Genomic DNA, 53,920 nt, shown 5'->3' with positions numbered 1-53,920 from the left:
TCATGTGCACATGCTGGTGAGTATTCCTCCAAAAATCAGTGTATCAAGTTTCATGGGGTACCTGAAAGGAAAAAGCTCATTGATGATTTTCGATAAGCATGCAAACCTGAAGTACAAATTTGGCAATAGGAAATTCTTGGCGGAAGGATATTTCGTCAGTACGGTAGGACTCAATGAGGTAACGGTCAAAAAATACATTCAGCAGCAAGAGAAGCATGATATTCTGCAAGATCGAGTAAGTACCCGAGAATACCAAAACCCCTTCCAGGGGTAAGCCAAAGCGGCAAGGGCACTGGGCTTGAACAAAGTGAAAGCCAGCGCCTTTAGACGCTGGCCGGTAACAAGCCCTTATAGGGCTGGAGCAAACCACCCGCTATGCGGGTGGTTTTGATTTGCCGCGCGTGCATCACGGGCGCGGATGTCCTTCCTTCACGATTGATGCGCAATCGCGGTTGGGTAAAACGATACCTATAAGCATATGCTGACAGCATGTTTTTGATGCGCCTGTCCCGCTGAGGTTCGCCGCCGCCCTTGCTTCGCCATTGCTCCCCTGCTATGCTGATATTTCTCCTGGCCCGACAGCTTTCCGGCGGCGCGCCCGGCGCGTCTTGCCGTTACGCCATGAATGCTTATTCTTCAGTGCAGTGAGGTCCCCGCCATGTGTCTAGCCATTCCCGTCCAGATTGTGGAACTTCAGGAAGAAGGCATGGCCCGCGTGCGCGTGGGCGAAAGCCAGACCTTTCTGACCGCTTCCGTCATGCTTTTGCCTGAACCGCCGCAGATCGGCGATTATGTCATTCTCCACGCCGGGTTCGCCCTGCATACCATGACGCCCCAGGAGGCTCAGGACAGCCTCGCAGCCCTGCGCGAACTGGCCGAAGCCATGGAGGGCACGCCGGCCCCGTTCTAGCCCGGATTAACGTTGGGAATTATCATTCTCAACGTTGGCGCTGCCTTCAGCCTATCTCTGCTGTCGTCATCCGTAAGGCGGCATAGCCGCCAACGACTGACGCTCGTGGCTGACGTCAGCTCTCGCAGCCGCCGGAGCGATTCCAACGTGAAATTGCTCTGAGGCCGCCTCTCCGCACAGTGTATGCCGACAAGCCCACGCCCGGGAAGGCCGCAGAAAAGCGGCCTTCTTGACTTTAGGGCGCTCTTTGCCCACACTAGAGCGATTTTTCTTTCGCCCGCATCCTCTTCTGCCCTCGGGCCGGGCACAGCCGCTGGGAGCCAGCATGAGTGACTACAAAAAAACCCTGAATCTTCCGCAAACCGCCTTTCCCATGAAGGCCAATCTGGCCCAGCGCGAGCCGGAAACCCTCAAGAAGTGGGACCAGATCAACGCCCGCGAAGCCATGGTCGAGGCTTCGGGCAGCCGTGGCGCCTATGTGCTGCACGACGGGCCGCCCTACGCCAACGGGCACATTCACATGGGCACGGCGCTGAACAAGATTCTCAAGGACATTGTGGTCAAATCCCGCAACATGCAGGGCTACGCCTCCCGCTATGTGCCGGGCTGGGATTGCCACGGCCTGCCCATCGAGCACAAGGTGGAGCAGGAACTCAAGGAAAAGAAAAAGACCCTGCCCGCCCATGTGGTGCGCAAGCTCTGCCGCGACTACGCGGCCAAGTGGATCGACGTGCAGCGCAAGGAATTCAAGCGGCTGGGCGTGCTCGGGGACTGGGACGATCCCTACATGAGCATGAAGCCCGCCTATGAGGCCACCACGGCGCGCGAACTGGCCGATTTTGTGGAAAAGGGCAGCGTGATCCGCGCCAAGAAGCCCATCTACTGGTGCTGCTCCTGCCATACGGCTCTGGCCGAAGCCGAGGTGGAATACTACGACCACACTTCCCCCTCCATCTACGTGCGCTTTCCCCTGCCCGACGCGGGCCTGGGCAAAGTCTTCCCGCAGGCTGCCCCTTCCCGCGCCTATGTGGTCATCTGGACCACCACGCCCTGGACCCTGCCGGACAATATGGCCGTCTGCCTGCATCCGGAATTCACTTACGTGCTGGTGGAGGCCGGGGGCAGCCAGTATCTGCTGGCCGAGGAACGCCTCGCGCCCTGCGCCGCCCTGTTCGGCTGGAACGATCCCAAAATTCTGGGCCGGGCCACGGGCGCGCAGCTCGAAGGCCTGGTGGCCCGCCATCCCTTCTACGACCGTCCCTCGCCCCTGACCCTGGGCCTGCACGTGACCCTGGACACGGGTACCGGCTGCGTGCACACCGCGCCGGGCCACGGCCGCGAGGACTACGAAGTGGGCCTCAAGTACGGCCTGGACATTTATTCTCCCCTGGACGACGCGGGCCGTTTTCTGCCCACAGTGGAATTTTTCGCCGGGCTCACGGTCACCGAAGCCAACCCCAAGGTCATTGAAAAGCTCAAGGAAAAGGGCGCGCTGCTCCAGGAAGGCAAAATTCAGCATTCCTATCCGCACTGCTGGCGCTGTAAAAATCCGGTGATCTTCCGGGCCACCACCCAGTGGTTCATCAGCATGGAGAAAAACGACCTGCGCAAGCGGGCCCTGGAGAGCATCGACAAGGACGTGCAGTGGATTCCGGCCTGGGGCCGGGACCGCATCTACAATATGATCGAATCCCGGCCGGATTGGTGCATTTCGCGCCAGCGCCAGTGGGGCGTGCCGATCCTGGCCCTGCGTTGCGAGGACTGCGGCGAGGCCTGGAACGATCCCGCCTGGATGCGCGACATCAGCGACCGCTTCGCCAAGCACCCCACGGGCTGCGACTACTGGTACGAGGCGGACCTGAGCGAGATCGTGCCCGACGGCCTGAAGTGCCCGCACTGCGGCGGCAGCCACTGGACAAAGGAAAGCGACATCCTGGACGTCTGGTTCGACTCCGGCACCAGCTTCGCGGCCGTGCTGGAAGCGCGGCCAGAGCTCTCCTACCCGGCGGACCTCTACCTGGAAGGCTCGGACCAGCATCGCGGCTGGTTCCACAGTTCCCTGCTGGTGTCCGAGGGCACGCGCGGGCGGCCTCCCTACCGCTCGGTGCTGACCCACGGCTACGTGGTGGACGGCGAAGGCCGCAAGATGTCCAAATCCATCGGCAATGTCATCGCCCCGCAGGAACTCATCGAGAAGTTCGGGGCCGAGATCGTGCGCCTCTGGGTTTCCTCGGTGGAATACCGCGAAGACATCCGCATTTCGGACCAGATCCTGGGCCGTCTGGTGGACGCCTACCGCCGCATCCGCAACACCTGCCGTTTCATCCTGGGCAACATCGACGGCCTGAGCCAAGCGGACCTGCTGCCCCTGGAGCAATTGCTGCCCCTGGACCGCTTTGCCCTGGACGTGGCCGCGCGCATGCACGAGCGCGTGCAGCAGGCCTACACGGACTTTGAATTCCACAAGGTCTACCACAGCCTGCACAATTACTGCGTCACGGATCTCTCCTCCGTTTATCTGGATATCCTCAAGGACCGCCTCTACGCCTCGGGCGCGACCAGCCGGGAACGCCGCTCGGCCCAGACGGCCCTGTGGCACATTCTGCGTCTGCTGCTGCGCGACATGGCTCCGGTGCTCTCCTTCACAGCCGAGGAAATCTTCAGCCACCTTCCGGCGGACCTGCGCGGGCCCGAACCCACGGTCTTCGCCCTGCAGGCCGTGTCCGGCGAGGAATTTCTGCTGCCCGAAGGCCGGCGCGACGACTGGAACGTGCTGCTGGCCGTGCGCGGCGCGGTGACCAGGGCCATTGAACCCCTGCGCCGCGACGGCGTGGTGGGCCATTCCCTGGATACGCGGGTCACGCTCTACCTGGCCGACGAGTTGCGCGAGCGCCTGGAAAGCCTGAACACGGACCTGCGCGCGGTCTGCATCGTCTCCCAGTTGGAACTGGCCCCCCTGGCCGAGGCTCCGAAAGATGCCTACAGCGACAGCGAAGTGTCCGGCCTGGCCATCGGCGTGGAAAAGGCCCACGGCGAAAAGTGCGAGCGCTGCTGGATTTACAGCACGGAACTGGGCACGGACCCGGCCCATCCCACGCTTTGCCCGCGTTGCGCGGCGGTGCTCAAAAACCTTCCCCTCGGGGAGCAGGAAGGACGCGCGGCCGAATGAGACGGCGCTATCTGATTTTGGGCGGCCTGGCCGCGCTGGCCTTTGTGCTGGACCAGCTCAGCAAATGGTGGGTCATGACCGCCATTCCCGAGCACCGGCCCGTGGTGGTGATCCCCGGTTTCTTCGACCTGATCAACATCCGCAACCGGGGCGCGGCCTTCGGTTTTCTGAACCGCTCGGACATTGAATGGCAGTTCTGGCTCTTCCTGGCGGCCACCGTGGTGGCGGCCTGGGCCATCATCGCCCTGGTGCGCGGCTCACGCCATCAACCCTGGCTTTTCGCCGGGCTGGGCCTGGTGCTGGGCGGTGCTCTGGGCAACCTGGCGGACCGCCTGCGCTTCCGGGCCGTGGTGGATTTTCTGGATTTTTACTGGGGCGACTGGCACTGGCCCGCCTTCAATGTGGCGGATATGGCCATCTGTATCGGCGCCTTTCTGGCCTGTCTGGTCATCTGGCGCAAATCGCCGGAAAACGCGCGGGACGGCGCGTCCGCCCGCGGCACGTCCGGCACGGGGAGAAAAGCATGACCTTTGCCTGGTGGCATCCGCTGGTAGCCTTGATTCCCATGCTTCCCAGCTTCTGGAGCATCTGGCACATCTGGAGTCATGAGTTCGAGACGCCCCAGCAACGTGCGCTCTGGCTGGTGCTGGTGGTCTTTCTGCCGGTACTGGGCGGCATCATCTACATATTTACGGGCCGCACCAAGGCCTGTGGAAAAATTCAACGCTGAAACGAGGCTATCATGAACAGATCCCGTTCTTCCCATCTCCTGCTCCTGGGCTGCGCCAGTCTGTTGCTGGGCGCCTGCGTGCAGAGCGGCTCCGGCGGCGGCAGCACCCTGAATCTGGAACAGCAGGTGCAGCAGCACGACATGCAGCTCAGACAATTGCAGCCCGCCCAGGCCGACGCCTGGAACCAGCTCCAGGCCATGCGGCAGGAGTTGAACACCCTCAAGGGCCAGATGGACGATCTGCAGAATGTGGGCGGCGCGCGCGCCCTGGTGGAACGCGTCAATCGCCATGATGCGGCCCTGCGCCAGGTGGAGAGCAGCATGGCCCTGAATCTCAATCTGGGCGATCCCCTGCCGTCCACGCCCGTGTCGGCGGCTGCGCCGACGACTCCGGCCGTGCCCATGACTGGGACCGCGAACACGCCGTCGTACGGCCAGCCCGAAGCAACCTACGGCCAACCGGCCCAGGGCGGCATGCCCGCGGGCAGTCCCGGCTACACGGCGGCCGTGCCTGCGGGCACACAGCCCTATCAGGGCCAGCAGGCGGCCCAGCCCGCCCAGGCTCCCAACGCCGGCACCTGGGGCCAGCCCTCGCCCCAGCCCGTGGTGCAGGCCCCGCAGAAGGACATTTCCCTGGCCCTCTTCGACGCGGGCGTCAATGCCTTCAACGCCCGCAAGTACGAGGAAGCCCAGCGCTCCTTCACGGACTTTCTGAAAAATTACAAGGACCACAACCTGGCCCCGGAAGCCCAGTACTACCTGGCGGAGTGCTACTTCCAGCGCAATCAGTTCGCGGACGCGGCCCTGGCCTATGATACGGTGATCAAAAAATATCCCAAGTCCACGCGCACGCCCGGCGCCTATCTGAAGCAGGGCATCAGCTTCAGCAAAATCAACCAGGGGGCCGCGGCCAAAGCCCGGATGCAGGAACTGATCAAGAAGTTCCCCAATTCACCGGAAGCCGCCCGCGCCAAGAGCTTTTTGAAGACCAACAAGTAAGCGGTCATTTTCGTCCGGAGTGTGTTTTGCCGCCGGGCCTGTCCCGGCGGCAAAACGTCTCACGGCGGAGAGCGGCTCAGGCATGAAATGTGTGAACCGCTCCGGCAAGGGTTTGCAGCCAACCCCTTGTCATGACAAGGGGTACAGACTCTGAGGGGCCCGGCCCCCTACTCGCAGCACTCTAACCTTTCGGCAGGGCCGGAAAGGGGAACGGGATGGCGGACCACGCAGATGAGCCGACCGTGTACAGACAGTTGAGCACGGACATGCGCCAGGGGCTGAAGGATATTTACCAGCAGATTTCCACGGCTTCCAGCGATCAGGCTTCGCCCGTGCCCGAAACGGACGCCCTGTTCCACGAGGCTTCGGACCAGTTGGGGGAAGTGCTCAAAGCCACGGAAACAGCCACCATGAGCATCATGGAAATCGTGGAGAAGCATCTGGATCTCCAAGCCGAAAGCGCGGAACTGCTGGCCGCCGTGCGGGAAGGCACGGCCACGGAATGCCAGAAGGCCCGCCTTGCCGAGATCAACAGCCAATTGGGCGATGATCTCACCAGCCTGCTGACCACCCTGAGTTTTCAGGACATCACGGGCCAGCGGATCAAACGGGTGGTGGCGGCTCTGAACAAGATTGAAAACAGCGTGGTGGAGCTCTATGTCTCTTCCGGCCTGATCATGGACGGCGCGGAAAAAGACCCGGCCAAGAACGCCCAGGCCCTGAAAGAGGAAGCCAGCAAGGCTGTGGAGGATTTCCGCCAGAACCGCAAGGTCGTTTCCTCGCTCAACGGTCCCAAGAAAGGCGTCTCTCAGGGGGCCATCGACGATATGCTGGCCCAGTTGGGCATGTAGTGTCTAATTTAAAAAATTAGGCACACAAAACCTAGAGGGTCTTGCGGCGGCGCAGCCGCCGTGAGTCAGCGAAAAACCACGTTTTTTCTCTGACGATCCTCCGAAAATTGAGAGCAGAACTCTACTCAAAATTTTTGCAATCAGAGTAATCCCGGATTCCGGCATTTGAAAAGCAAACAGCCCGCCGATGGTTTTCACCACGGCGGGCTGTTGTTTTACAGGGCTGTTACTCTTCAAAGCCTGTTGGCCACTACGAGAAATTTTGTTCTCTGCCAAGGAAGGAAGACTTTTTATGGAAGGAGTGTACTCTTGTGGTACTCGGCCGGAATAAAAAGTCTTTCTGACGCAGGCAGAGGGCGAAAGGGCCGTAGTGCCAACAGACTTAGGCCAGAACCGTCTTGCCCAACTCCAAGGCCTTAAGATTGGACTCCTGCAGCTTAGCGGGCAGAAACTTCTTGATGGCCGCTTCCAAGGCGTCCACGCCGAAAGGCAGCACGCCGGAGGCGCAGACCGCGCTCAGCAGCACGGTATTGCCGCTCTGGGCCGAACCGGCCCGGAGTCCCAGCTCGCGGCAGGGAATGAAGCGGCATTGCCCCGCCACCAGCCGGGTCTGTTCCTCAATATAGGCCATGTCAGGATAGCCGGCCTGTCCCAGGGAGACGCTGACCGGCGGCAGGGGATCGCTGCTGGAAAACACCGTTCCGCCGGGCCGCAGATAGGGCAGGCCGCGCAGGGTTTCCAGAGGTTCAAAGCCCAGCAGCACATCGGCCTCCCCGAAGTCCAGTTTGGGCGAACGCCAGCCGCCCAGCAACAGCACGGATTCCACCACGCCGCCGCGCTGGGCCATGCCGTGCACTTCCCCGGCCACCACATCCAGACCGGCCTGCAGAGCCGTACGCGCCAGCAGGGTAGTCGCCGTCAACGTGCCCTGGCCGCCCACGCCGGTGAAATAAATCCGCATCCGTTTTTGCTTGTCGTGTGCTTTCATTGTTTCACCACTCAGCGCTTTTTGGCTTTAAAGGCCGTGGGAGCGATCTGCAGGCAGATCATGCAGCCGGAACACAGGGTTTCATCCACCGCCAGATTGTCGCCCTGGCGATAAAAGGCCGGACAGGCCAGCTGCTCCAGGCAGCGCAAGGCTTCCTCGCCCTGCTGCACCACCTGGGCCACCTGGGGCTGCCCTTTCTTGAGGCGACGACGGGCATAGAGCACGCACGGCTCCTCGGCGATGAGCACCCGCACCCCGGACTTGTCCTTCATTTCCTCCAGGGCCTTGGTCACGGCCTTGAGATTGAAGGCCTTTACCTTGACGCATTCGGTCACGCCCAGGCCGCGCACCACGGCTTCCATATCCATATGCACGCTCATGTCGCCGAGCATTTCCTGCAGCATGCCGGGATTGGGCTGATGGCCGGTCATGGCCGTGGTGCCGTTGTCCAGAACGACCAACAGCAGATCGTGGTGGTTGAAGACCGCATTCGCCAAGCCGGTCATGCCGGAGTGGAAAAAGGTGGAGTCGCCGATGAAACCCACCACCGGCTTGCCCGAAGCCCGCGCAAAGCCGCTGCCCGCCGAAATGGACGAGCCCATGCAGACCAGAAAGTCCGCGGTGCGCAGGGGCGGCAGCAGGCCCAACGTGTAGCAGCCGATGTCGCTGGAATAGATGGCTTCGTCCCCGAAGACCTGACGCACGGCATAGTAAACGGCGCGGTGCGAACAGCCGGGGCAGAGGTTGGGCGGACGGCCCGGCAGCTGCGCCTCTACTGGACGCGCGGGCTTGGCCGGACAAGGGCAGTCCAGCCAGGCGGACAGGCGACGCAGCACCAGGGTGGTGGAATATTCCCCCTGGCCGGTCAGATTTTCATTCTTGCCCTCAATGCGCACGTTCAGGCCGCGCCGCTGGGCCAGGGCGCGCACGTCCTGTTCCAGCAGGTCCGCGCCTTCCTCCAGCACCAGCACCCGGTCGCATTTCTGGAGGAACGCGACGATCATTTCGCTGGGCAGGGGCCAGGTCATGCCCAGTTCCAGCACGCGCACGCGGTCTTCCCAACCGCCGCTGGCCAGGGCGTCGGCCAGGTAATTGCGGGCCACGCCGCTGGCGATGATCCCCAGGCGGGTCTGTCCGGCGGGTTCGCGCTCCACGTTGAAGCGGCTGCCCTCGGCGATCTGGCGGGCCTTTTCCAGGTTGGCGTCCAGAGCCAGATGACGGCGGCAGGCCACGGCGGGCACCGGCACAAAGCGTCCCGGCTCGCGCTTGAAGGCCACCTTGGGCTGGGGCGCGGGCAGATCGTCAAAATCCACGGGTCCGCGCATATGGCTGACCCTGGTGGTAGTGCGCAGCATGACCGGCTGTTGCAGTTCGCGGGCCAGACGGAAGGCCTCGCGGGTCATTTCCTTGGCTTCCTGAGCCGAAACGGGCTCAAAACAGGGCAGAGAGGCGAAACGGGCGTAATGGCGGTTGTCCTGCTCGTTCTGGCTGGAATGGCAGCCGGGGTCGTCGGCCGTGAGCACCACCAGACCGCCGGGCAGGCCGATATAGGCCGAGGTAAACAGGGGATCGGCGGCCACGTTGAGGCCCACATGCTTCATGGCCACCAGGCTCATGGCGCCGCCCAAGGCACCGCCGGCGGCCACTTCCATGGCGACCTTCTCGTTGATGGAGTATTCCAGCCGGTAGCGGCCCTCACCGCCCAAGCGGAGGAAGGTGTCGGCCACTTCCGAGGACGGCGTGCCCGGATAACAGGAAACCATGTGCACGCCCGCTTCCAGAGCGCCGCGCACGATAGCTTCATTGCCCAATAACAGATGGCGCTCCCCACGGGCGCCGCGCAACAGCGGATCGTTGCTCATGCTTCCTCCAGACCCTGCGCGCGTGCCGCGCGGGCCGCAAATGGATACCCCCAGCCGGACTTTTCCGCCCCGGCGTCGCCGGGCGCGGTCGGCGTCCGGCACGCATTACGGCGTATTCGTGTCTAATTGGGAAAATCAGACACACAAAACCCGTAGGGTTTGCGGCGGCGTAACCGCCGTGAGTCAGCGAAAAACCACGTTTTTTCGTTGACGATCCTGCGAAAATTTCGAGCATGGCCATGCTCGAAATTTTCGCAATCAGACACTAGTTCTGAACCGGCTTTTCAGGCGCGCTCCCGGCGGCGGGAACCAGCGCCTCGGCCCGGACGCGGAAATACTCCCCGTCAAGACCGTTCACTTCCTGAGCCAGGGCCTGGTAGGTCTTGGCAGCCAGATCCTTCTGCCCCGCCCTGGCGGCGGCTTCGGCCAGCATCTGGCGCAGCTGGACGGAACGGTTTTCACCCGGCAGGCGCGCTTCCAGGCCCTGCAGCAAGGTCAGGGCCTCGGCGTTCTTGCCCGCCTTGAGCAGGCTTCCGGCCTCGCCCAGGGCGGCGGCCAGACCCAGCGCGCCGTCGGCGTCCAGCTTGGCGGCTTTGGCGTAAACCTCGGCGGCAACAGCGGCGTCCCCGCTCTCCAGGGCGCTCTGGGCCCAGGCCAACAGCACGGAAAGGCGCACGTCGGACGGGGCCTTGTCGGCCAGGGCGGCCAGGGCCTTGAGGCGTTCCTGCCCCTGCATGGTCATGCTGACGCGCGCCAGTTCCTGGCGGGCGTCCTCGTTCTTGCCGCCGCTGTACCAGCGCCAGATGCCCGTGCCTGCCAGGACCAGCAGAAAGAGGATCACCACACCGGCGATAATGCCCGCATGGCGCAGCATGAACTGCAGGAGGGGCGCGCTTTCGGAACTGACTTCAGCCTGCAGATCGCGAAACAGGGGCGAAGTCTCCTCGCCTTGATTCTTTTGCGGATTCATGTATCAAAAACTCCTTAGGGAGACGGAACTGCCCAAAGCCGGAAGCCCGCGACGCGGGCAGGCTGTTCCTGACGGAACTATTTACATAGGCCAAAGCCAGCCTCCCTGTCAAAATAAATATCCCCGCCGCTCACGGCGGCGCAAAGGAGCAGCCATGACGCCTGCGGAAGAAATGGAACGCCTGGCCGCGCGGGCCCGTGAAGCGGCCCGGGCCATGAGCCGGGCCTGCGCCGAAATCAAGACGCGGGCCCTGATCGGACTGGCGGACCAGCTGGCCGCGCGGGAAGAGGAAATCCTGACCGCCAACCGCAAGGATCTGGACGCGGCCCGCGCCGCGGGCCTGGATGCCCCGCGTCTGGACCGCCTGACCCTGACCCCGGCCATCATGGCCGAGATGCGCGCGGCCTGCCTGCATGTGGCCCAGCTGCCCGATCCCGTGGGCGTCACGGAACAGCAATGGCAACAGCCCAACGGCCTGCTGGTGGGACGCATGCGCATCCCCCTCGGGGTCATTGCCATGATTTACGAGGCCCGGCCCAATGTGACCATCGACGCGGCCATCCTCTGCATCAAGGCGGGCAACGCGGTGATTCTGCGCGGCGGCAGCGAGGCCCTGCATTCCAACACGGCGCTGGCCGGGCTGCTGCAAACGGCCCTGTCCGACGCGGGCCTGCCGCCCCAGGCCGCGCAGCTGGTGGGCATCACGGACCATGCGGCGGTGACGGCCCTGTGCAAGCTGGACCGGTACATCGACGTCATCATCCCGCGCGGCGGCGAAGGCCTGGTGCGCGCCGTCACCGAAGCGGCCGCCATGCCGGTGCTCAAGCACTTCAAGGGCGTCTGCCACGCCTTTATCGACGCGGATGCGGATCAGGATCAGGCCCTGGAGATCGTCTTCAACGCCAAGGTGCAGCGGCCCGGCGTGTGCAACGCCCTGGAATGCCTGCTGGTGCACAAGGACGCGGCAACGAACTTTCTGCCGCTGGCGGCAGCGAAACTGGGCGCCGCCGGGGTGGAATTCCGGGCCTCCCCGGAAGCCCTGCCCCTGCTCGGCCCCGGTGCCGTGCTTCTGCAGCCCGAGGATCTCGGCCAGGAGTTCCACGCCCTGATCCTGGCCGTGCTCGTGGTGGACGATCTGGACGCGGCCCTGGACCACATCGCCCGTTACGGCTCCAACCACACCGAAATCATCTGCACCCGCGACTACGGCCACGCCATGCGTTTTCTGCGCGAGGCCGACGCCTCCATGGTGGCGGTCAACGCCTCCAGCCGTTTTAACGACGGCGGCCAACTGGGCCTGGGCGCGGAAATCGGCATTTCCACCTCCAAGCTGCACGCCTACGGCCCCATGGGCGTGCAGGAGCTGACCACCACCAAATTCGTGGTGCTGGGCCAGGGGCAGGTACGGCAGTAAATGACGGCGCACGGCGTCCGGCGTCCGGGCCGGGCCATTCTGGGCGGCAGTTTCAATCCGCCGCACGTGGGTCATCTGCGTCTGGCCGTGGAGGCGCGCGAGGCACTGGGCGACCTGGTGCAGGGTGTGGATATGGTGCCCTGCGCCCAGCCGCCGCACAAGAAAACCGGGCACCTGCTGCCCTTTGAGCTGCGCGCCGCCATGCTGGAGGCGGCCCTGGCCCCCCTGCCCTGGCTGCGCTGCAACCGTCTGGAAGCCCTGCGGGACGGCCCCTCCTACACCTGGGACACCTTGCAGGCCTATCGCGCGGCGGAGCCGGACACGGACTTCTATTTTCTGCTGGGCAGCCCGGATTTCGCCCTGCTGCCCACCTGGCACCAGGGCCTGGAACTGCCCCGGCTCTGCCACTTCGTGGTGGTGCCGCGCGGCGATCTCACAGCCGAGGAATTCACGGACATGACCAGCGCCCTCTGGCCCGAGGCCCGCGAACACCCGCCTGTTCTGCCCGGAGGCCGCTGCATGGCCCTGCCCGGCGGCGGGCTGGCGCATTTTCTGCCGCTGCCCTGGCTGGCCGTGAGCGCCTCGCGCATCCGCGAACTCTGGCTGGCCGGACGCAGTGTGGATTATCTGGTGCCGAGAGCCGCGCTGAATCTTTTGCAGTCCCACCGACAGGCCATCGCGGCGCATTGGCAGGAGGCAAAATAACCATGCTCACCGTCGCGCCCAAGGAAGTGCGTGAAAATATCGCCCGCGCCAACGGCTATCTGCGCCGCAATGAAGTGAAGCGGGCCCTGACCTCCATGAGCGCGGCCCTGCGCCAATACGCGGGCCTGCAGCTGACGCGCGCGGCCAGGGCGGAGCTGGACATCCAGATCAGCGAATTTCTGAGCGCCCTGGTCCATCATCAGAGCATGCAGCCTCTGCTCGACCCCGCCCAAAGCGGCATCCCCCGCGAGATTTTCTATCATCAGGGCAAGGAAAGCGCCCTGGCCACCGTGCTGGACGGCCTGGCCAAAATTTTGCGGGAAGAGGCGGAGAATTCCATCCGGCAGGAAGCCGAAGCGCGCCTGGAACGCAAAAAAAATCTGATCCGGACCGGCGTGCAACTGATACACGAAGGCCAGCCCGCCAAGGGACGCGCTTTTCTGAAACGCGTGGCCGAAGAATTCAGCGACGAGGAAGGCATCCGCATCCAGTTGGGCCAGATTTTCACCGCCGCCGGACAATATACGGAAGCCGCCGAAATGTATGAGGAAGCCATGCAGGCTCAACCCCGTGAAGCGGCGGCCTACACCGGAGCCGTGGCCGCCTGGCTGAAACTGCGTGAATTCGAAAAGGCCGAAAATATCTACAAGGCCGTTCTGCGCACTTTCGGCGGCCATCCCTCCACCTTCGGCAAAATGGCAAAAATGTATTTGGAGTGGCATCGGCGCGCCCAGGCCGAGGATACGGCCCTGCGCGCCCTGCAGGCCGATCCGCGGCAGGCCGATGCCCTGGAAGTCATGGCGGTGCTGGACAAAAAGTAATCATGCGGACGCGTGGGGGTGTTCGGCGCCGCAATCGTACAGAAGCCATAAGCATACGCCCTGCCTCAGACGCGGTGCAGCCACGCCGGACGGCATCGGGTATCCGGCGAAAAAAGCCCGCGCGGCGTTGCCTTTCACGCGAAAGTACGCTAGAAGGTTTCTCCGATTCCGCTGTGGCAATTTGCCCGGCGCGACTCCGCCATACGACGCGGAGGGGTAGCGAAGCGGCCGTAACGCGCTCGACTCGAAATCGAGTTATCGGTTAATAGCCGGTACGTGGGTTCGAATCCCACCCCCTCCGCCACTAGATGATTTCAGGAACTCCCATTTCATTGAATGCCAAGGCATTTGAAACGAAACGGGAGTTTTTTTGTTCCATAAAGAAATTTTGTCAAAAATTTACCATAAAAACTAGAGAGTAAGAAACGTGGCTTTGCCTACAATTCAATTCTCATTTTTGAGCTCCGTTGCTCTTGAAAAGACTTCAGGCTGTTGCACATAATGTGCAGCAGCCTCTTCTTTTATACCGCTTCTTCCCTCTGTCGGCGACAGACGGCAAACTCACCCAACCGCATCCCTGACGGTGTTCCTCAATGCGGCATAGTCACACGGCATGACATTGCACAGTGCCGTCAATCTGTTCAGGCATACAGTTTTCTGATTTCCGAAAGTCTTGTCGAGTTTTTTGGTGGCGACGACATAAAAAGCCCACTGGCTCAGATCTAGGGGATCGATGGTCTTCCGGTCTCTATGCTTCAAGACGCAAAAAACATACACGTCAGCCTGGCGCTTTTTCTCTTCGGCGTATGCTGTTCCATCCCAATAACGCGTTTGCGGAATATTAAAAGTAATGGTTGAAAACTTTTTTTGCTCCCATGACTGAATATATGCCGAAGTTTTGACCTCAACTCGTATTCCCTCAGGGGAAAGCAGATCAAAACTTTCCCAGGTCGGGCTGGTCTCCATATGGCAGCCGATAGCCGTCGCCACTATATATTCGGCCAGTTTTCCCCGCTCCGTATTGCCGACGAGATCGGAAAAGGCCCAGGCCCAAAAATCTTGAAGGGTACGCTTTGGTTCCAAGCCCACAAAGGATTCCTTGCCGTCTTTGCGTCTGACTTCCATCGCAGGAAACTGAGACATAACATCACCTATGGGTACGCGGGGTTTGGCTCAACGTCCGGCGACAATCCGCCGCTTGAGCAAATGGACTCATACCTTTCCGTAACATGCCCGTCGTGTATGGTGAAGTCCGAGCGTCGCCCAGGCCCCGCCCTTGACATCGCCGCCCTCTTCCACAAGCATGCGGGAAAAACCGCCACTGCTTGCGAGGACGCCATGACCTACGATCTTTCCTGCTTCAAAGCCTATGACATCCGGGGCCGCGTGCCGGACGCTCTCAATCCCGGCCTGGCCCGTGCCCTGGGCCAGGCCGTGGCGGACGTGCTGGGCGCGCGTTCCGTGGTACTGGGTCGCGACGCCCGTCTGTCCGGACCAGAGCTGCGCGACGCCCTGGCCCAAGGACTGCTGGCCGCCGGGGCGCGGGTCACGGATCTGGGCCTCTGCGGTACGGAAGAAATCTACTACGCCGCCGCCAACCAGCCTTTTGACGCCGGGATCATGATCACCGGCAGCCACAACCCGGCGGACGAAAACGGCTTCAAACTGGTCCGCGCCGGGGCCGTGCCGATAAGCGGGGATTCCGGCCTGTACGAACTCAGGGAGCGCGTGGCCCGGCTGCTTGAAACGCAAGCTCCGCGGAATGCGCCCGCGCCGGGCGCGCTTTCCAACGTGCGCCCGGCCTGTTTCAGGCCGGACTATCTGAACTGGCTGCTGGACTACAGCGGCGCGCGGGATGCGGCAGACTCGGGCAGGCCTTTAAAAATCGCGGCCGACGCGGGCAACGGCTGCGCCGGGCTGGTGCTGCGCGAGCTGGCCCCGTCCCTGCCCTTTGACTTTGTCTGCCGCCAGATGGAACCGGACGGGCATTTCCCCAACGGCGTGCCCAATCCCCTTTTGCCGGAAAAACGCCAGGCCACGGCCGAAGCGGTGCGCCGGGCCGGTGCGGACCTGGGCATTGCCTGGGACGGGGATTTCGACCGCTGCTTCTTTTACGACAGCGAGGGCCGCTTCATTGAGGGCTATTATCTGATCGGCCTGCTGGCCGGGGAACTGCTGCGGCGCTTTCCGGGCGGCAAGGTCATCCACGACACGCGGGTCTACTGGAACACGCGCGAAATGGTTCTGGCCGCCGGAGGCACGCCGATCATGGGCAAGACCGGCCACGCCTTCATGAAGGAACGCATGCGCGCCGAAGACGCGGTTTACGGCGGCGAAATGAGCGCCCACCACTATTTCCGGGATTTCGCCTACTGCGATTCGGGCATGCTGCCCTGGCTGCTCATCGCCGCGTTGCTCAGCCGCTCGGGCGCATCCCTGGCCGAACTGGTCAGCGAGCGTATGGCCGCCTATCCCTGCAGCGGCGAAATCAACCGGCGGGTGGCCGACGCGCCCCGGCTGATGCAAAAACTCCGCGACCGCTATGCGGATGGGGCCCTGCACGAGGACCACCTGGACGGCGTCAATCTGGAGTTCGCGGACTGGCGCTTCAACCTGCGCATGTCCAACACCGAGCCCCTGTTGCGCCTGAATGTGGAAAGCCGCGCCGATCCCGCGCTGCTGGAGGACAAGACCAGCGAACTGCTGGGCCTGCTGGACGCCGAGGAAGGCACGACCCCGGCCTGAGCCGGGGTCGGCGTCTCGCCTATTTTTCGGAACCCCAGAGGGCTTTCAGGTTGTCGGCCAAGGCTTGCGCCAGCAACGCGGCATCCGAGCCCACGCTGATAAAGGTGTAGCCCATTTCCCGCACGGCCGGGGCCAGATCCGGCGTGGGCAGCAAGATGCCCGCCGCCTTGCCCCGCCCGCGCGCCGCATCGGCAATGCCCCGCAACGCCGCCATAAAACGCGGGTCCGCGAAATTCTCCGGCATCTCCATGCTTACGCCCAGATCCACCGGTTCCACAAAAAGCACATCCACGCCCCGCACGGCCGCGATGGCCGAACACTGCCCCACGGCTTCCGGGCTTTCGATCTGCATGACGCCCAAAAGCTCCCGCTGGGCGCAGGCGGCATAGCGCCTGAATTCCCGCCCGTAATCCGAGGCCCGCACGGCCTGCCCCACGCCGCGCACGCCGCACGGCGGGTACTGCATGAAGGAAACGGCCTCTTCCGCCTGGGCCGCGTTGTCGATGTTGGGGAACATGATGCCCGAGGCCCCCAGATCCAGCGCCCATTTGCACCAGACCCGGTCCGACATGGGCAGGCGCACGACGGGCACGGCGGGAAAAGCCGCCGCGGCCTGCAACTGCGGCAGCAAGGTGGCGGGGCTGCCCGGCGCGTGTTCCACATCCAGCAACATCCAGTCATACCCCGCGCCCGCGACGATCTCGCCGCAGATGGAAGAAGCCAGACTGCACCAGACGCCATACACGGTCTCCCGGTTCTGCACGCGGGAACGGATATACTTCATACCTTGCCTCCTGCCGACACGCGTCGGCGCATAAAGTGTCGATGCTTCTCAAGCCTCGCCGCAGCCTTCGCAGCAACGATGGGTAGCCATAAAACGCGAAATGCAGAAAAGTTCCTCGTGCCCCAGCAGCTCCGCCTTAGTGGGCTCGCCGGAAGCCGTGCGCAACAGCGCTTCAAAAAGATCGCGGCCCAGGACCTTCAGGGGCAGCCCTTCGCTGAACAGTCTTCCGGCATCGAAATCCAGATTGGCGGCCATGCTTTTGAACAGCATGGGATTGCCCGTAATCTTGAGCACCGGCACACCGGGGAAACCGGCGGGCGTGCCCCGGCCCGTGGTAAAGGGCACCAGGTTCGCGCCGGAAGCCACCTGGCCGGTCACGGCTTCCCCGTCGTGGCCCGGCCCGTCCATCAGATAAAGGCCGGGGCCCCGTGGCGGGCAGCCGTAGTCCAGCACATCCTGAAACGGCGCGTTACCGGCCTTTTTCAGGCCGCCCAGGGCCTTTTCCACCACATTGCTCACGACGCCGGCGACATTGCCCGGCGACACCAGCATGTCCGCGCCCGCGCCGTTGCGCGCCACGCTGCTCGCGGCCCGGCGCAGGCGGCGCACGTTTTTATCCACACAAGCCAGAATGCGCTCCGCCAAGGCGGGATTGACCGCCCGCGTGCAGTTCCCGCACCGCCACGCCCACATTGTCCTTGTCGTCCAGAGTAACGATGCCTTGTTCCATGATGCTTCCTCGGAATCGACCGTGCTTACGCGCCGCGCGCGCCGGAATGCGCCGCCCAGGGCCGTGCTGTGGCGGGCAATGCGCCGGGCGGGACAAAAAACAAAAGAGGGAGGGATTTGAAAATTCTCATCAACCTTATCTCTGGCGGGAAACCGGAACGCGCGCAAAAAAGCATGCCCACCCCGGCCGATAAAACAGTCAAAGCCGTCACGCCGCTACCGGGTGATAAATTTGGCGACAGCGGCGGTGTTTTCTTCGTCTTTCGCAAAAACTTCGGCCCAATCAGCCGCGTCCAGGAAGCGGCCCCGAGCCATCTGCTGTGTTGCGAAGGTCTGGAATTCTTCACTTTCCACGGCTTCCTGCAAAGCATGGGCCAAAGCGTTTCTGATTTCCTCAGGGGTACCCCGAGGGGCAAAAACGCCGTTATGCAGAATCAGGGTATTTTTCAGGCCCAGATCGGCGGCGTAACACGGAACGTTGATGCCGGGCAGCTTGTCCTCGCCCATGACCAGCAGCACCCGCTGCTCGCCCGCGATGACAAAGCGGGCCATATCGGCATTGGGCGCGGTGCGCATATCCACGCGCCCGCCCATCAGGGCGGCCACCGCCTCGGAGGCCCCGTCAAAGGGCGTGATCTCCACCTTGTCCTGAATGCCGGTACGTACCAGCACGTCCAGCAGGGCCAGATGCGCCACGCCGCCCACGCCCGGAATAGCGATGTGATACTTGCCGGGTTCCTTTTTCGCGGCCTCGATGAATTCCGAAATCGTCTTGAAGTGCGAATCCAGATTGACCACCAGGGAATTGGACATCTCAAGGGCCTGGCCGATCATCTCGAAATCGTGCCAGCTCATGGAAATCCGGCCCAGGGCCTTCATGGTCACAATGGCTGAGTGGTGCAGCAGCAGGGTGTAGCCGTCGGGATCGGCCCGCATGGCGGCGCGCAAACCTTCCTGGGTGTTGGCTCCGGGAATGTTCACCACGACCACCGGCTGGGGCAGCAGCTTCTTGTCCCGGATGATTTTAGCCAGCTTGCGGGCGGTCAGATCGCTCTGGCCCCCGGTTTTGTACGGGACGATCAAGCGGATTTCCCTGTCGGGATATGCCGCCGAGGCCGCCAAAGCGGGCTCCCCGGCCAGGAAGAGCCCGAAAATGCAGCCCAGAAACGTACCGATACGTGTGCTCATGCCGACTCCGTGGAGTAAGGGGGAAAATGTGCGTGCCCATCTCAAACGCCCCTCTATAGCAAGATACGCACCATGATAAGATATACTATAAATACAATGCGATCAGAGACTCTTTTTTTTGCAAATTCGTTGCACGCAACCTAAATAGACGCTACATGCAACGGTGCAACACAGAGGAGATCGCCATGCCCGATCCAGCCCCGCGCATCTTTTTCGCCGCGCCCGACGAAAGCCTGATCCAGGCTTTTTACCAGGCCATTCCCAAGGACGAGCACAACATTCTGGCCATGAGCGTCCTAGACCAATCCGCCGCCAGTGTGGTGGAGTACGCCAGAACCTCCTCCATTGAAGTGATCATCAGCCGAGGCGGCATAGCCGAGCTTCTGCGCAAAACCCAGAAACGTGGTCCAAGCACCATCCCCATTGTTCAGATCCAGGTGACGCCTTTCGATATCATTGACGCCATGCGCGAGGCGCAGAAAATTTCCCGCAATATGACATTTATCGCCTATGCCAACATGCTGGAAGGCGCTAAAAAGATCATGGATCTCCTTGACCTGGACCTGCGTTTCGTTGCCCTGTCCTCACCCAGAGATTGTCTGGAAGCCATTTTCACGGCCCTGGAACACAAGGCGGAAGTGATCGTGGGGGGCGCACAGGTAGTGAAAGTATGCCGGGAAAACAGCATCCCCGCCGTCTTGCTCAATGCCAGCCAGGAAAGCCTGCGCCAAGCCTGCGATGGGGCCCTGCGGATTATTGAGGCGCGCGACGACTCCCGGCGGGAAATACGCCGTATGGCGGCCATCCTGGATCAACTGGACCAGGGCCTGATCGCCCTGGACGGCGACGGGCATGTGCTCTACAGCAACGCACCGGCGGACCGCCTGGCCGGGGTGGGCAAGAAGCAGCTTCTGGGGCTCGGCATGCAGCAGATCCCTTTTTTCCAGCGCCACTTCACGTCCTCTTTTTTTCTGAACGGCACGGGCAAGACCGTGTTCGCCTGCGGCGACAACAAGCGGGAATGCGTGGCCCGCTGGCAAAGAATCGAACCCGAAACCTTCGGCATCAACGGGCTCATCAGCCTGGACGTCGGACGCGAAGTTTCGGCCCGGCCCCAGACGGAACGCGGGGACCGGGGACACAGCTCCCGCTTTTGCTTTGAGGATATCGTGGGCACCGGCATTGCACTGCAAAAGGCCAAGGCCAAAGCCCGCCAGTACGCCCAGGCCGACGCCGCCATACTTCTGCATGGCGAGACCGGCGTGGGCAAGGAGCTGTTTGCCCATGCCATCCACAATGCCAGCCCCCGCCGGGACGAGCCTTTCGTGGCCGTCAACCTGGCGGCTCTACCGGTCACGCTGATGGAAAGCGAGCTCTTCGGCTACGTGCGCGGCGCGTTCACCGACGCCCGGCGCGGCGGCAAGCAGGGCGTTTTTGAATACGCGGGCAAGGGCACCGTCTTTCTGGACGAAATCGGGGAAATCCCCCTGGAAATGCAAAGCCGCCTGCTGCGCGTGCTCCAGGACGGAGACTTCATGCGCCTGGGCGACGACAGGCTCGTCAAGGCCCGCTGCCGGATCATTTCAGCCACCAATAAGGAATTGGAAGAGGCGGTGCGACAGGGGGCATTTCGCCAGGATCTCTATTACCGGCTGAACATTCTGCGCCTGAACATCCCCAGCCTGCGGGAACGCCGGGGCGACATCCGGGACCTGGCCCGGACCTTTCTTGAAAAGTTCTGCGCCAAATACGGCAAAATCTCGGGCAAGATCACGCCCGAGGCCCTGAAAATTCTGATGGAGCGGAAATGGGACGGCAACGTCCGCGAATTGCAGGCCGTCATCGAGCGATATGTGGTGCTCTGCGCGGCAGACCATGTGCATCTGGAGGCATCAGGCCTGTACGATATCCTGGAAGAAGACCAACAGGCCGGGCAGGCGGCGGGACAAGCCCGGCGCGCGCCCAGCGACGAGGAGATCAGGCGGGCCCTGGAGGAACACCGCCACAGTATTATTGAGGCGGCCGCCGCTCTGGGCGTCCACCGCACCACGCTCTGGCGGCGGCTGAAACGCGCGCGCCGGACCTGAGCGCGCCGAAAATCAGATTCAGAGAAGCCGCCCGCCCCTCACTGCCAAGGACATTCCGCTCTCATCCCCTTGTTTTATTCTGGCCTCCGGGCATTACAGTTCGCGCTTCGTTCCCGTTTGGGCCGCCTGTCATTGCTGTCTTCATCCATAAGACGGCGTTGCCGCCAACAACTGAAGCCCGGCATTGGGCTGCGAAGAACTGAACGAACAAATCGTTCCGCACAAGGAAGAGCTGAAAACGTGCGCTTCCGACGCATTCTATACATCGTCTCCCATTTCCTCACAGTCCTGAGACTTGCCAATTCGGTCTGCAGGCGTTATCCATAAAGGGAACCCCGGCCCCTGCGTCAACAGGAACCGGGGTCGGCACGGTGCGGTTAGCGCCCCCGTGCACGGCTACCTACTGGGTTTATCAACCGTTCGGCCTCGTATCAGGTGTAAGCTGATACGAGGCCAGCCTCATTTAAGGCCGACTATCGCCCCGCAGCAGCAGGGCGAGGAGTACCAGCAACACCAAGACGACATAGCGTCTCATGCGGCACCCCCTTTGATAGTTTGCGCCGTGCCAAGCGCGGATCAGGAAGGGGGTAGCCGTGCGCTGATGTTATATACTCGTTTCCCGCTCCCCACAAAGCTTTGTCGGGCAGTACGCGCGTACCCGGAATTGTCGGCCCTCGTGGGCGGCCATGGGCCCGATCTGCGGAGGCTGTTTCTCAGGGGGCACGGGGGGAATTCGGCGGCGCTGGGCGTCCGCAAGGCGACGCCATACGAAATATCAAGGGGCAAATAATCGGAAACGGTTTTATGTCTGGTGGGGCAACGCCGCACCCTGTATGAAATATAGCCATCTGTATATTTTTTATACGAGCCTGAAGCAGGCTTGCATAAAAAATATACGTCTTCATTTCGGACTTCCATTCAAAATTCTATTGAATTATAATATATTAGCTGTGTTATCCAGCTTTGGCACGAGCATTGCTACAAGAAAGACAACGGCGTCCAAAATACCGGGCGCCACGTAAAAAAATATCTGCCGACAGGCGGTCAATATATACGAAAGAATAAAACAAATTTCCGCGCCACCCCAACCCCCATCAGGGGCGGCGCGGAGCCCCCGAAAAACCTCCTCCGTTGAATAGAATCCTCTAACCATCGGAACATCCCCCTCTTTGCGGCCACCGGTTACCTCCGGTGGCCGTCCCTCCTTTTAAGATCAGACTAAGCTTGAGATCTCAGCTTTACGGTAGGCAAAACTCCACCAAGACGCGTACCCGGAACTGTCGGCGCTTATGGGCGGCCAGCGCCCGGGCTACAGAAACTCTTTCTCAGGGGGTATGGGGAAATTCGGCGGAGTCAGGCACGACCCAAGCTGATCTTGCCAAAGGCCATGTACACATATCGTCGTACACGGATCGGGCCGGGGATGAAGCAGATGGGGAGCGTTGAAATACGCGCCCGCTATCACCGGCCCCATAGAAGGGGAAAGCATTGAAAATCGCCCCGCCAATCAGGCCGTCCACTACCTGATCCGTGCCCGGCCATGAGGCTCTTGCCAAACAGACATGGAGGCGTTATCTAGAAAGGGAACCCCGGCCCCTGTTGGCGCAGGAACCGGGGCTGGCACGGCGCGGTTAGCGCCCCCGTGCACGGTTACCGAGTCAGGTTACAACACCTTTCGGCCCCGTATCAGTGTCAGCTGATACGGGGCCGGCCTCATTTAGGGCCGACTATCGCCCCGCAGCAGCAGGGCGAGGAGTACCAGCAACACCAAGACGACATAGCGTCTCATGCGGCACCCCCTTTGATAGTTTGCGCCGTGCCAAGCGCAGATCGGGAAGGGGGTAGCCGTGCGTTGTCTTTATATACTGGTTTTCCGCTCCCCACAACGCTTTGTCGGGCGGTACGCGCATACCCGGAACTGTCCGCTTATGGGCGGCCAGCGCCCGAGCCACGGGAACTCTTTCTCAGGGGGCATGGGGAAATTCGGCGGAGTCAGGCACGACCCAAGCTGATCTTGCCAAAGACCATGTACACATATCGTCGTACACGGATCGGGCCGGGGATGAAGCAGACTATTTTACAACCGGGGGAGCGTTGAAATATGCGCCCGCTATTACTGGCCCATAGGAGGGGGAAGCATTGAAAATCGCCCCGCCAATCAGGCCCCATGAGGCTCTTGCCAAATAGACATGGAGGCGTTATCTAAAAAGGGAACCCCGGCCCCTGCGTCAACAGGAACCGGGGCTGGCACAGCGCGTGAGCGCTTTACACGGCCACCAGTAGCGGGCCACGTTTTCGACCCCGAACCATGTCGCGATGGTTCGGGGTCAACTGTTATCTAGCCGAAGAAGCTAGAAGCAGGACCAGTACCAGCGCGATGATCGCGGCGAAAACAACTCGCTGCATGGCTGATACCCTCCTTCCATTTGCACTGTGCCAAGCGCATGGGTGGTTGGGTAGCCGTGCTCGTTCCTTATACCTGTATCCAGCCCACCCGACAACACTTTACTGGCCGGCATGGCGCGTACCCGGAACTGTCCGCGCTTCTCGGCGGCCAGGTGCCCGATTTGAGGGGGCTGTTTCTCCGGGGCCACGGGGGGAACAGCGCCGCCCTGGGAGTCCAGCAGGGCGACGCCATACGGAATATTACTGGTGGGGCCGGGTACATTCAGTTTCACCAGAACACAGGTAGCGCCGCAGGAGCCTTCTACCTTTCAGGTAATGGGAGCCGAGCGCGGATCAATGGCTCAGAGTATGAGCCATACCTCAATTTTGATGCCAGCAGGGTCGTTCCTACGGCCCCCGAAACCGTCCGGTGAATACTGCTGTCCGTTTTTTGGTCCGAGCCCGGCCATAGCGCAGAAGGCCTCAGACAAGGGGGTTCCCGCGTCCGAGGCCTTCTGAGAGAAGAAACAAAAATGATCAGTCTGTTTTGGGTTTCCGGCGTCTTTCCCAGAGCTTCATGTCATTCATCTTTTTGCGACGTTCACGCTGTAATGCCTTGCACACCAGCGCAGAACCTTTTTTGAATCCCCATTTCTCACGATACTCATCAGTGCTTATTCCGTGGGTAGCCAAATGACGCTTGGTCAGCACTTTGAAATTTTTTCCACATTCAAGGCATGTGACAGATTTTTCTTTCACAGATTTGCGTCCTTCAAGGACCATCTCTTCAGTACTCAGTTCCACAGGCTGTTCGGTTTCGGCTACTACACGAATCCCTTGCGTAACCTTTTGAACAAAGGCGGTAATTTCCTCTTCTTTCATTACTCTGACGCTTGCTTGAGCTTTAGCAATTTCAAGAGCTTCTTTTAAATAGTCATCCATAGATACTCCAAAAATTAAAATAATATTCAGTTTGTATCGTCCGATCTGTTATGCAATTAACGTATTTTATCATAATGCGTCAAATAAATTTCTATGGAAATATATGATCGAGCTGTACTTTATCGATCAGTGCCCTGCAAGACTTTGCCGCGCCCTCGCGCGCATACCCGGAACTGTCCGCGCTTATGGGCGGCCAGCGCCCGAGCTACAGAAACTCTTTCTCAGGGGGCATGGGGGAAGTTCGGCTGCCTTGGTCGTCCAACAAGAGGATGCGATACGAAACGCGGCAGGTCCGTTCGATACAGGAGTCCGGGAATATAGCGAGAAGGAACTGGCCTGTTCAGGATCGGAGGCGACGGAGGGCAAAAGCGAACTATCGGCCCTCATGATCTGCTTTGCCGCTTTGCTCATGGCCGGAGTGCGGCTGATTTGTCTCGCTGGCCGTCGCCGCTTCAGGATGCCCCTCCGCCTCACCACCAGGGGTCTTCCAGGCCGCCGCCCGTTCCGAAACGCATGGGCTCCGGCCCGGAAAGGATTTTCACCCGGCCAAGAGCCCCCAGTTCCGGCAGAAGCGCCTCCGATGCATAGCCCCGGTCAAGATGCAGGGTATCGGGGATGCGCAGAAAACGGGGCAGGGCCGGGTTTGACGCGCAGCAGACCTTGAAACCGGCCAGCAATGCCGTGCGCTCGTCAGGCATGGCCATGGGCAGGCGCACGGAAGCCGTGACCCGCGAGGTCAGGCCGTTGGCATAGACCGAAGCCTTGTCGTAATGCGCGGCCAGGGCTTCGGTGATCACGTCCGCCAGGCCCACGCCGTTGGCGTTGCCGTGGCTGGCCTCCGTGACGTCGAAGACCACAATTTTGGTAATCTCCGGCCCGCCGGAAATATAGGGAGTGCTGTAGCGCCCGGTGATGTTGCCGTCCATGCCCCCGCCGGAAAATTCCTTGCCGATGCGATCCACCAGCAGAAGGTCCAGTTGCGCGCAGGGCAGACTCGGCATCAATGAACGCGCCAGAAGCAAAGCCTCGGCGTCGCGGGCCATGATTTCCTCCGGACCGGCGACGAACAGGGTATGGGGGTGCTCGTAGGCGTTCTCCACCACGCCGATGCCCAGAAGCACCGGACAACGTTCGATTTTCATGATCGCCATTTCGCGGATCAGACGGCCGATCTGGCCGAAGCCCAGGCGGTGGCATTGGTCCGCGCCGGCCTGCTTGCCCAGGCCGATGGCCAGCATTTTCACCAGCCCGCTCTCGTTGGCCGCGCGGAAGGCGTTATGCGGCTTGACGCGGTTGAAGACAATGATACCGTCGGCCTCTTGCGCCAGGCGATCCATGCGCACGGACATGCCGTTGTCCAGGCGGCCCACTTCCACGGTTTCCATGCTGGAAAGAATCGGGCAGCCCGCACTGCTCTCGGTGACGCCCAGCCCGGCCAGCAGCGCCTTCTGGCCTTCCGCCGTGGCCCCGCCGTGGCTGCCCATGGCGGGCACCACAAAGGGTTCCGCACCGCAAGCGCGTACCCGGGCCGCAATGGCGGCCACCAGGACGGGCAGTTCGGCTATGCCCCGGCTGCCCACGCTCAGGGCCACGCGCATGCCGGGCCGCACGGCCTTGGCCGCCGGGCACGCCGCCCAGGCTCGGGCCAAAGTGGCGGGTATGTCGTCCAGGCACTCGTCGGGAAAGGACTGCGTGTAACGGAAAACACGGGGCAGCTCCACCTGGTCCAACAGGGCGTGCAGCATTTTTTTCATCCAGGGCTCCATCGAGCATTTAATACCTTAACTGCTCCAGCTTGGGCAACTTTTCCATACGGCCGCCTTCGGCGCTTGCACTTTTCCCGCCAGGGGCGGAAAAAGTGCAAGCGCCGAAGGCGGCTTTCGTGTTGCATCGCAACATGACGGCAAGCCAAGGCATTTGTCAATCAGCTATCTTGTAGTCTATATTGGTTGAGGAAGGTCTTATGCAGGCCTGTGGAATGCAGTTTTTTTCCCGGCGCATACTGGCGCGTCGTACTCTCAATTCAAGGAAGAGGTTATGAAATCCGCTCTGATCTGTCTCATGCTTCTGGCGGCAGGCGCCGTGTTCGGCTCGAACACGCAGGCCGCGCCGACGTTTCCCCAAAAGGAAATCACCATCATCGTGCCCTATTCCGCAGGCGGCGAAAGCGACATGACGGCGCGCAAGATCGCGGAAATCGCGGGCAAATTGCAACTTTTTTCCCAGCCGGTCATTGTGGTCAACATGCCCAGCGCCAATACCCGCGACGCCCTGCGCCATGTGGCGGGCAGCAAGCCTGACGGGCACACCCTGCTTTTACACCATACGGCATTCCTGGGTGCGCACGCCCTGGGCACCGTGCCCTATTCCTACAAAGACTTCGCCATGATCGGCCAATCGCTGATCACGCCCAATTGCCTCATCGCCCGTGCGGACGCGCCCTGGAAAAACGGCACGGAACTGCTGGCCGCCGCAGCCCAAAGTGACAAACCCATTGTGGTGGGGGCCTCCAGCATCGGCGGCTACGCACACATTCTCTTTGAATTTTACATGAACGCCACCAAGAGCAATGGCAAGTTTAAAACCATCTTCTTCGGCAGCACCACGGAATCGGCCACCGCCCTCCAGGGCGGCAAGATCGACATTCGAATCCAGCCCACGGGCGGCGCCATGAACGCGGTCAAAGCCGGGGACAGCAAAATTCTGACCCTTCTGACCGAAAAGGGCATGCCCCAGTTCCCGGGCGTGGAAACCCTGGGTTCTCTCGGCATTACCAACATCCCCATGCAGCGCCAGGGTCTCTGGGCTCCCAAGGACACGCCGCCCGCCGTGCTGGACCAGTTGGGCGCGGCCTTGGAAAAAATCGTCAATTCACAGGAATTCCAGGAATTCGCGGCGAGCAAGGCCATGATCGCCGAATTCATCCCCCGCGACCAATGGATCAAGTACTACCAGGCCGACGAAAAGATATATGACCAGATAGCCGCTGACATCAAGAAAGCGGCCAAAAAGTAGATTGCTCCCCTTTCGGCTTCCGGCATATACCGTATAGGCCGGAAACGGAACCTTTCTTCCCGCAGGCGGGGGCATGCGGGGACCGCATGCCCCCGCTTTCTCCACCGGCCCATGCCGCGTCGGGAGGCCGCCATGGTTTTTCTCACGCCCTGATTCTGTTGACAGCCGCCCTGCCCTGCCTCTTTTGAGGCAGATCCCATGCAGGCCTGTGAAGTGCAGATTTTTTTCCCGACGCGGTCGGCGCGTCATAACTCTATCAATTCAAGGAAGAGGTTATGAAATCCGCTCTGATCTGTCTCATGCTTCTGGCGGCAGGCGCCGTGTTCGGCTCGAACGCGCAGGCCGCGCCGACGTTTCCCGAAAAGGAAATCACCATCATCGTGCCCTATTCCGCAGGCGGCGAAAGCGACATGACGGCGCGCAAGATCGCGGAAATTGCGGGCAAATTGCAACTTTTTTCCCAGCCGGTCATTGTGGTCAACATGCCCACCGCCAATACCCGCGACGCCCTGCGCCATGTGGCGGGCAGCAAGCCCGACGGGCACACCCTGCTTTTGCACCACACCACGTTTCTGAGCGCGCACGCCTTGGGCACCGTGCCCTATTCCTACAAAGATTTCGCCATGATCGGCCAATCGCTGATCACGCCCAACTGCCTCATCGCCCGTGCGGACGCGCCCTGGAAAAGCGGCACGGAGCTGCTGGCCGCCGCGGCCCAAAGCGACAAGCCCATTGTGGTGGGTACTTCCACTATCGGCGGTTACAGCCACACTATTTTTGAATTTTTCATGAACGCCACCAAAAGCCGCGACAAGTTCAAAACCGTCTTCTTCGGCAGCACCACGGAATCGGCCACCGCCCTCCAGGGCGGCAAGATCGACATCCGTTCCCAGCCCACGGGCGGCGCCATGAACGAGGTCAAGGCCGGGGACAGCAAGATTCTGATCCTTCTGACCGAAAAGGGCATGCCCCAGTTCCCGGGCGTGGAAACCCTGGGCTCTCTCGGCGTCACCAACATCCCCATGCAGCGCCAGGGGCTCTGGGCTCCCAAGGACACGCCGCCCGTCGTGCTGGACCAGTTGGGCGCGGCCTTGGAAAAAATCGTCAATTCACAGGAATTCCAGGACTTCGCGGCGAGCAAGGCCATGATCGCGGAATTCATCCCCCGCGACCAATGGATCAAGTATTACCAGGCCGACGAAAAAGTATATGACCAGATAGCCGCTGACATCAAGAAAACGGCCAAAAAGTAGATTGCTCCCCCTCCGGCTTCCGGCATATACCACACAGGCCGGAAGCGGAACTTTTCTTTCCACGGGCGGAGGCATGCGAAGGCGGCATGCCCCCGCTTTCTCCATCGGCCCATGCCGCGCCGGGAGGTTACCATGGTTTTTCTCGAGCCCTGCATCCTGCTGACAGCCGCCCTGCTCAGCCTGCTCTGTCTCTTTTACCCCACGGAGGGCGCGGGCTTCGTCGCCTCGTCGGACTATCTGGGGCCGGACGGCTTTCCCACGGCGGTCTGCGTTCTGCTGCTGGCGGCCTGCGGCCTGCGCCTGGTTCTCTGGTTCAAGGAACGCAAGGCCCTGCTCGGGCAACGGTTGTTCGCCGCCACGGAACAGCGCACCCTCTTCGGCAAAACGTTTCTGATGATCCTTCTTTTCATTCTCTCCTTCATCCATGTGGGTTTTTACGCCACCATCCTGGTCTATTTCGCCGTCTTTCCCCTGCTGCTGGAAGGCGTCAAAAACGTCAGACCGGCGGCCCTGGCCGCCTATGCCGGTGGCCTGGCCCTGACCTGCTGGGTCATTTTCCGCTGTTTCAAGATTTATCTGCCCGAACCGCTGTTGTTTTAAGCTGGAGCCCCCATGAATATCCTGGACGCACTCTGGGCGGCGCTTGAACCCCTCACGTTTCTGCTTGTTTTCCTGGGCACGCTGTTCGGCCTGATTTTCGGCGTGATCCCCGGCCTGACGGCCATTCTGGCTATTGTGCTGCTGATTCCCCTGACCTACGGCATGGACGCCCTGATGGCCATTGCCATGCTGATCGGCGTATATATCGGCGGCATTTCCGGCGGTCTGGTCACGGCCATCCTGCTGGGCATGCCGGGCACCCCGGCCTCCATCGCCACCACGTTCGACGGCTTTCCCCTGGCCCAAAAGGGCGAGGCGGGCAAAGCCCTGGGCGTGGGCATTACCAGCAATCTGGTCGGCTGCATGATCGGCTGGCTGGCGCTGATCCTGCTGGCGCCCTTTTTCGCGCGCATCGCCGTGGCCTTCGGGCCGGTGGAATACGTGGCGGTGATCATCTTCGGCTTCACCACCGTGATCAGCCTGTCCGGCAACACGCCCAGCAAGGGCCTGATCGCCTGCCTGCTGGGCCTGCTCTGCTCAATCATCGGCATGGACCCGGCCACCGGCATGATGCGCAACACCTTCGGCTTCACCGTGCTGGACGGCGGCATTTCATCCATACCGGCCATGATCGGCCTGTTTGTGCTCACCCCGGCTTTTCGGGAAGTGGAGCAGTGCACGCGGAAATACATCATTCCGCGCAGCAATCTGAAAAATATCTCCATGTCCCGGACGGAACTGCGCCGGTCGCGCGGCAATTTTCTGCGCTCCGGCATCATCGGCGTGCTTATCGGCATTCTGCCGGGCATCGGCGGCACCCTGGCCAACTTCGTGGCCTACGACCAGGCCAAGAAGCACGCGCCCCGCCCCGATACCTTCGGCACCGGCGACATTCAGGGCATCGTGGCTTCGGAGACGGCCAACAACGCCGTTATCGGCGGCACCCTGATCCCCCTGCTGGTACTCGGCATTCCGGGCGACGCGGTCACCGCCGTTTTGCTGGGGGGGCTCCAGCTCCACGGCATCGAACCGGGGCCCCTGCTGATGCGCGACAACCCGCAGTTGCTCTACGGCATCTTCGCCTATTTTCTGGTGGCGTCCCTGTTCATGTTTGTGCTGATGTTCGCGGCCGGTGCGCGGATTTTCCCGATGATCCTGCGCATCAGCAAAACCTGGCTGCTGCCGGTGGTGATCATGGCCAGCCTGGTGGGCTGCTACAACATTTCCTACGCCACACGGGATCTCTGGATCAGCTTCGCCTTCGGGGTCATCGGCTATTTTCTGCAAAAAGCCGGATATCCCCTGGTGCCCTTGGTCATTTCCCTGGTGCTGGGCCTGATGTTTGAAAAGCAACTGCGTCTGGCCCTCTCCCTCACCGACGGCAGCCTGCTCCCCTTCCTGCAGTCGCCCTATGCCCTGCTGTTTCTGGCGCTGGCCCTGTTTTCCGTGCTCTGGTCCTGGTGGAAGGCCCGGCGCATGGCGGCCCCGATAAAGGTCGCTCGCGGCGGCCGCGCGGACTAGAGCGGATTCACTTTGAAATTTTACAAATTTCAAAGTGAAATTGCTCTGAGAGCCGCCGGAAAATTCTTTCCGGCAGCCGCTATTGCAAAACCGCCCGGCGCAGGGAACAGCGCCAGGCGGTTTCTTTCAAAAATTCCTTTCAGGAATGTTGTGCCAGAATATGCGCGCAGGCGGCGGGCAGGTCCGGCAGCACAGGCACTTGCGGCAATGCCGCCCGCGCCTGCGCCGCCTCATGCTCCCCCCAGCCGGTGCGCAGCAGCACGGCCCGGCACCCGGCGGCCAGTCCGGCCTGGGCGTCGCGCAACCGGTCACCGACCATCCAGGAGGCCGCCAGGTCAATAGCCAGATCGCGGGCGGCGCGCAGCAGAAGGCCGGGCGCGGGTTTGCGGCAGTCGCACGGGCCGGTGGTCTCCGGCAGATGCGGGCAGGAATACCAAGCGTCCGGAGCCGCGCCCAAAGGAGCCAGCCGGGCATCGACCCAGCGCTCCAGGGCGTGCAGCTCCGCCGGGCCGAACATGCCCCGCGCGATGCCCGACTGGTTGCTGGCGACCACCAGCAGCCACCCGGCGGCCTTGAAACGGGCCAGGGCCTCAGGCACGCCGGGCAGCCAGCGCCAGTCTTCCACGCGGTGCACGTAGCCCGTATCCAGATTGAGGGTGCCGTCACGGTCCAGGAAGACCGCGCGGCGCAATGCGGTGCTCATGCGCCCATGCTACCCGCCCGGCCGGACCGGGTAAAGCCCGCCGGGAAAGCCGGTTCTACCTGCTCACGGGACGACTGTACTCCGCATCGCTGACCTTTTCATGCCACACGGCGTTTTTGCCGTCCTTCACGCCGGTAAGCGCCATGTGGGTCATGGCGACATGGGGCGCGGCACCGTGCCAGTGGCGCACATTCGGGGGGCAACGCACCACGTCCCCGGCCCGGATTTCCACGACCTTGCCATCAGACGTGCCGGTCAGGCCCACGCCGGAAATCACCACCAGGGTCTGCCCGGCGGGGTGCTCGTGCCAGGCCGAGCGCGCGCCCGGCTCAAAGGTGACATAGGCTCCCGACACATTGGCGGCGGCATTGTCCGGAAACAAGGGATCAATACGCACAGTGCCCGTGAACCAGGCCTCCGGTCCCTTGGCCGAGGCCTGCGTTCCGGCGCGAACGACGCTCTGCCCGGCGCTGGACGCGGTGTCGGCGGCCCGCGCCGCACCCACGGACGCCCCGGCCAGCACAAAGGCGAAAAAGGCGATGGCAATACGTTTCATGAGTATACTCCTTTGCGGCGGATTCCGGGAAAAGCTCCCTTTTCTGCGATACTAGCCGCCGGGCGGGCGGGGCGGAATATCCGATCCTCGCAAAAAACTGCCTGATCCTTTCGGCGGCGCGAAGACCCACATCGGCAGGCAATCGCCATGCTTCTTTCCTCCGGCTGCCGGACCTCGGCAATTGAAGAGGCGCGCCCCGGCGATACGGCCTGGTTTACGCCGCAGGTCCGGCACTGGCACGGGGCCGCGCCGCATACGTCCATGACGCATATTTCCGTGGCCGAGGAAGCGAACGGCACGGCCGTGGACTGGCAGGAAAAAGTCATTGACGCGCAATACGCCGGATGTTGAACGGCAAGGCCATGCCACGGGAAAAGCCTTGCCACATTGCCGGATTCGAGCCACCTTGGCGCGACGGAGGCCGACCCCGTCGCTTCCATGTAGTTTCTGGAGCGGATTCGCTTTGAAATTGTGCCGATTTCAAAGCTGAAATGTCCTGGACTGTTGTACGCCACCCCGGCCCGGAGCGCCCGCCGCCCGGTCCGGGATGCCCCTTGAATTCCGGGAGAGTCGGGCATGCAGCTCGGAACACAATTGAAGGGCCTTCTTCTGGCCCTGACCACCGCGCTTTTCTGGGGCACGCTGCCCATTGCGCTCAAGCAGGTGGTGACCACGGTGGACCCCATGACCATTGTCTGGCTGCGCTTCAGCACCGGCGCGCTCTGGCTGTGGGTCTGGCTGCCCCGCACGGGCGCCCGACGCCCCCGATTCGGCGTGTACGAAAGGCGCATTATTCTGCTGCTGGGCATCGCGGCCGCCGGCCTGGGCGGCAATTTCGTGCTGTTCAACGCCTCCGTGGCCTATCTGAGCGCGTCCGCCACCCAGATCATCGCCCAGGCCGGACCCATGCTCCTGATGCTGGGCAGCGTCGTGGTGCTGCGGGAGCCGTTGCGCCGCATCCAGGTCAGCGGGGTCGCCACCCTGCTTCTCGGATTCGGACTCTTCTTCAATGAACGTCTGGCTGACCTCCTCCGCTTCCGGGAAGGCTACGGGCTCGGCCTGGCGCTCGGCCTCACCGCCGCCGTGGTCTGGGCCGTTTACGGCGTGACCCAGAAAATTCTGCTGCGCGAAATGGCCCCGCCCCGGATCATGCGGGCGCTCTACACCGTCTGCGCGCTGGCCCTGACCCCCTTTGCCGCGCCGCAGAGCCTCCTGCGCCTGGACGCGCTCCAGAGTATCTGCCTGGCCTACTGCTGCCTGAACACCCTGGTGGCCTACGGGGCGTTCAGCCGGGCCATGGCCTGCTGGCACACGGCCAAGGTCAGTGCGGTCATCACCCTGACGCCCCTGTTCACCCTGGTTTTCGCCAAGCTCTTCCATCTGCTCGGGCCGGCCTTTTTTCCGGCCGACCCGCTGAACTGGCTGAGCTACGGCGGCGCGCTGGTGGTGGTCTGCGGGGCCGGGCTCATTGCCGTGGGCCCGCTGCTGCATCCCCTGGCCTTGTTTCACCACCGCTGAACCGCATGACAAAATGCACAGGGCGCGCGGATCATCCCGGCGATGATCCGCGCGCCCTGTTTACGTCAGGCAATGGCAGCGCGTCAGATGCGGATGCTGTCGCGGATGTCTTCCAGGCGGGCCTTGGCGAACATCAGATAGGACAGGATCAGCTCGCCGGAGTTGAAGGACGAGGTAATGTAAAGCGGGTCATAGGTGCAGATGCGGTTCAGGCAATCCATGGCGGCGGCCATGTTGCTCTCGTTGTTCTTGGCCCGGATCTCGGGATACAGAACATACAGGGTATTGATGAAGTCCCGCAGCACCAGCGCTATGCCCTGCACTTCGTAGATGCGGTTGTCCAGCTCATAGAAAGGCATGTTCTGGGCGTTTTCCAGCAGGCCCAGGGCATAGCCCAGCATGTTCTCGCCCGTGACCGTGACAAAGGAGGCGTACAGGTCGTCGGTGCGGCAATTGTAGACGCCCGTGCCCTTGTCCAGCGAGTCTTTGTACTGTTCCAGCAGCTTGAGGCCCTTTTTGTAGGAGCCCTCGGCCGAGGGGAACATGAAGCTGCGCGGGTCCATGGCAAAGCTGTTGATGCGCGCCTTGTAGAGAAATTCGCTTTCGCGGTCGCTGGAGCCCAGTTTGGCGATCTGGCTGGAATAGAGATCCAGCAGGAATTTTGTGGCGTGATATACGCCGTACTGGCGGTATGCGCGGTTATCCAGCACGAAACGGTTGAAGACGATGTCGTTGAAGCTCCAGCCGAAGGGGGAGTTCAGTTCGTAGCGTAGCTGATGGGTAATGGCGTCCAGCAGGATTTTGCCTTTTTCATTGTCGGAGAGCTGGTCGGCATTCTCCGGCAAGGCCACGGGGTCCGGGAAGGTGGTGGTGTCCACCATGGCATAAACGCGCTGCAGGCCCCAGACCACAACCAGAATGCCCACCAGAAGGCAAGCCTGCACGGCCAGGGTTTTCAGCACAACGCGCATTTTCAACACAGTGGGAAGTTCAGGCAGCTTCATGAAAAAAATCCTCGCTTGAGAGACGGTGACGTGCGCCGCTCCGGCTGAACGGCATTGCCTTATCATATAGGACCTATCGGCCCATGCGGAAGGGGTGGGCCTGAAAAAAACATCGCCCCGGCCTGAAAACCCGGCTTCCGCGCCGGGCGCATCACGACAAAAGGGCCTATCCACAACGGATAAGCCCTTTCGGCAAATTTGGTCGGAGCGAAAGGATTCGAACCTTCGACCCCCTGCTCCCAAAGCAGGTGCGCTACCAAGCTGCGCCACGCTCCGAATGAAAACCCCGCGTCGTGGCTAACGGACGCGGGGCAAATTTATGGGGCGAAAGATGGGACTTGAACCCACGGCCACCTGGGCCACAACCAGGTGCTCTACCAACTGAGCTACTTCCGCCACAGGGAGATTTCTATACGCGGAGACCGACCGTTTGGCAAGTAATTTTTCCAACGGGCGACTCTGGATTTTCTTTAGAAAAAAATCTACGCTGACGGCGTTTCCCCCATCACGGACGGCCCCGGCATTGCCCGTCCCAACAGCCCCTTGGAGAATTATGGACAAGCTGGTCATTGAAGGCGGCGTGCCGCTCACCGGCAGCATCGACGTCAGCGGTTCCAAAAACGCCGCCCTGCCCATTCTGTTCGCTTCCATCCTGCTGAGCGAGCCGGTCACATACACCAATGTGCCGGATCTGCGCGACATCCACACCACGCTCAAGCTGCTGGACATGCTGGGCTGCCCCTGTTCCTATCAGGATCGGCGGGTTGAGGTGACGCCGGGCGATCTGCGGCCCGAAGCCCCTTACGACCTGGTGCGCACCATGCGGGCCTCGGTGCTCTGCCTGGGGCCGCTGCTGGCGCGCATCGGCCAGGCCCGCGTGGCCCTGCCCGGCGGCTGCGCCATCGGCGCGCGCCCTGTGGACCAGCACCTCAAGGGCCTGGAGCAGATGGGCGCGCGTTTCGAGCTGGAAGAAGGCTATATCATCGGCCGCTGCCGCAAGCTCAAGGGCGCGCACATCACCTTTGACCTGCCCACGGTGGGCGGCACGGAAAATCTGCTCATGGCCGCCGTCCTGGCCGAAGGCGAAAGCATTCTGGAAAACGCGGCCCGCGAACCGGAAGTGGTGGATCTGGCCAACTTTTTGCTGGCCTGCGGCGCGCGCATCGAGGGCCAGGGCACGAGCTGCCTCCGCGTACAGGGCGTAAGCAGCCTGCACGGCGCGGAATACGCCGTCATGGCCGACCGCATCGAGGCGGGCACTTTTCTGGTGGCCGCAGGCATCACCGGCGGCGAACTGCTGCTGCGCCACTGCCCTTTTGCCGAGCTGGAGGCAGTGATCCTCAAACTCCAGAGCATGGGCATGGACATCACGGCCACGCCCGACGGCGTGCTGGCCAAGTGCGGCTGCCCCCCGCGCGGCGCGGACATCACCACCCAGCCCTACCCCGGCTTTCCCACGGACATGCAGGCCCAGATCATGGCCCTGATGTGTCTGGCCGACGGGGCCAGCGTAGTGGAGGAAAGCATTTTTGAAAATCGTTTCATGCACGTGCTGGAGCTGATGCGCATGGGCGCGCAGATCAAGGTTTCCGGGCACACGGCCATGGTGCGCGGGGTGAGCCGTCTGACCGGCGCGCCGGTCATGGCCTCGGACCTGCGGGCCAGCGCGTCCCTGGTGCTGGCCGGTCTGGCCGCGCGCGGCGTCACCGAGGTGCGGCGCATCTACCATCTGGATCGCGGCTACGAGCGCATTGAAAACAAGCTCAACGCCGTGGGCGCGCGCATCCGCCGCGAAGCCGAGTAAGCTCGATTCCGGACAGGATATTGAACACATTTATCCGGCACATGAAATAAGCCGCGCCCGGAGGAGGAACACTATGCGACGTCTGGCCCTTGTTCTGCTGCTGGCCGCCCTGGCGGCCCTCAACGGCTGCGCCTACAGCGCCTACGGCCTGTATGACGACCAGCGGCTCATGGATACCATCACCGACGACAAAACCCTGGCTACCAGCATCAAGACCGCGCTGATGAACGAAAACTTCAGCGGCGGCTGGTCCATTGCCGTCTATTCCTACTACGGCAACGTCTTCCTGGTGGGCGAAGTGCCCCAGAACATGCAGGGCAAGGCCTTGGCCATCGCCCGCCGCTACAAGCCGCGTTCCGTGACGCCGCACTGGTTCTCTCCGGCCAAGAGCGATACCAGTAACTTCGCCCTGGCCGCCTCGCTGCGCACCGACCTGATCGGGGCCAAAGGACTGTCCTCCACCCGTATCGACACGGAGGTCAATGCCGGGCGCGTGGTTCTGCTGGGCGTGGTCAAGGACGACGAGGAAAAACAGATCGCCATCCGTACCGCGCGCAAGGTCAAGGGCGTGACCTCGGTGACCAGCTATCTGATGCTGCCCCAGCGGCCGGGCAAAGCCCCGGCGGAGGCGGACGCGCAGACCGGCGCGCAGGCGGGCCGGGAAGGCGTGGGCGAACGGGAGCTGCCCCCGGCCCGGACTCCGGCCCAACAGCCCGCCCAGGCCACGCCTCCGGCGCAACCCCAGGCCGCGCCGTCCCAACCGGTGAACATATAAGCTCTGAACAACACTGATACGTGAAGGGGACGCGGCATGGCCGCGTCCCCTTCACGTATCAGTGTTCCCTTGATTTACTGCCTTCTATCTGCTTTCCAGCAGATATACGGCCCTCTGCGGGCGCGCGCGCAGCAGCGTATGCCGCACGATGCTGAAGCCGTGGCGCGCGGCGATATTCTCCATTTCTTCACGGGAAAGCCGGAAAGTATATTCCGAAGGCCTGCGCCGCAGCGGGGGAAGATGCCTGTCGCGTGTGTGGAACTCATTGTCGGTAACGCGGTTGTAGGAGGCGTCAACCACGTCGCAGACAATTTTTCCCCCGGTGTTCAGGCAGGGCCGGTAGGTACGCAAAAAACTTTCCATGGAAGCTCCGGGAATGTGATACAGCCAGTTGACCGAAAGAATGGCGTCCACGCGCCGGGGCGGACGCGTCGGCGCAAGGCCGTCATCCTGCCAGACATCAAGGCTCGCTCCGGTCTGGCGGGAAAGGCCGCGGCAAAGTGCGACGACTTCGGCGGAAATATCGGCTCCCTGCAAGCGGGTGAAGCCTTGTTGCGCCAGCCAGAGCAGATTCGCGCCGCTGCCGCATCCTGGTTCGAAGATGCGCGCGTCGCGGGGCAGGCTGTCGGCCAGCCAGCCGCAGGCGATGCAGACATGCCGCCGCCAGATACGTTTTTTAATGGCATAAATGTGCCATGCCTCCGCATGGCAGCGCTCAACAAAATTTTCCAGCCCGGCAATGCGGACTGTGTGGGAAAACGGCCATCTGTCGCGAATATATCCGGAAAGCGCCGTAAGCATTGGAATCTCCTTTTCAAGCACAAACTGCACCGGGGGGCGGCGCGGGCGCGCGACAAGACTTCCACCGGGTTCTGACGCGGGCCGAGACGGGCCGCGAGCCCCGAAAGAAATCGACGCGTGAACCGCGCGGAGCGCGCGCAACGCCGCGCTCATACGGAGGAAAGGAAACCGGTCGCCGATGGATGCCGCGAAAGAAGAAGGCTCGCGGCACGGCAATGGGGGCTATTCCGGAGGATGGTCCAGAGAAAAAACAGGATGGGCGGGAGGAACGGGAAAACCGGCTTCGCCGACACGGAAGACGACGGTCCGCCTGAGAAGAACCGGCACGGACGCGGAGGCCTCATCACCGGGCAGGGGAACGATATAGTGGTGTGAGCTCTCGTCATGACTTTGCGTGACATACTGCCGTCCTTCGCTGAACAGCGTGAAGGGCGTGCAAAACGTCAGCAGCAGGACAACAAGAACGGCCCGCGCAACCATGCGCAGGCTGCCGTCATTCCATTTTGGCATATTACGAATAAACGTGATACTCCAATCTATGTCAATGATTTTTCAGTATAAATTATTTTACACAGCGTGAAGCAAACACGTCGCCACAGTGCAGATACTCAGCCCTTTCGTCGCAGCAACGCCCCGCCCAGGCGACGCACGGCGGCGTCCGGTTCGGCATTCAGCCCGGCCCAGGCCGCAGCGGCATGGGCCAGCACCCGCCCGACCAGATCCAGGGCGTCCTCCGCGCCGTCCACCCAGACGCTGACCGCGCCGTGCAGCATGAGGCCCGGCCCTTCCAGCGGGCCCCGGATGCCCAGCACCGGCACTCCGGCTCCGGCGGCCAGACCCACTTCCACTCCGGCATCCTGGCCTGACGCGCCGTAGTAGATCACCAGATCCGCCGTAAGGCAGGCATTGCGGCAAAACGCATAGACCTGGCCGCCGTCCCGGTCCGTATCCATCCAGATGCGGCGCTCCGCCGGGGTCAGGCCCGGCGGGGGCACGGCCTTTTCAGTCCAGTCCAGCATACGGCAGCCCAAGGCGCGCAATTCACGGCCCAGCAGACGAACGCCGTGCTTGTGTTTGAAGGAACCGGCCACGTAGATGGTCAACGGGGCTTCGGAAGAAAATTCAGGCAAAGGCATGCAAACCTCAGAATTCAATGCCGGGCGCGGCTTTGACGCCCGCCCGCCAGGGATGTTTGATTTCGCCCATCTCCGTGACCAGATCCGCCTCCCGCACAAGCCAGTCCGGCGCGTTGCGGCCGGAGAGCACCAGATGGCGGCCCGCGGCGCGGGTTTCGGCCATGAGCGCCTCCACTTCCTGCCGGGTCAGGATGCCCGCGTCCAGGGCGTAGAGGCATTCGTCCAGGATGAGCATATCGGCCTCCGGCACGCGTGCTCGCGCCCAGGCCAGCACGCGCAGAGCGGCGGCCCGATGGGCCGGGCGGTCCTCCTCACGACGCAGAAAGCCTTCGCCTCCGGCCAGAAAACGCGGGCCCAGCCATTGCGCCAGCATGCGCTGCTCCCCGGCCTGGCCGTCCCGCTTCATGAACTGGCCGAAGGCCACGGTCATGTTCTGCCCCAACGCGCGCACGGCCTGGCCCACGCAGGCGCTGGTCTTGCCCTTGCCGTTGCCGGTATAGACCAAAATCACCTCCAGACTCCGGGCAGAGCAGCCTTGCAGGAAGGGCATTGCCCCGGCGCGCCCAATTGCCGCGTCTGCCAGCCCCGGCGCTCAATGGCCGGCGCGCCGCAAGCCGGGCAAAAGGTAGTGCCGCCCAACGCGCTGGCCACATTGCCGATGTACACGAAATGCAGGCCCGCTTCCCGGCCGATGCGCCAGGCGTCCTCCAGCCGGGCCGGCGGCGTGGAGGGATGCCCGGCCATGTGATAGGCCCCGTGAAAGGCCGAGAGATGCCAGGGCGTGTCCGGGCCCAATTCGCCATGCACAAAGGCGGCCATATCCCGTAGTTCGGCTTCGCTGTCGTTACAACCCGGAATGACCAGGGTGGTCACTTCCAGCCACCAGCCCAGCGCCTTGATGGCCTTCAAATTGTCCAGGACGGGCTGAAGGCGGCCGCCGCAGTAGTCGCGGTAAAAATCGTCGCTGAAGGATTTCAGATCCACATTGACGGCATTGACCCGGCGGCGCAGGGGCAGCAGAAAGTCCTCGGCCATAAAGCCGTTGCTGACCAGAATGACCCGCATGCCCATGGCCTGGGCCAGCCCGGCGGTTTCATAGACCTGCTCGAAAAAGACCGTGGGCTCGTTGTAGGTAAAAGCCATGCTGCGCGCGCCGTGCTTTTCCGCCAGCCGCACCAAGGCGTCCGACGTAACGCGCTTGCCGGGCACCATGCCGTTGGCCGGTATGCGCGCTATCTGGTAATTCTGGCAGAACCGGCAACGGAAGTTGCAGCCCGCGCTGCCCACGGAAAAGGTTTTGCTGCCGGGCAGAAAATGGTAGAGGGGCTTTTTTTCCACCGGGTCCATCTGGGCGCTGGTGACCACATCCCCCACCAGGGAAACCATTTCCCCGCCCACGTTGGCCCGCACGCCGCACAGCCCCTTGCCGCCTTTCTTCAGGCGGCAGGCATGCGCGCACAAGCGGCATCGCACCTCCCCGCCGGTCCCGCCGGACAAGGGCTCCCAGAGCATGGCGCGCATCTCAACGCCCTCCGGTGCCGCGTCCCGGCAATACGGCTCCGCCCATGCCTCCGGTGCCACCCGTTCCCCCCAGTCCCGTGGACGGCGCGATATTGTTGCGCGGGGCCGGCAGATAACCCGGCGCGTGCGGCCAGGGCCGCGTATTGGACGGCGGCCGCCAGCCCGGCGGCATATGCCCCTGGGGCGGCGTCGTGCCCTGCCAGCCCGGTTGCTGCCAGGGCGGAACAGGCGAGGGCCGGGGGGGCGCGGGATGAGGCCACGGCCCCGGATGCGGGCCGGGATCGGGGCGCGGACGCGGCGGCGGGCCCGGAGGATACGGCGGATACGGCCCGGGTCCCGGCGGATAGGGCCGGTTCTCGCCGGGGTAGATCTGCGGGGCCACGATGACCGGCGTGTTCTGTTCCGGCTGGGGCTGGCGGGGCGCGATGACCGAGGTGATGATGTCCCCGGTTTCAGGATCCCGCCAGGTTCCGGCAAAACCGTTGTACCCCGCGCTGTCGTTGGTGGAATTGTACACGTCGCCGTTGTACACGGTGGAATTGTTGTATTCGTTGTGTACGGACGGATTTTGCGGCGCGGGCGTCTGCGCGGAAGCGGTCGCTCCCGCTTCAGCATTGCGGGGTGCGCTGTCCGTCCTCTCGGCGTTGCCCGCATCGGGCGACCCCATGGCATGGACCGACACGCCCGGCCAGAGGCAAAGCGCAAGCCAGAGAAGCAGAACTATATGATGATTACGCATAAAACTTTCCCGTTTTTGCCAACCGGTACTTGTAACACTTGAAATGCTCGTTTGCGGCGAGCAAAGGCCGCCGACTCGCATTTCGCGGCAAGGATTTGCAGACAAATCCTTACAGAACAGTTCACGCATGAAATGCGTCAACTGTTCTATACCAGCGGCGGGCGGCCCGGTCCATGAAAAAAGAGACTTGGGCTTCGGAGAAAAATTTGCTATTCAATGGAGATTAAAGGAGGCGACAGCATGTCCAGCGAGCGCGCAAAAGCCTATACTCAGGCCGGCGTCAACATTGAGGCGGGCAATGCCCTGGTCGGACGCATCAAGCATTTGGTGGCGAGCACCCAGATCAGGGGCGTCATTTCCGACATCGGCGGTTTCGGCGGCCTGTTCCGTCCGGACCTTAGCGGCATGAGCGAACCGGTGCTGGTCTCCTCCACCGACGGCGTGGGCACCAAGCTCAAGCTGGCCTTCACCTTCAACAAGCATGACAGCGTGGGCATCGACCTGGTGGCCATGAGCGTCAACGACATTCTGGTTCAGGGCGCGACTCCCTTGTTTTTCCTGGATTATTTCGCCACCGGCAAGCTGGATGTGGACACGGCGGAAACCGTGGTCAGCGGCGTGGCCGAAGGTTGCCGCCAGGCCGGTTGCGCCCTGCTGGGCGGCGAAACCGCCGAAATGCCGGACATGTACGCGCCCGGGGAATACGATCTGGCCGGTTTCTGCGTGGGCTTGGTGGACAACGCCAAACTCATTGACGGTTCGGGCATTCAGGTGGGCGACGTCATTGTGGGCGTGGCTTCCTCCGGCCTGCACTCCAACGGTTTTTCCCTGGCGCGCAAGGTTCTGGCCCGGAGCGGCCTCAAGGCGGACGACGCCTTTCCCGGCGCGGACGGCGCCAGCGTGCGCGACGTGCTGCTGACGCCCACCACCATTTATGTGGAGGCCGTGCGCTCCCTGTTGCGCGACATGAATGTCAAGGGCATGGCCCATATCACCGGCGGCGGTTTTTACGACAATATCCCGCGCGTGCTGCCCTCCCAGGTGGAAGCCCGGATCAATTTCGGCAGTTGGCAGCTGCCGCCCGTCTTCCACTGGCTCAAGAACGCGGGCGAACTCTCCTGGCCGGAGATCCTCCAGATATTCAACGGGGGCATCGGCTATGTCCTGATCTTGCCCGCCGAGCAGGCCGAGGAAGCCATCAACCGCATCCAGGCCTTCAATCTGCGGGCCTGGCGCATCGGCGAGATCGCTCGGCGCGCCCAGGACGGCGAACAGGTTGTGGTCAATTTTTAGAGCAGGTTACCTTTCAAAGCTGACCTGCTCCGTCGTCTGCGGAAGCGGACGACCGCGACGAGCGCCTTTAAAACTTTGAAAATGTCGATTTCCGAAGTGAACCCGCTCTGAAAAACGGGTCAGGAGAACACGGCCATGAGTTGCCTGGGCAATGTGATCTGGTTTTTACTGGGCGGCATCTGGATGGGCCTGACCTGGTGGTTTTTCGGAGTGCTCTGCTTTATCTCCATTGTGGGCATCCCCTGGGGACGGGCCTGTTTTGTGATCGGCGAATTCGCCTTCTTTCCTTTCGGGAAGATGCCGGTATCGCGCGACGTGCTCACCGGCCGGCCGGACATCGGCACCGGGCCCTTCGGCACAGTGGGCAATATTATCTGGCTGTTGCTGGCGGGCATCTGGATCGCCATGCAGCACCTCATCTGGGCCCTTTTCTGCGCCGTCACCATTATCGGCATCCCCTTTGCATGGCAGCACGTCAAACTGGCGGCCCTGGCCCTCTGCCCCATCGGCAAGACCATTGTGCCAGTGGCGGTGGCCGAGGCGGCGGAACGGGCGGCTGCCGACGAGCGGGTACGCTCCTCCCGATCCTAGAGCAGATTACCTTTGAGACACTTTGCGTTTCAAAGGGGGCATTCCGAAAAAAGCGCGGTTATCGCTGCTGTCGATCCCCGTATGGCTCCGTTGTCGCCAACGGGGACAGCCCTTCGGGCTGCCTTCGGTCGCTTTTCCGGAATCCGCGCCGCGTTGCTCTCAATGCCTGTACGCCCTTTGGGCTACAGCACGGCCCTGCGGGCCGCCCGTCGGGTCGGTCTTCGCGGCGCGCCTCACCGTGTGCGGCGTTAGAGCATTTCAACGTTGAAAGGTTACTTTGCTCCGGCTGCAAAGCGGCCTTTTTTCGGGCGGCGTTTTACTGAGGGATGAACCTGGAACCTGTTGTACTTGAGGTTTTCGCTGAACGCCCGGCCACGGAAATCTCGCGGGGGTTGCCCCGCGCCGCGCCCGGCGCGGCTTCAGAGCGTTTCAACCTTGAAATGCTCTTGTTTCCGTTCTCCCAGCGGCCGGGTGTGTGACAGCGGCCTCGGCAAAGGAACGTCATGATCGAACAGAACCGGCAGCCCTTTCCCGTTTTTTCCGAACCGCCGCAGTTCCGTCGCCCTGGTCCGCCCCTCTACGCCCAGTTGGCGGACGTGTTGCGCCAGCAGATCGAAAACGGCGTGCTGCCTCTGGGCGTAAAGCTGCCCAATCTCCTCCGAATGGCCGAGATTTTCGGCGTGGCACGGGTCACCGCGCGTCAGGCCGTGCAACTTCTGGTCATGGAGGGCCTGCTCACCGCCCGCCAGGGACGCGGCATCCATGTGGCGCGCCAATTGCCCGTCCGGCCCTATGAAAATATGCGTACTTCCTGGAAGGCCATGGTCAAGCGTATCGAAGGGGCCAGCGTGGAGCTGCTCGACGCGGCCGACGTGGGCGATTGTCCATTGCTGGCGGCCTGGGAACTGCCGCCCGCGCCCGCCTATCATTATATGCGGCGCGTGCATATCAAGGACGGCGCGCGCTTCGCCTACATCGAACTTTATCTGGACAAGATCATTTACGACCAGGCTCCGGAACGCTTCAACGCCACCACGGTGATCCCGGTCATGGACGAACTCAGAATCAACGTCTCCAAGGCCCGGCAGGAACTGACCATCGGCGGCGCCTCTCCGGAGGTCGCGCAGCATCTGGGCATTGCCTGCGGCGCTCCCGTGGCCCTGGTGCGGCGCTATGCCTGCGACGACTCGGGCAAAGCCATTTACGCCGCCCTGGTGGTGCATCCCGGCGACAGGGTGCGCTTTGACATTGATCTGGTGCGTTGAACGCGAAGAACCCCACACGAAAGCCCCCGCCGGTGCAGGTACCGGTGGGGGGCTTTCGTGTGGGGCCAGGATTATGAGGCATACCGGCGCTAGAGCATTTTTACTTTGAAATTGCTCTAACGCCGCACACGGTGCGGCGCGCCGCGAAGACCGACCCGACGGGCGGCCCGCAGGGCCGTGCTGTAGCCCAAAGGGCGTACAGGCATCGAGAGCAACGCGGCGTGGATTCTGGCGAAAACCACGTTTTTCGCCAGAATGCCAACTTTGAAATTTTACAAATTTCAAAGTTAATCTGCTCTAAGACAATGTAACATTTCGTTTTAGTAGTAGCGCCGGTATGCCTCAGGCCGTCCGTAGGGCGACGGAGGGCTGTCCTCTGACCTGCCGGAGCCATTGCGCGGCCAGCAGGGCCACAACGCCCAAGGTGACCAGCACGCAGGCCAGCGGAGCCAGATGCGCGCCCCAGATGGTCAGCCAGAAGCTGGCCAGCATAACCACGGCGGAGAGGGTGTAATCGCGCGGGGTAAAGGGCCGGGCCATGGCTCCGTACAGCAGGGCGTCCAGGCTGGTCAGTCCGGTCAGGATGCAGACCAGGGAACACGCTCCCCAGGCGACATTGCTGAAATCAAAGGAAAACAACGGATTGTAGATGATCAGGAAGGGCAGAATAAAGCCGCTCAGCGAAAGGCGGAAGCCGTGCACGCTGGTGAGGGCGTAATTGCCGCCCGAAATGCCCGTGGCCGCCAGGGAGGCCAGGCCCACCGGCGGCGTCACCGCCGCGATGATGGAGAAGTAAAAGCAGAACATATGGGCCCGCAGCAGGTCCACGCCCATGGGCGTCAGCGTGGGAATGATAATGATGGCGCACAGGGCGTAGGCTGCGGCGGGCGGCACGGCACAGCCCAGAATCAGGGCCACGACCATGGTGACCAGCAGGGCGATGAACAACTGCCCTCCGGCAAGAATATGGATGAGGCTCGCCAGCTTGCTGCCCAGGCCCGTGGAAATGAGCGTCTGGGCCACCATGCCGATGAGCGCCAGGGAGATGCCGATCTTGGCGCCGGTTACGGCCCCGCTGACCAGCGAGCGTACCAGCTCCCGACGACCGGGGCGGGTGTCCTTGATGGCGAAGCCCGTAACCAACGTGACCACACTGGCCCAGAAGGCCGTGTTGGACGGGCTGTAGCGCATGAGCAGCATGGCGAAGATCAGGCCGATGGGCAGTACGAAGACCGGCAGCCGCCGCCGGATCAGGGCCCAGTCCACGTCCATATGCACGGTTTGCAGATCCTTGCGTACCGACAGGAACTGCACGCCCACGGCCACGGCGAAATAAAAGAGCGCCGCGGGCAGAATGGCGGCCAGCATGACCACGGCGTAGGGCCGGCCGATGAAAGTCGCCATCATGAAGGCCGCGGCTCCCATGACCGGAGGCATGAGCTGGCTGCCCGTGGCCGAGCAGGCCAGAATGCCCCCGGCCTCGTCCACGGAATAGCCGGATTTGTTCATATACGGCAGCACAAAGGGGCCGGTGATCGCCACATTGGCCACGGGCGCGCCGGAAACCATGCCGATGAGCGAGTTGGAAAACACCCCGGTGAGTCCCGCCCCGCCGCGCAGCCTGCGCCCGAGAATCTTGCCCAGCTCCATGAGCAGGCCTTCCACCTTGAAGATGCCCAGCAGCGCGCCGAACACCACGAACATGAAGACCTGATCCGCGCTGATGGACATGAACAGCCCGTACAGGCCCGAAAGGCCCACGCTGAGCATGGAAACCACATAGTCAAAGCCGAAGGCCGGATGGTAGAGCGGCCCGCTGAGCAGGTGGCCGAAGAAAAAATAGGCCACAAAAATCACGGCCACCAGCAGCAGGGGCAGCCCCCAGCACAGCCACGTGCCCAGGGCCGTGGCCAGTATCAGACAGAGCCCGGCCAGCAGCGCCGCCCGGGTGGGGAAGCCCTGGGACATTTCCAGCTCTTCGATATTGCCGTACACATAGACGCAGCAGGCCAGGGCCGCCGCCAGGCAAAGATACAGGCCCACGGCCGCGAGACGGCTTTTGGCCTTGATGGCGTAGCTCATGAAGACCATCAGGAAGAGAAAGGCGAAGTGGATGGTCTGGTGTTCCCACTGGCTGAAGTAGAGGTATTGCGAGGCCACGGCATGGTAGACCACCATGGCGAGCCCTCCGACGGTCAGAACGGCCTTGGGCAGGGAGACGTTTTTCATGGAGGCACCTCCGGGCGGACGGATCGGACGAATCCGGGGCCGTGACGGCGGCCCCGGACAATACGGCGGAAGAATTACAGGATCCCGGCTTCCTTATAGGCGCGCAACGCGCCGGGGTGAATATTCTCCGGGCTGAAGCCCTTGACCAGTCCGGCGCGGCTCATGAGGCCGCCCAGGGCATGGTATTTGCCGAAAGCCTCAATGTTTTCGATCATGGCTTTCGCCAGGATGTAGGCGTATTCCTCGGAAAAATCGGGATGGGCGAAAAGGCCGTGCAGGTCCGCGCCGATCCAGAGGGGAGCTTCCAGGCCGTCCACGGCCTTGGCCGGAACCTGGATGGGGAAGAGCCGGATGTCCTTGGCGGCGGTTTTTTCCACCGCGTCTTTAGTCCAGTCCAGATGCGTGAGTTCCCGGCCGGAGGCCAGTACTTCCACGGTCTGGGGCGCGGGCGAAAACTTGCCGGACACCGGGTCCATGTAACCGCCGATGGTGGCCGCGTCCACCTGGCCGTTGACCAGGGCCGTGGCCGCTTCAGAGGTGCCCACGAACTGGATCTTCAGGCTCTTGTAAAAATCATCGTCATAGCCGTTGCGCAGCAGGGCGTCGGGTTCATACCCCCAAATGACCTGGGGAATGCGGCCCATGGCGATGCGCTTGCCCCGGAGGTCGGCCACGCTCTTGATGTCCTTGTCGCCGGTCACCAGCCAGGTGGCCGTATAGGTATAGATGCCGATGAGTTTGAGGGGCGTGCGCTTGGCCGGGAAGGGCTTTTTGCCCTGCTCCGCCAGCCAGTTGATGCCTTGCGAGGCCGTCACCACGGTATTCTGGCGCGCGGCGACGTCAGCATTGAGTTTGTTGACGTTGTAAGCCTGGCCCGGCGTTTCCGCGTGGGCGATGCTGAGAGGATAATTGCCCTGGTTGACGATGCTCTCCAGAGCTGTGCCCAGCACGTAACTGCCGGTGCCGAAGGGCGTGCTGAGCAGATGGATGACCGTTTTTTCGGCCGCGCGGGCCGGAAGAGCGGCGCACAGCGCGCCGACCACAAGACACGTCAGGATAAGCGTCAGGCGTTTCATGGAGTCTCCTTTCCAAGCATGGAACAAATTAAAGCACGTAACACTTGAAATGCTCTGGTGGGGAAGGCGTCAGCGGCAGCGCGCATGAAAGGTCAGCAGTTTTTCCAGCGCGCCCATATCCGGGGCGACGCCCAGGCCGGGTGCATCACTCAACAGGAAGCGCCCATCCCTGAGGCGCGGAAAGGGAGCGGCCAACAGCTCGCGCAGGGGATTGGGGTTGCAGTCCACTTCCAGCAGGCCGTCGCCGCCCACGGCGGCCAGCAGGTGGGCTGAAGCCAGCAGGCCGATGCCGCCGCCGAGATAGTGCGGACAATAGTGCAGTCCGGCGGCCAGGGCCGCGCGCGCCACGCGCAGGCAGCCCGTGAGGCCGCCCCATTTGCAGACGTCGGGCTGGACGACGCGGACGGAGGCGGCGGCAATTGCCGCGTCAAAGGCCGTGTCGCTGCGGATGTTTTCGCCCGCCGCCAGCGTGAACCGGCCCGCGGCGGCCAGAGCGGCCCACTCCGCCGCCGGGCGGTCGCAGGCCAGGGGCTCCTCCACCCAGAGCAAAGGATATCGGCTCAGGCGCGGCAGGGCCTCCAAAGCCTGTTCCAGTGTCCAGGCCTGATTGACGTCCGCGGCCAGACGCTCGCCGGGCAGCAGGCTGTCCAGGGCCGCGCGGATGTTGGCCTCGTCCTGCTCGCGCCCGAAACCGATCTTGACCTTGAAGGCCCGGTAGCCTTCCTGTCGCGTACGGGCCACGGTTTCGGCCACGCCGGGATGATTGATGCCGCTGGCATAGGCGGGCATGGCCGTCATGGCCGCGTCGCCGAGCAGCGCGTGCAGCGGAACCCCGGCGCGGCGGGCGGCCAGATCCCAGAGGGCGATATCCAGACAGGCCAGAGCCTGGTCCATGGGGCCGGGTTCGTCGGCCTGGAGCCGCAAAATACGCAGCTTGCGGGCCACCTCGCGCACAAGACCGCCGGGCTCGCGCCAGGATGCGCCCAAGGCCGAGGGCAGGACTGTTTCAGCCAGCAACCGGCCCCGGTGCTCGGCGCCGCAGGAGGGGAAATTGCACCAGGCTTCGCCCCAGCCGCACAGGCCGTCCTCATCCTCCACACGCAACAGCACGGCGGGCCTGTCGTGCATGACGCCGAAAGAGGTGCGCACCGGCGCGTCAATGGGCGCGCGGAAAACAAAAACCTCAGCGTGTCGCAGGGGTGCGGTGGCCGGGATCTCCCGCATGGGGCCTCCTTGACTTGATGTAAAAATTGATATCTAGGCACTAATCATAGTATCAATTTGCTGCCAACAATTTTTATATATAATTATAAATAAGTAGTAAGCTATTATTTGATCAATATGGCCGCCCCGCTTCCGCCGCGCGGATCTGTACGCGGTCTGGGCCGGAACGCGCGCTCATAACCTGTCCGCCTGTCCGCTTGGATCAGCGGGCACGCTGCTTGCGGAATTCTCCCGGCGGGTTGGAACCGCGCGCATGTCATTGAAAGGGCGACAAGCCCCGGCGGATCCCGGCCGGACGTGAACGGCCCGGTCTGCTTGCGCAGGCCGGGCTGTAAAAGGAGGGTTGGACAAAAAAACGGGCATCAGAGCATGCAGCACGTGAACTGCTCGTTTCCGGCGAGCAAGGCCCGCCTGCTCATGCGTGAACGGCGTTAGAGCATTTCAACGTGGAAATGTTCTAATGGTGATTGCAGCCGCCCTTGCACAACTGCTCCGTGCCGAAGGGTTGCAATTTGCCCGCGGCGAAGGCCTTCAGGGCATCGCCCACCGTGGCCTGCCCGGCATTGTGATAGACCGTGACGCCCGCGGCCTGCATGGCGCTGAGCGGGCGCATACCCATGCCCCCGGCCAGCAGGGCGGTGACCCCCTGCTGCGCCAGTTCCTGCACGGGCTGGAGGCAATTGCCGTGCTCATGCCCGCTGTTGGGCAGCACGCGCACATCGCTGACGGCCCCGTTTTCCACGCGGGCCAGGGTATAGACGTCGCAGTGGCCGAAGTGGGCGCTGGGCGCGGCTTCCAGCCCGCCGGGCGCGTCTGAGGGAACGGCCACCAGAATGGATTGACTCATATCTAGAGCTCCTTGCGTTTCAGATGTATCCACCAGGGCGCAGACGCCGCCTTCAATGCGCAGGGCATGTCCCTCAATGAGGGCTTCGGCCACGCAACGGCGCGCCTTGCGCAGCAGCCTGCCGAAGGTATGCCTCGAAACGCCCATGCGGGCGGCGGCCTCGTCCATGTTCAGATCCTGATAATCGGCCAGGCGCAGGGCTTCCAGTCCGTCCACGGAAAGCCGGCATTCCGCCAGCTCGCTCATGGGCACGCCCCGTGGCTTGAAATAGGTCATCTTGGGCAAGGCGGCCACACGGCGGCAATGACAGGGTCTGGGCATGGGCTCCTCGTGCTGGTGGATGAAAATTAACATATACTAAAAAACTGGTAAGAACGGCAGGGAGCTTGTCAAGACGCGACGGGCCGGGAGAAAGACTCCCGGCCCGCGATTCAGAGAGACTGAAAGGCCGCTCAGACTTCCGCCAGAAGGCGGAGCAGACGGCGGGCATCCTCCGCGCCGGGCGTCAGGGGCAGGCAGTCCAGGATGCCCAGGCCCTCCATGGCCTCGTGAAAAGCCTCGGGGTCCAGAGCGCTGGCAACGGCGGTATGCGTCCGGGCGTCGATCATCAGCAATTCCATCACGCTGCGCCGCACGTCCTCGTCCGGAGCCGGGTCCAGCAGGATCAGTCGCGGCGGGTCGGCCCGCAGACGCGCCTTGCAGTCCTCCAGATCCGCTACTTCACTCAGGCCGCAGCCTCCGGCCCGCAATTCCTCCGTGCAGGCCCGCCAGGCTTCGGGACGGCGGCTCACCAGCACAACATTTATATTCTCCGCGTTGGGCATGACGGACCGCCTAATGCCGGCCGCCGCCGCAGGTGTGTTCCATGGTGAAGGGCGCCAGCTTTCCTTCGCTGAAAGCCTGCACGGCCGCGCCCACGGTGGGATAATTGCCCGCGAAGTAAACCTGGATGCCCATCTGATTGAAGCCCATGAGCGGACGCATGCCCATGCCCCCGGCCAGCAGCGCGTTGACCCCGTGCTCGGCCAGATACTGGACGGGCGCCAGGCAGCCGCCCTGCTGGTGCGCCAGGGATGGAAGGGTGGAATGCCCGGTCACCGCGCCGTCTTCCAGCTCCACGATGGTGTACAGGTCGCAATGACCGAAATGCATGCCCATGCCGGCATCCAGGCCGCCGGGCTGAACCGAGGGAACGGCCAGAATGGTCTTGCTCATGTCGCTATCCTCTGTGTACAGGGTTAAGGTTTTCACGCCGTACCGGCATTGCGTCGGCCAGAGCGCGCACGCGCTTCCAGATGGACGCCAGCACGGCGGCAAGGGGAGTATCTTCCTCAGTAAGCGCCCGCCGCCGGATCATGGCGCGGGTCGCCTGGGGATCAAAGGGGATTTCTCCGGCCAGGCTATGCCCCTGCTCGACGGCAAAGCGCCGGATGGCCTCGGCTTCGGCCGGATTGAGGTCGGCCTTGTTGATGACCACGGCCACGGGTATGCGGAAGTGTCGGCAGAGTGTCGCCACCCGCTCGAAATCATGCCGCCCGGAGGGCGTGGGTTCCACCACGGCCACGGCCAGGGACGCGCCCGCCAGCGAGCTGATCACCGGACAGCCCATGCCCGGCGAGCCGTCACAGAGAAGCAGCTCCCGACCCTGCGCGGCGGCCAACTCGCGGGCCTGCTGCTTGAGCAGACTGACCAGGCGGCCGGAATTCTCCTGCCCGGGCTCCAGCTGGGCGTGCACAAAGGGGCCGAAGCGCGTTTCGCTGATCCGCCAGAGGCCGCAGCGCCGCTCGGGAAAGTCAATGGCCCGAGCCGGACAGAGTGCGCGACACACGCCGCAGCCCTCGCAATCCAGGGGGTCGATGACAAAATGCCCGTCCTCGTTGCGAACCGCCCCGAAGCGGCAGAGGTCCGCGCAACGGCCGCATTGGACGCAGAGATCCTGCACGATTTCCGCCGTATGGCCGGAAATGAAAATTTCCTCCCGCCCCACGCGCGGGTCCAGCACAATGTGCAGATCTGGCACGTCCACATCCAGATCGCAGATGACCGCATTTTCGGCCAGATGCGCAAAGGCCGCGCAGACCGTGGTTTTACCCGTGCCGCCCTTGCCGCTGATGACTACAATCTCACGCATGGCGCACCTCCCCGGCCTGATGGCGCAGCGCCGTCCGCAAGAGGCGGAAGCGCTCCCGCCAAGCCTCGGAGTCCAGCACCGGCAAACGTCCGCGCGCATAGCTCTCGGCGGCGGCGCGCTCAAAAGGCAGCTCGGCCAGAAGAGGCAACTCCTGCTCAGCGCAGTAGGCGCGCAGCAGCGCGTCCCCGGCCAGGTTGTCCGGCATGCCCGCACGATTCATAATCACGCCCAGCGGCTTGCCCAGACGGCTGAACGCGGCGTGCGCCAGCCGGAAATCATGAAAGCCGAAGGGCGTGGGCTCGGCCACCAGCACGATCATGTCCGCCTGGCGTGCCACGGTCATGGCCGGGCAACTCACGCCCGGAGGCGCGTCCAGCAGCACATCGGCCCCGTCCTGCGCCAGCATGGCAGCCAAGGCATTCTCCAGCCCGCGCAACAGCGGCGGGGTCATGGCCTCGCCGATCCGGCTGCGGCCCATGAGAAAACGTGCCTTGCCGTCCAACGCCGTGCCAAACTGCAATACGCCCAGCTCACGCCGCCCGACGCTCAGCGCCTGGGCTTCGCACACGGCGAAACAGCCGCCGCAGCCGTGGCACATGTCCGGAAAAATCATGATGTTCGCGCCCAGACGCGCAATGGCCTTGTAGGCGCAGATTTCCCGGCACGCGCCGCAGTTGGTGCAGCGCTCCTTGTCCAGCACGGGCACTTCCAGATAGACGCTTTCCGGGGCAGACAGTTCGGGATGCAGAAAAAGATGCAGATTGGGCGCTTCCACATCCGCGTCCACGACCAGGCAGGGGCCGTCCCAAACCGATGCCAGAGAGGCCGTGACTGTGGTCTTTCCGGCCCCGCCTTTGCCGCTTGCCATGGCTATACGCATTTCAGGCCTGCTTGTTGGGGGCATCGGCGGCTGTAACGCCGCCTTCCAGATAACAGCGCACGGCTTCACGCACGCTGCGGCCGTCCAGATCCTGATAGACGGCGATATCCGCCGCCTGCAGGGCCGCAAAAGCCTTGGGCCCCACATAGCCGCTCAGCACGGCCCGTATCCCGGCCACGGCCAGGCGCTCGGCGGTTTCAATGCCCGCGCCCTGAGCCAGAATCTGCGAGGCTCCATTGTCCAGATATTCAGCGGCCATACTGTCCGTATCCACCAATACAAAACCAGCGGCTCGGCCGAAACGGGGGTCCACCATGGAATCCAGGCCCGGCCCTTCGCTGGAAACGGCAATTTTCATACTGAGACTCCTTTTCGCGGCATGGCATGAGCGCCACAGAATATTGCTCAAATGAGCATAATCCTACAGCCTGGAATGTCAAGCGGCGGGCAAAAGAAAATTGCCTGCTGTCCTGGCCGCTCGCCCCCAAGAGGCACAACTCTCTTGAAACCGGGAGCTATTGCAGCGGAGGAGGAGAAAAAGCCTCCAAAACCGGGCCGTTTGATCGATGTCGGAACCAGGCGAACGTCCTTGGGACAGTTTTAGAGCAATTTCATTTGAAATTGCTCTACCGCCGCACAAAGTGCGGCGCGCAGCGAAGACCGACCCGACGGGCGGCCCGTAGGACCGTGCCTGTAGCCCAAAGGGCGTACAGGCATCGAGAGCAACGCGGCGTGGATTCTGGTGAAAACCAGGTTTTTCACCAGAATATCAACTTTAAAATTTTACAAATTTCAAAGTTAATCTGCTCTAGAAGCGGCTCCGAGGGTTTTCCAGCCTGGCCGGTTCAAGGCAAGGTGAGGAAGGGAGGGATGAAGGAAGCGGTGGGATGGTTCGGGAATTCGCGGAGTTGGGGGGGGGCGCAGGCGCGGCAGCATAGGGCGGACAAGAGAAGCCCCCCACGCGCTGAGAGCGGCGAGGGGGGCTTCCGAGCAATTTTTGGCAGCGGCCTACTTTCCCACATGACGTTATGCAGTATCATCGGCGAGGAAGAGCTTAACTACCGAGTTCGGAATGGGATCGGGTGTACCCTCTTCTCTATGGCTGCCAAAAAAATTTGTCAAAAATATAATTGACAGGGAAGGAAGGAGTTTTCAAGAG

The 53,920-nt window shown here is 62.5% G+C and carries 50 protein-coding genes, 3 tRNA genes and 1 rRNA gene; 24 read left to right on the top strand and 30 right to left on the bottom strand.

The features are described from left to right. The 7 genes from tnpA to HMPREF1022_RS12880 form a co-directional block, all read left to right on the top strand. Nucleotides 1–274 (top strand): IS200/IS605 family transposase (gene tnpA / locus HMPREF1022_RS12910; RefSeq protein ID WP_009303440.1); only part of this gene is annotated, 274 nt, incomplete at its 5' end. 384 nt (nt 275–658) lie between these two features. Beyond that, on the top strand, nt 659–910 hold the full coding sequence (locus HMPREF1022_RS12905) for a HypC/HybG/HupF family hydrogenase formation chaperone (RefSeq protein ID WP_009303439.1): 252 nt from the start codon (nt 659–661) through the stop codon (nt 908–910). 325 nt (nt 911–1,235) lie between these two features. After that, entirely contained in the window at nt 1,236–4,079 is a 2,844-nt protein-coding gene (ileS, locus tag HMPREF1022_RS12900) for an isoleucine--tRNA ligase (RefSeq protein ID WP_009303438.1), read from the top strand. Continuing rightward, entirely contained in the window at nt 4,076–4,606 is a 531-nt protein-coding gene (lspA, locus tag HMPREF1022_RS12895) for a signal peptidase II (protein ID WP_009303437.1), read from the top strand. The genes ileS and lspA overlap by 4 nt, the downstream gene beginning before the upstream one ends. Continuing rightward, entirely contained in the window at nt 4,603–4,809 is a 207-nt protein-coding gene (locus HMPREF1022_RS12890; protein ID WP_008686313.1) for a PLDc N-terminal domain-containing protein, read from the top strand. The genes lspA and HMPREF1022_RS12890 overlap by 4 nt, the downstream gene beginning before the upstream one ends. A 12-nt stretch (nt 4,810–4,821) precedes the next feature. After that, nucleotides 4,822–5,808, top strand: a complete 987-nt coding sequence (gene ybgF / locus HMPREF1022_RS12885; protein ID WP_009303436.1) for a tol-pal system protein YbgF — start codon at nt 4,822–4,824, stop codon at nt 5,806–5,808. Nucleotides 5,809–6,023: 215 nt separating this feature from the next. Beyond that, nucleotides 6,024–6,659 (top strand): protein phosphatase CheZ, encoded by a 636-nt coding sequence (locus HMPREF1022_RS12880; protein ID WP_009303435.1) that lies wholly within the window; start codon nt 6,024–6,026, stop codon nt 6,657–6,659. Between the two features lie 382 nt (nt 6,660–7,041). On the opposite strand, the gene HMPREF1022_RS12875 is transcribed toward HMPREF1022_RS12880, so the two are convergent. From HMPREF1022_RS12875 to HMPREF1022_RS12865, 3 genes are all read right to left on the bottom strand, one after another. Further along, nucleotides 7,042–7,647 (bottom strand): indolepyruvate oxidoreductase subunit beta, encoded by a 606-nt coding sequence (locus tag HMPREF1022_RS12875; protein ID WP_008686316.1) that lies wholly within the window; start codon nt 7,645–7,647, stop codon nt 7,042–7,044. An 11-nt stretch (nt 7,648–7,658) separates the two neighbouring features. Next, complete coding sequence (iorA, locus tag HMPREF1022_RS12870) at nt 7,659–9,509, bottom strand: indolepyruvate ferredoxin oxidoreductase subunit alpha (RefSeq protein ID WP_008686317.1); 1,851 nt, start codon at nt 9,507–9,509, stop codon at nt 7,659–7,661. A 265-nt stretch (nt 9,510–9,774) separates the two neighbouring features. Further along, complete coding sequence (locus HMPREF1022_RS12865; RefSeq protein WP_008686318.1) at nt 9,775–10,479, bottom strand: tetratricopeptide repeat protein; 705 nt, start codon at nt 10,477–10,479, stop codon at nt 9,775–9,777. A 154-nt stretch (nt 10,480–10,633) separates the two neighbouring features. Here HMPREF1022_RS12865 and HMPREF1022_RS12860 point away from each other — a divergent pair, with 154 nt between their 5' ends. The 4 genes from HMPREF1022_RS12860 to HMPREF1022_RS12845 all read left to right on the top strand — a co-directional run bounded on the left by HMPREF1022_RS12860 (nt 10,634) and on the right by HMPREF1022_RS12845 (nt 13,723). After that, nucleotides 10,634–11,893, top strand: a complete 1,260-nt coding sequence (locus HMPREF1022_RS12860) for a glutamate-5-semialdehyde dehydrogenase (protein WP_009303434.1) — start codon at nt 10,634–10,636, stop codon at nt 11,891–11,893. Then, nucleotides 11,894–12,598 (top strand): nicotinate (nicotinamide) nucleotide adenylyltransferase, encoded by a 705-nt coding sequence (gene nadD, locus HMPREF1022_RS12855; protein ID WP_009303433.1) that lies wholly within the window; start codon nt 11,894–11,896, stop codon nt 12,596–12,598. Between the two features lie 2 nt (nt 12,599–12,600). Continuing rightward, nucleotides 12,601–13,419: a tetratricopeptide repeat protein gene (locus tag HMPREF1022_RS12850; RefSeq protein ID WP_009303432.1), complete on the top strand. Its 819-nt coding sequence runs from the start codon at nt 12,601–12,603 to the stop codon at nt 13,417–13,419. A 210-nt stretch (nt 13,420–13,629) separates the two neighbouring features. After that, a tRNA-Ser gene (locus HMPREF1022_RS12845) sits at nt 13,630–13,723 on the top strand. A 257-nt stretch (nt 13,724–13,980) separates the two neighbouring features. On the opposite strand, the gene HMPREF1022_RS12840 is transcribed toward HMPREF1022_RS12845, so the two are convergent. Further along, nucleotides 13,981–14,562 (bottom strand): hypothetical protein, encoded by a 582-nt coding sequence (locus tag HMPREF1022_RS12840; protein ID WP_008686325.1) that lies wholly within the window; start codon nt 14,560–14,562, stop codon nt 13,981–13,983. Nucleotides 14,563–14,757: 195 nt separating this feature from the next. Here HMPREF1022_RS12840 and HMPREF1022_RS12835 point away from each other — a divergent pair, with 195 nt between their 5' ends. Continuing rightward, nucleotides 14,758–16,164, top strand: a complete 1,407-nt coding sequence (locus tag HMPREF1022_RS12835; RefSeq protein ID WP_009303431.1) for a phosphomannomutase/phosphoglucomutase — start codon at nt 14,758–14,760, stop codon at nt 16,162–16,164. A gap of 19 nt (nt 16,165–16,183) precedes the next feature. Here the strand turns inward: HMPREF1022_RS12835 and HMPREF1022_RS12830 are convergent, their stop codons facing one another. The 3 genes from HMPREF1022_RS12830 to HMPREF1022_RS12820 form a co-directional block, all read right to left on the bottom strand. After that, a complete protein-coding gene (locus tag HMPREF1022_RS12830) occupies nt 16,184–16,948 on the bottom strand; it encodes an HpcH/HpaI aldolase family protein (protein WP_008686327.1) in 765 nt (254 codons plus the stop codon). A gap of 48 nt (nt 16,949–16,996) precedes the next feature. After that, the gene (locus HMPREF1022_RS12825) at nt 16,997–17,569 is read right to left on the bottom strand and encodes a UxaA family hydrolase (RefSeq protein ID WP_232221609.1); all 573 of its coding nucleotides are present in this window, start codon (nt 17,567–17,569) and stop codon (nt 16,997–16,999) included. Between the two features lie 324 nt (nt 17,570–17,893). Then, entirely contained in the window at nt 17,894–18,865 is a 972-nt protein-coding gene (locus HMPREF1022_RS12820; protein WP_009303429.1) for a tripartite tricarboxylate transporter substrate binding protein, read from the bottom strand. A gap of 185 nt (nt 18,866–19,050) precedes the next feature. Between HMPREF1022_RS12820 and HMPREF1022_RS12815 the strand changes: the two genes are divergently transcribed. Then, nucleotides 19,051–20,952 (top strand): sigma 54-interacting transcriptional regulator, encoded by a 1,902-nt coding sequence (locus HMPREF1022_RS12815; protein WP_009303428.1) that lies wholly within the window; start codon nt 19,051–19,053, stop codon nt 20,950–20,952. A gap of 2,922 nt (nt 20,953–23,874) precedes the next feature. Here HMPREF1022_RS12815 and HMPREF1022_RS17570 read toward each other — a convergent pair. Together HMPREF1022_RS17570 and HMPREF1022_RS12795 are read right to left on the bottom strand one after the other, a co-directional pair. Further along, on the bottom strand, nt 23,875–24,279 hold the full coding sequence (locus HMPREF1022_RS17570) for a MucR family transcriptional regulator (protein WP_009303427.1): 405 nt from the start codon (nt 24,277–24,279) through the stop codon (nt 23,875–23,877). 470 nt (nt 24,280–24,749) lie between these two features. Then, complete coding sequence (locus HMPREF1022_RS12795; RefSeq protein ID WP_009303426.1) at nt 24,750–26,033, bottom strand: lactate racemase domain-containing protein; 1,284 nt, start codon at nt 26,031–26,033, stop codon at nt 24,750–24,752. Nucleotides 26,034–26,316: 283 nt separating this feature from the next. Here HMPREF1022_RS12795 and HMPREF1022_RS12790 point away from each other — a divergent pair, with 283 nt between their 5' ends. The 4 genes from HMPREF1022_RS12790 to HMPREF1022_RS12775 all read left to right on the top strand — a co-directional run bounded on the left by HMPREF1022_RS12790 (nt 26,317) and on the right by HMPREF1022_RS12775 (nt 30,668). Further along, nucleotides 26,317–27,294, top strand: coding sequence for a tripartite tricarboxylate transporter substrate binding protein (locus HMPREF1022_RS12790; RefSeq protein ID WP_009303425.1), 978 nt, complete (start codon nt 26,317–26,319; stop codon nt 27,292–27,294). Between the two features lie 275 nt (nt 27,295–27,569). Next, entirely contained in the window at nt 27,570–28,547 is a 978-nt protein-coding gene (locus tag HMPREF1022_RS12785) for a tripartite tricarboxylate transporter substrate binding protein (RefSeq protein WP_009303424.1), read from the top strand. Nucleotides 28,548–28,679: 132 nt separating this feature from the next. Beyond that, nucleotides 28,680–29,147: a tripartite tricarboxylate transporter TctB family protein gene (locus tag HMPREF1022_RS12780; protein WP_009303423.1), complete on the top strand. Its 468-nt coding sequence runs from the start codon at nt 28,680–28,682 to the stop codon at nt 29,145–29,147. Between the two features lie 12 nt (nt 29,148–29,159). Further along, a complete protein-coding gene (locus HMPREF1022_RS12775; RefSeq protein WP_009303422.1) occupies nt 29,160–30,668 on the top strand; it encodes a tripartite tricarboxylate transporter permease in 1,509 nt (502 codons plus the stop codon). 139 nt (nt 30,669–30,807) lie between these two features. Here HMPREF1022_RS12775 and gmhB read toward each other — a convergent pair whose 3' ends face one another. Continuing rightward, nucleotides 30,808–31,371, bottom strand: a complete 564-nt coding sequence (gene gmhB / locus HMPREF1022_RS12770; RefSeq protein ID WP_009303421.1) for a D-glycero-beta-D-manno-heptose 1,7-bisphosphate 7-phosphatase — start codon at nt 31,369–31,371, stop codon at nt 30,808–30,810. Between the two features lie 55 nt (nt 31,372–31,426). Then, nucleotides 31,427–31,927: a (R)-mandelonitrile lyase gene (locus tag HMPREF1022_RS12765; protein WP_008686341.1), complete on the bottom strand. Its 501-nt coding sequence runs from the start codon at nt 31,925–31,927 to the stop codon at nt 31,427–31,429. Between the two features lie 147 nt (nt 31,928–32,074). Here HMPREF1022_RS12765 and HMPREF1022_RS12760 point away from each other — a divergent pair, with 147 nt between their 5' ends. Further along, nucleotides 32,075–32,278, top strand: coding sequence for a cupin (locus HMPREF1022_RS12760; RefSeq protein WP_008686342.1), 204 nt, complete (start codon nt 32,075–32,077; stop codon nt 32,276–32,278). A 225-nt stretch (nt 32,279–32,503) separates the two neighbouring features. Further along, nucleotides 32,504–33,445 (top strand): DMT family transporter, encoded by a 942-nt coding sequence (locus tag HMPREF1022_RS12755; RefSeq protein ID WP_009303420.1) that lies wholly within the window; start codon nt 32,504–32,506, stop codon nt 33,443–33,445. A gap of 83 nt (nt 33,446–33,528) precedes the next feature. On the opposite strand, the gene HMPREF1022_RS12750 is transcribed toward HMPREF1022_RS12755, so the two are convergent. The 3 genes from HMPREF1022_RS12750 to HMPREF1022_RS12740 all read right to left on the bottom strand — a co-directional run bounded on the left by HMPREF1022_RS12750 (nt 33,529) and on the right by HMPREF1022_RS12740 (nt 34,845). Beyond that, nucleotides 33,529–34,449: a DUF2333 family protein gene (locus tag HMPREF1022_RS12750; RefSeq protein WP_008686344.1), complete on the bottom strand. Its 921-nt coding sequence runs from the start codon at nt 34,447–34,449 to the stop codon at nt 33,529–33,531. 199 nt (nt 34,450–34,648) lie between these two features. Next, nucleotides 34,649–34,725 (bottom strand) — tRNA-Pro (locus HMPREF1022_RS12745). A gap of 44 nt (nt 34,726–34,769) precedes the next feature. Further along, nucleotides 34,770–34,845, bottom strand: a tRNA-His gene (locus HMPREF1022_RS12740). A gap of 157 nt (nt 34,846–35,002) precedes the next feature. Here HMPREF1022_RS12740 and murA point away from each other — a divergent pair. Next, on the top strand, nt 35,003–36,253 hold the full coding sequence (gene murA / locus HMPREF1022_RS12735) for a UDP-N-acetylglucosamine 1-carboxyvinyltransferase (RefSeq protein ID WP_009303419.1): 1,251 nt from the start codon (nt 35,003–35,005) through the stop codon (nt 36,251–36,253). 73 nt (nt 36,254–36,326) lie between these two features. Further along, nucleotides 36,327–37,028 (top strand): BON domain-containing protein, encoded by a 702-nt coding sequence (locus HMPREF1022_RS12730; protein WP_009303418.1) that lies wholly within the window; start codon nt 36,327–36,329, stop codon nt 37,026–37,028. An 84-nt stretch (nt 37,029–37,112) separates the two neighbouring features. Here HMPREF1022_RS12730 and HMPREF1022_RS12725 read toward each other — a convergent pair whose 3' ends face one another. From HMPREF1022_RS12725 to HMPREF1022_RS12700, 6 genes are all read right to left on the bottom strand, one after another. Beyond that, nucleotides 37,113–37,829, bottom strand: a complete 717-nt coding sequence (locus HMPREF1022_RS12725) for a class I SAM-dependent methyltransferase (protein WP_009303417.1) — start codon at nt 37,827–37,829, stop codon at nt 37,113–37,115. A 222-nt stretch (nt 37,830–38,051) separates the two neighbouring features. Then, the gene (locus tag HMPREF1022_RS12720) at nt 38,052–38,339 is read right to left on the bottom strand and encodes a hypothetical protein (RefSeq protein ID WP_008686347.1); all 288 of its coding nucleotides are present in this window, start codon (nt 38,337–38,339) and stop codon (nt 38,052–38,054) included. Between the two features lie 98 nt (nt 38,340–38,437). Further along, nucleotides 38,438–38,965, bottom strand: a complete 528-nt coding sequence (locus HMPREF1022_RS12715) for a hypothetical protein (protein WP_008686348.1) — start codon at nt 38,963–38,965, stop codon at nt 38,438–38,440. A 7-nt stretch (nt 38,966–38,972) separates the two neighbouring features. After that, entirely contained in the window at nt 38,973–39,476 is a 504-nt protein-coding gene (locus HMPREF1022_RS12710; RefSeq protein WP_009303416.1) for a cob(I)yrinic acid a,c-diamide adenosyltransferase, read from the bottom strand. Beyond that, entirely contained in the window at nt 39,473–40,486 is a 1,014-nt protein-coding gene (amrS, locus tag HMPREF1022_RS12705) for an AmmeMemoRadiSam system radical SAM enzyme (protein ID WP_008686350.1), read from the bottom strand. Before amrS ends, HMPREF1022_RS12710 begins: the two co-directional genes overlap by 4 nt. A 1-nt stretch (nt 40,487) precedes the next feature. Next, nucleotides 40,488–41,225 carry a hypothetical protein gene (locus HMPREF1022_RS12700; protein WP_009303415.1) on the bottom strand — a complete coding sequence of 246 codons (738 nt, stop codon included), beginning with the start codon at nt 41,223–41,225 and terminating at the stop codon, nt 40,488–40,490. Nucleotides 41,226–41,465: 240 nt separating this feature from the next. Here HMPREF1022_RS12700 and purM point away from each other — a divergent pair, with 240 nt between their 5' ends. The 3 genes from purM to HMPREF1022_RS12685 all read left to right on the top strand — a co-directional run bounded on the left by purM (nt 41,466) and on the right by HMPREF1022_RS12685 (nt 44,374). Beyond that, nucleotides 41,466–42,518, top strand: a complete 1,053-nt coding sequence (purM, locus tag HMPREF1022_RS12695; protein ID WP_009303414.1) for a phosphoribosylformylglycinamidine cyclo-ligase — start codon at nt 41,466–41,468, stop codon at nt 42,516–42,518. 135 nt (nt 42,519–42,653) lie between these two features. Continuing rightward, nucleotides 42,654–43,109: a YccF domain-containing protein gene (locus HMPREF1022_RS12690; RefSeq protein ID WP_008686352.1), complete on the top strand. Its 456-nt coding sequence runs from the start codon at nt 42,654–42,656 to the stop codon at nt 43,107–43,109. A gap of 503 nt (nt 43,110–43,612) precedes the next feature. After that, a complete protein-coding gene (locus HMPREF1022_RS12685) occupies nt 43,613–44,374 on the top strand; it encodes a GntR family transcriptional regulator (RefSeq protein WP_008686353.1) in 762 nt (253 codons plus the stop codon). Nucleotides 44,375–44,716: 342 nt separating this feature from the next. Here HMPREF1022_RS12685 and HMPREF1022_RS12680 read toward each other — a convergent pair whose 3' ends face one another. From HMPREF1022_RS12680 to rrf, 10 genes are all read right to left on the bottom strand, one after another. Further along, nucleotides 44,717–46,603 (bottom strand): TRAP transporter permease, encoded by a 1,887-nt coding sequence (locus HMPREF1022_RS12680; protein WP_009303413.1) that lies wholly within the window; start codon nt 46,601–46,603, stop codon nt 44,717–44,719. Nucleotides 46,604–46,677: 74 nt separating this feature from the next. Next, nucleotides 46,678–47,679: a TAXI family TRAP transporter solute-binding subunit gene (locus tag HMPREF1022_RS12675; RefSeq protein ID WP_009303412.1), complete on the bottom strand. Its 1,002-nt coding sequence runs from the start codon at nt 47,677–47,679 to the stop codon at nt 46,678–46,680. Between the two features lie 69 nt (nt 47,680–47,748). Beyond that, nucleotides 47,749–48,903: a mandelate racemase/muconate lactonizing enzyme family protein gene (locus HMPREF1022_RS12670; protein WP_009303411.1), complete on the bottom strand. Its 1,155-nt coding sequence runs from the start codon at nt 48,901–48,903 to the stop codon at nt 47,749–47,751. Nucleotides 48,904–49,360: 457 nt separating this feature from the next. Then, nucleotides 49,361–50,071, bottom strand: a complete 711-nt coding sequence (locus HMPREF1022_RS17565; protein ID WP_008686357.1) for a DUF134 domain-containing protein — start codon at nt 50,069–50,071, stop codon at nt 49,361–49,363. A 131-nt stretch (nt 50,072–50,202) separates the two neighbouring features. Then, nucleotides 50,203–50,574: a hypothetical protein gene (locus tag HMPREF1022_RS12660; RefSeq protein ID WP_009303410.1), complete on the bottom strand. Its 372-nt coding sequence runs from the start codon at nt 50,572–50,574 to the stop codon at nt 50,203–50,205. 10 nt (nt 50,575–50,584) lie between these two features. Then, nucleotides 50,585–50,965 (bottom strand): NifB/NifX family molybdenum-iron cluster-binding protein, encoded by a 381-nt coding sequence (locus HMPREF1022_RS12655; protein ID WP_008686359.1) that lies wholly within the window; start codon nt 50,963–50,965, stop codon nt 50,585–50,587. A 4-nt stretch (nt 50,966–50,969) separates the two neighbouring features. Continuing rightward, a complete protein-coding gene (locus tag HMPREF1022_RS12650) occupies nt 50,970–51,881 on the bottom strand; it encodes a 4Fe-4S binding protein (protein WP_009303409.1) in 912 nt (303 codons plus the stop codon). Continuing rightward, nucleotides 51,874–52,761, bottom strand: coding sequence for a nucleotide-binding protein (locus tag HMPREF1022_RS12645; protein WP_009303408.1), 888 nt, complete (start codon nt 52,759–52,761; stop codon nt 51,874–51,876). Before HMPREF1022_RS12645 ends, HMPREF1022_RS12650 begins: the two co-directional genes overlap by 8 nt. Before the next feature lies 1 nt (nt 52,762). Continuing rightward, nucleotides 52,763–53,119: a NifB/NifX family molybdenum-iron cluster-binding protein gene (locus tag HMPREF1022_RS12640; protein WP_008686363.1), complete on the bottom strand. Its 357-nt coding sequence runs from the start codon at nt 53,117–53,119 to the stop codon at nt 52,763–52,765. Between the two features lie 637 nt (nt 53,120–53,756). After that, nucleotides 53,757–53,871 (bottom strand): 5S ribosomal RNA (rrf, locus tag HMPREF1022_RS12635). Nucleotides 53,872–53,920 lie beyond the last annotated feature (49 nt).

Origin of the sequence: Desulfovibrio sp. 6_1_46AFAA (assembly GCF_000224635.1) — a bacterium.
In the GTDB taxonomy this organism is placed as follows: domain Bacteria; phylum Desulfobacterota; class Desulfovibrionia; order Desulfovibrionales; family Desulfovibrionaceae; genus Desulfovibrio; species Desulfovibrio fairfieldensis.
Note: the sequence above shows the minus strand (reverse complement) of the source record. Positions and strands in the feature narration are given on the sequence as shown.

Bases quoted from the DNA above. Each gene is read 5' to 3' on its own strand.
- HMPREF1022_RS12690 (WP_008686352.1), top strand. From the start codon at position 42,654: ATGAGTTGCCTGGGCAATGTGATCTGGTTTTTACTGGGCGGCATCTGG.
- HMPREF1022_RS12860 (WP_009303434.1), top strand. From the start codon at position 10,634: ATGACGCCTGCGGAAGAAATGGAACGCCTGGCCGCGCGGGCCCGTGAA.
- HMPREF1022_RS12820 (WP_009303429.1), bottom strand. From the start codon at position 18,865: ATGAGCACACGTATCGGTACGTTTCTGGGCTGCATTTTCGGGCTCTTC.
- HMPREF1022_RS12650 (WP_009303409.1), bottom strand. From the start codon at position 51,881: ATGCGTGAGATTGTAGTCATCAGCGGCAAGGGCGGCACGGGTAAAACC.
- HMPREF1022_RS12880 (WP_009303435.1), top strand. From the start codon at position 6,024: ATGGCGGACCACGCAGATGAGCCGACCGTGTACAGACAGTTGAGCACG.
- nadD (WP_009303433.1), top strand. From the start codon at position 11,894: ATGACGGCGCACGGCGTCCGGCGTCCGGGCCGGGCCATTCTGGGCGGC.
- HMPREF1022_RS17565 (WP_008686357.1), bottom strand. From the start codon at position 50,071: ATGCCCAGACCCTGTCATTGCCGCCGTGTGGCCGCCTTGCCCAAGATG.
- HMPREF1022_RS12815 (WP_009303428.1), top strand. From the start codon at position 19,051: ATGCCCGATCCAGCCCCGCGCATCTTTTTCGCCGCGCCCGACGAAAGC.
- HMPREF1022_RS12865 (WP_008686318.1), bottom strand. From the start codon at position 10,479: ATGAATCCGCAAAAGAATCAAGGCGAGGAGACTTCGCCCCTGTTTCGC.
- ybgF (WP_009303436.1), top strand. From the start codon at position 4,822: ATGAACAGATCCCGTTCTTCCCATCTCCTGCTCCTGGGCTGCGCCAGT.
- HMPREF1022_RS12730 (WP_009303418.1), top strand. From the start codon at position 36,327: ATGCGACGTCTGGCCCTTGTTCTGCTGCTGGCCGCCCTGGCGGCCCTC.
- HMPREF1022_RS12905 (WP_009303439.1), top strand. From the start codon at position 659: ATGTGTCTAGCCATTCCCGTCCAGATTGTGGAACTTCAGGAAGAAGGC.
- HMPREF1022_RS12660 (WP_009303410.1), bottom strand. From the start codon at position 50,574: ATGCCCAACGCGGAGAATATAAATGTTGTGCTGGTGAGCCGCCGTCCC.
- gmhB (WP_009303421.1), bottom strand. From the start codon at position 31,371: ATGAGCACCGCATTGCGCCGCGCGGTCTTCCTGGACCGTGACGGCACC.
- HMPREF1022_RS12850 (WP_009303432.1), top strand. From the start codon at position 12,601: ATGCTCACCGTCGCGCCCAAGGAAGTGCGTGAAAATATCGCCCGCGCC.
- purM (WP_009303414.1), top strand. From the start codon at position 41,466: ATGTCCAGCGAGCGCGCAAAAGCCTATACTCAGGCCGGCGTCAACATT.
- HMPREF1022_RS12750 (WP_008686344.1), bottom strand. From the start codon at position 34,449: ATGAAGCTGCCTGAACTTCCCACTGTGTTGAAAATGCGCGTTGTGCTG.
- HMPREF1022_RS12715 (WP_008686348.1), bottom strand. From the start codon at position 38,965: ATGCCTTTGCCTGAATTTTCTTCCGAAGCCCCGTTGACCATCTACGTG.
- HMPREF1022_RS12790 (WP_009303425.1), top strand. From the start codon at position 26,317: ATGAAATCCGCTCTGATCTGTCTCATGCTTCTGGCGGCAGGCGCCGTG.
- ileS (WP_009303438.1), top strand. From the start codon at position 1,236: ATGAGTGACTACAAAAAAACCCTGAATCTTCCGCAAACCGCCTTTCCC.
- HMPREF1022_RS12785 (WP_009303424.1), top strand. From the start codon at position 27,570: ATGAAATCCGCTCTGATCTGTCTCATGCTTCTGGCGGCAGGCGCCGTG.
- HMPREF1022_RS12775 (WP_009303422.1), top strand. From the start codon at position 29,160: ATGAATATCCTGGACGCACTCTGGGCGGCGCTTGAACCCCTCACGTTT.
- HMPREF1022_RS17570 (WP_009303427.1), bottom strand. From the start codon at position 24,279: ATGGATGACTATTTAAAAGAAGCTCTTGAAATTGCTAAAGCTCAAGCA.
- HMPREF1022_RS12645 (WP_009303408.1), bottom strand. From the start codon at position 52,761: ATGCGTATAGCCATGGCAAGCGGCAAAGGCGGGGCCGGAAAGACCACA.
- HMPREF1022_RS12670 (WP_009303411.1), bottom strand. From the start codon at position 48,903: ATGCGGGAGATCCCGGCCACCGCACCCCTGCGACACGCTGAGGTTTTT.
- HMPREF1022_RS12835 (WP_009303431.1), top strand. From the start codon at position 14,758: ATGACCTACGATCTTTCCTGCTTCAAAGCCTATGACATCCGGGGCCGC.
- HMPREF1022_RS12795 (WP_009303426.1), bottom strand. From the start codon at position 26,033: ATGAAAAAAATGCTGCACGCCCTGTTGGACCAGGTGGAGCTGCCCCGT.
- HMPREF1022_RS12875 (WP_008686316.1), bottom strand. From the start codon at position 7,647: ATGAAAGCACACGACAAGCAAAAACGGATGCGGATTTATTTCACCGGC.
- lspA (WP_009303437.1), top strand. From the start codon at position 4,076: ATGAGACGGCGCTATCTGATTTTGGGCGGCCTGGCCGCGCTGGCCTTT.
- HMPREF1022_RS12680 (WP_009303413.1), bottom strand. From the start codon at position 46,603: ATGAAAAACGTCTCCCTGCCCAAGGCCGTTCTGACCGTCGGAGGGCTC.
- HMPREF1022_RS12760 (WP_008686342.1), top strand. From the start codon at position 32,075: ATGCTTCTTTCCTCCGGCTGCCGGACCTCGGCAATTGAAGAGGCGCGC.
- HMPREF1022_RS12840 (WP_008686325.1), bottom strand. From the start codon at position 14,562: ATGTCTCAGTTTCCTGCGATGGAAGTCAGACGCAAAGACGGCAAGGAA.
- HMPREF1022_RS12725 (WP_009303417.1), bottom strand. From the start codon at position 37,829: ATGCTTACGGCGCTTTCCGGATATATTCGCGACAGATGGCCGTTTTCC.
- HMPREF1022_RS12640 (WP_008686363.1), bottom strand. From the start codon at position 53,119: ATGAAAATTGCCGTTTCCAGCGAAGGGCCGGGCCTGGATTCCATGGTG.
- murA (WP_009303419.1), top strand. From the start codon at position 35,003: ATGGACAAGCTGGTCATTGAAGGCGGCGTGCCGCTCACCGGCAGCATC.
- HMPREF1022_RS12685 (WP_008686353.1), top strand. From the start codon at position 43,613: ATGATCGAACAGAACCGGCAGCCCTTTCCCGTTTTTTCCGAACCGCCG.
- iorA (WP_008686317.1), bottom strand. From the start codon at position 9,509: ATGAGCAACGATCCGCTGTTGCGCGGCGCCCGTGGGGAGCGCCATCTG.
- HMPREF1022_RS12675 (WP_009303412.1), bottom strand. From the start codon at position 47,679: ATGAAACGCCTGACGCTTATCCTGACGTGTCTTGTGGTCGGCGCGCTG.
- HMPREF1022_RS12830 (WP_008686327.1), bottom strand. From the start codon at position 16,948: ATGAAGTATATCCGTTCCCGCGTGCAGAACCGGGAGACCGTGTATGGC.
- HMPREF1022_RS12780 (WP_009303423.1), top strand. From the start codon at position 28,680: ATGGTTTTTCTCGAGCCCTGCATCCTGCTGACAGCCGCCCTGCTCAGC.
- amrS (WP_008686350.1), bottom strand. From the start codon at position 40,486: ATGCGCGCCATGCTCTGGGAGCCCTTGTCCGGCGGGACCGGCGGGGAG.
- HMPREF1022_RS12755 (WP_009303420.1), top strand. From the start codon at position 32,504: ATGCAGCTCGGAACACAATTGAAGGGCCTTCTTCTGGCCCTGACCACC.
- HMPREF1022_RS12890 (WP_008686313.1), top strand. From the start codon at position 4,603: ATGACCTTTGCCTGGTGGCATCCGCTGGTAGCCTTGATTCCCATGCTT.
- HMPREF1022_RS12655 (WP_008686359.1), bottom strand. From the start codon at position 50,965: ATGAGCAAGACCATTCTGGCCGTTCCCTCGGTTCAGCCCGGCGGCCTG.
- HMPREF1022_RS12765 (WP_008686341.1), bottom strand. From the start codon at position 31,927: ATGAAACGTATTGCCATCGCCTTTTTCGCCTTTGTGCTGGCCGGGGCG.
- HMPREF1022_RS12700 (WP_009303415.1), bottom strand. From the start codon at position 41,225: ATGCGTAATCATCATATAGTTCTGCTTCTCTGGCTTGCGCTTTGCCTC.
- HMPREF1022_RS12720 (WP_008686347.1), bottom strand. From the start codon at position 38,339: ATGCCAAAATGGAATGACGGCAGCCTGCGCATGGTTGCGCGGGCCGTT.